Source organism: Halotalea alkalilenta DSM 17697, assembly GCF_000621205.1.
Lineage (GTDB): Bacteria > Pseudomonadota > Gammaproteobacteria > Pseudomonadales > Halomonadaceae > Halotalea > Halotalea alkalilenta.
In genome coordinates, this window is record NZ_JHYY01000040.1 from 1 (window position 1) to 53,240 (window position 53,240).

Genomic DNA, 53,240 nt, shown 5'->3' on the forward strand with positions numbered 1-53,240 from the left:
CCCCCTGAAAGGGGACGCGCCGCCACGAGATCGCGAAACCCTGGCCGATCAATCGCTTGCCCTCGGGTCGGCGCGCATGGACGTCTGACCGCCATGGATGGCGGGAATGCGGAAAATGCAGGAGCAGTTTTTCCGCCCTGTCCGGGCGCGCCTTTTGCGACATCCATGTCGCAAACCCCGGTGCAATCGATTGCCGGCCAGCGCGCTCTCGGAGGCGGCTGGAAGCCATCGTGGCATCTTCAAATACTTTGTCAGCCGTCTGAAAAAAAGGAGGCCCCGGGCCTCCTTTTTTCGCTTTCTCATTCCGGCCCAACCGCTCGGATCGAGACCTACTTGATCACTCGCAGCGAAGGTCGCTTACGCTCGGGGCGGTCGTCATCCCCTCCTGGCGCAGGGTTCTCCTCGTGCTCGGCGCGGCCTTCGTTGGGCACGCTCTCGAGCTTGGCACCGTTTTCTTCGTCTTCCGGCTGCGGCAGCACCGGTTCGTGACCAAAGACCATCCCCGCCCCGCTTTCCCGCGAGTAGATCGCCACCAGCGCGTCGATCGGCACCCAGACTTCCATCGGCTCGCCACCGAAGCGGGCATTGAAGCTGATCATCTCGTTCTCGATTCGCAGATCGCGCACTGCGGTCGGCGCGATGTTGAGGACGATCTGGCCGTTCTGGACGAACTGCTTCGGCACTACGACGTGTTCCTGCATCGCATCGACCACGATGTAGGGGGTATGGTCATTGTCGAGCAGCCAATCGTAGAGCGCGCGGGTCAGATAGGGTCGACTCGAGAGCATCGAATATCACTCCTGAAGCGTTTCGCGCTTCGTTCCAATGTATGGCAACGGCATCCGCCGTCGATCTCCCGACCGGGCGGGAAACGCCGCACCTCAGCGACGCAGTTCGCGTTCGGCTTCGAGCAGCGAGTCACGGAACGCATCGCGATTGAACAACCGCTCCATGTAGCCGAGCAGCGGCTTGACCTGTTTCTCCGGCAGCTCGACGCCCAGGCTCGGCAGACGCCACAGGATCGGTGCGATGCAGCAGTCCACCAGCGAGAACTCCTCGCTCATGAAAAACGGCATGTCATCGAAGATCGGCGCGATACCGATCAGGCTCTCGCGCAGCGATTTGCGCGCCTGTTCGACTTCCTTCTTCGACGAGCCCGCAGATACGATCGCATCGACCATCGGGCACCATTCGCGCTCGATCCGGTACATCCACAGCCGGCTCTGCGCGCGCGCGACCGGATAGACCGGCAGCAGCGGCGGGTGCGGGAAGCGCTCGTCGAGATACTCCATCATCACCTTCGACTCGTAGAGCACCAGCTCGCGGTCGATCAGCGTCGGTACGCTGTTGTAGGGATTCTGGTCGATCAGCTCCTCGGGATGATTGTCCTCGTCGACCTCGGTGATATCGACCGAGACGCCTTTCTCGGCGAGTACGATGCGTACACGGTGACTGTAATGATCGTCACGACCCGAGTAGAAAGTCATCGAGGACCGCTTGGCTACGACTCCCATGGAACACTCCTTGATCTAAGCGAGGGCAGATGATAGCACGCTCACCGCTGCTGCGGGTGAGAGGCGCGCCGACACAGGCCATTCAACGCGATCGCCCGGCCCCCTGAGGGGTCCGGGCGATCGTAGGACGCATCGAGCGGACGGCGAGCGCCCACCCGATACGGGGATCAGCGCTTGGAGAACTGCGGGCGACGACGCGCCTTGCGCAGGCCGACCTTCTTACGCTCGACCTTACGCGCATCGCGGGTGACGTAGCCAGCCGCACGCAGCTGCGAACGCAGCTCTTCGTTGTAGTCCAGCAGCGCACGAGTGATGCCGTGACGAATGGCGCCCGCCTGGGAAGACGCGCCGCCACCAGCGACGGTGACGTAGATGTCGAACTGCTCGGTGGTCTGGGTCAGCTCGAGCGGCTGACGAACCACCAGGCGAGCGGTCGGACGACCGAAGTATTCGCTCAGCTCGCGCTGATTGACGGTGATCTTGCCGGTGCCCGGCTTGATGAATACGCGCGCTGTGGAGGTCTTGCGACGTCCGGTGCCGTAGTACTGTGCCATGTGCTCTATCCCTCGATTCAGATGTTCAGTTCTTTGGGCTGCTGTGCGGCGTGCGGATGCTCGGCGCCCGGGTAGACCCGAAGCTTCTTGTGCATCGCGCGGCCCAGCGGACCTTTCGGCAGCATGCCCTTGACCGCGATCTCGATGACACGCTCGGGAGCGTGGCCGATCATCTGTTCGAAGGTCATGGAGCGCAGACCACCCGGGTAACCGGTATGGCGATAGTAGCGCTTGTCGGACGTCTTGTTGCCGGTCACACGCACCTTGTCGGCGTTGATCACGACGATGTAGTCGCCGGTGTCGACGTGCGGGGTGTACTCGGGTTTGTGCTTGCCGCGCAGGCGGCGAGCCAGCTCGGTCGCGAGACGGCCGAGGGTCTTGTTGGTCGCGTCGACGACGTACCAGTCGCGCTGAACGGTCTGCGGTGTAGCGCTGAACGTTTTCATCAGATTTACCTTAGTCGGGCATCGAGAGCCGCTCTGGGCGACGCAGGAATGCCAGTCCCTATTTTTCTTGGTTGTCACGCCGCGGACGACGGACAACATTCGAGCGAGCGCGCATTGTACAGGCACGCGCGAGCGGAGTTAACCCCCCGGACAGGGTTTTTCTCCGCGCCCCGGGCCTCAAGGCTTGTGCGGCAGCGAAAGAAATTCCCGCGAGCGCATCTCCTGCAAACGGGACAGAGTGCGCTGGAACTCGAAAGAGAGATCGCCCCCCTGGTAGAGAGACTCGATGCCGGTCTCGAGCGTCATCACCATCTTCACCGCGCGGTCATAGAACTCGTCGACCAGGTTGATGAACCGCCGCGCCTGGTCCTGCTTCTCGCCACCGAGACAGGGCACGTGGGACAGCAGCACGGTGTGATAGCGTCGCGACAGCTCGATGTAGTCGTTCTGGCTGCGCGGGCCGTCGCAGAGCATCGAGAAATCGAACCAGATCACCCCTTCATGCTCGCGCTTGGCGGTGAGCGTACGGTTGTTGATGCGGATGTCCACATCGCTCTCGCCTTCATCGCCGGCGACCTTGGCGAAGGTCTCGGCCAGGGTGCGCTCCGCCGCCTCGTCGTCGGGGGCGTGGAACAGGTCGAGCTGCTCGAGCGCGCGCAGCCGGTAATCGATGCCGGAATCGACATTGACCACCTCGCAGTGCTGGTTGAGCAGCGCGATCGCGGGCAGGAAGCGCGCACGCTGCAAACCGTTCTCGTACAGCCGGTCGGGCACGATGTTGGAGGTCGCGACCAGCACCACCCCCTCCTCGAACAGCGCCTCGAGCAGGTTGCCGAGGATCATCGCATCGGTGATGTCCTTGACGTAGAACTCGTCGAAGCAGATCACCTGGGCCTCCGAGGCGAACTTCGCCGCCACCCGCTTGAGCGGGTTCTTCTCGCCCTTGAAGTGATCGAGCTCCTGGTGCACCCGCTGCATGAAACGGTTGAAGTGGGTGCGCATCTTGTCGCTGAACGGCAGGCTGTCGTGGAACGTATCGACCAGATAGGTCTTGCCGCGCCCCACCCCGCCCCAGAAGTACAGCCCGCGGACGCTCGGCAGCAGCGGCGGGCGCGGCTCCGACGCCGGTTTCGAGCGGGAGAAGAAGCCGGCTACCTTGGACTTCACCGCGGCCGGCGGACGCCCCGGCTTGAGCCGCTCGCGCGGGGTCGCCACCAGCTCATCGAAGAGGCGCTGCAAGTGCCCCACCGCCCGCTCCTGGGCGGCGTCGTACTGGAAGTCCTCGCGTTCGAGGTCCTGGCGATAGCGCGCCATCGGCGAGCGCTGATCAAACGGCCGTGAGCTGGTGGTGACCATGTCGTCTCTTGTCGCCCCTGGGGTCGTCATGATGTAGGCGGGACAGTATAAGCCCCGCCGGCGCTCGACCAAAGCGCAGCCATCACCAGCGTGCCGCGGCGCGTTGACCCTGCCGCGACCTAACCGCCTATAATGGGCGCCACCGTCGGCAGGCCGTTGAAAACTCATCTGCCGGCCATGGTCGACCACGGACAGGGACGTTCCGCGGCCCCTCTGCTCGGGCGCCCGGGCGTTCGCTACGATTGAGGAGCAGGAGTGCGATGAGCGACAACATCTGGGTACTTGGAACCGTCTGCCTGCTGGTCGGCGTCATCATCGGTGCGATCGGCTATCGCTTCTTCGCCGGTGGAGCCTCGGGGCGCAGCGCCGAGCGACGGCTGGCCGAGCGCGATGCCGAGATCCGCCAGCTGCGCACCAGTCTCAATGCCCACTTCGCCCGCATGAGCGAGCTCGCCGACGGCCTCCAGCGCCAGACCCGCGAACTGACCAGCGAACTCGCCGGAGAGGCCGAACGACTGGCCGACGACGGCGGGGTCAAGCGTCGCCTCGGCCTGCTCTCCGGCCGGCGCAGCCTCGAAGAGGTCGAAGAGGAAGAAGCGGCAAGCCTCGCGGTGCCGCGCGACTACGCCGACGCCAAAGGCACGCTCGCCGAGGACTACGGCATCAAGCGCGCGGACGATGAAGCCGAAGGCATCACCCCACCACCGCGCTACTGATCCGGCCAATGTCGCCACCTGCGCTGCTGCGCCTGATGCGGGAAACGGATCTTCCCGCCGTACTCAGGCTGCAGGCGGCCTGCTATCACGAACTCGAGCCTGAGTCCCAGGCGACGCTCGAAAGCAAACGCGCCGCCTCCACGCGCAGCTGCTGGGTCGCCGAGCGTGACGGCCAGGCACTTGCCTACCTCTTCACCCTGCCATGGCGCTTCGACGCACCGCCCGCGCTGGACGCCCGCTGCGAGGGCCTGCCGCTCGCACCCGATACCCTCTACGTCCATGACCTGGCGATCGCGCCGGAAGCGAGGGGCCAAGGCATCGGCGAACGCCTGGTCGAAGCCGCGCTAGCGTTCGGCCGCGCCGAGGGCCTCGAGCGCTCCTCGCTGATCGCGGTCCAGGGCGCGCAGCGCTATTGGTGTCGCCACGGCTACCGGCCGCTCGATCCTCTCAGCGCCACGATCGCCGCACGCCTCGAGAGCTATCCAAGCGGCGCATGCTACATGTGGCGTACGCTCTAGGGCTTTGAGGCTCGTCCGCCCCACGCGCTCAGACCGGGTTATCGATATCGACGAAGCGATGCTCGATGTCGAAGCCCGAGGCGAGCCACTCACCCAGCGCCCTGATCCCATCGCGCTCGGTGGCGTGATGGCCGGCGGCGAAGTAGCTGATGCCCAGCTCGCGCGCCAGGTGAGTGGTACGCTCGGAAATCTCCCCCGAAACGAAAGCGTCGGCACCGCCTGCATGGGCGGCTTCGATCATGTCCTGGGCGCCCCCGGTGCACCAGCAGATCCGCTCGAGCGGCCGATCGTGCCCCTGGATCACCAGCGGCGCGCGGCCAAGGCGCTGCTCGAGCCGTGCGGCGAAGCCGCAGTGATCGAGGATTCGGTCGGCACGCCCGGAGTAGAGCAGTCCGGTACCGAGCTCGCCGTCCAGCGCCCGCTCCACCCGCCAGCCCATCCGCTCACCGAGCAGCGCGTTATTGCCAAGCCGTGGATGGGCGTCGAGCGGCAGATGCCAGGCGACCAGGTTGATCCGATGCTCGAGCAGGGTGGCAAGCCGTCGACGCTTGATCCCGACCACCCCGACTGGCTCGCTCTTCCAGAAGTAGCCATGGTGGACCAGGAGGAGATCGGCCTCCCACTCCACCGCCTGGTCGAGCAGCGCCTGGCAGGCAGTGACGCCGCTCATCACCCGCTTTATCCCGCTCTTGCCCTCGACCTGCAGGCCGTTGAGGGTGTAGTCCTTGAAACGATCGGCGGCGAGCTCGCGACTCATCGCCTCGATCATCGCATCGCGGTCGGCCATTGGGTCTTCTCCACTGGTGGATTTTGTCGCCGTCGACGCTACCATGTTGGCCGCGGCGATCAAGGCGTAACCTCGCCGATGTACCGCCTTACCCACCCGTCGCCCGGCAGCGCCGAGCGACCGATCTAGGAAACCGCCATGCGTCGATTCCTGGCCCCGCTGATCTGGCCAGCCATTTGTGGCGTGCTGCTCGCACTGCTGCTGGTCGACCACGTTCCACAATTGATCGGCAGCGGCGACCGCGCGACACCCCAGGCACCCGCCACCGTCCAGGCACCGGCCGCCCCGAATGGCCAGACGGGCCCGGCGGGCTACGCCGACGCGGTCGCCCGCGCCGCGCCCGCGGTGGTCACCGTCTCATCGATGAAGCAGCTCAGTGGTGAAGAGACGCCGCTGATGAACGATCCGTTCTACCGCCAGTTTCGCCACCCACCGACCAACGCCACCGAGCAGCCGATCAATCTCGGCTCCGGGGTGATCGTCAGCGCCGAGGGCTACATCCTCACCAACAACCATGTGATCCGCTCCGCCGACGAAATCGAGGTGACGCTCGCCGACGGCCGAACCACCACCGCAAGCGTGGTCGGCACCGACCCCGATACCGACCTGGCCGTGCTCAAGATATCTTTGGACAACCTGCCGACCATCGCGCTGGCCGATTCGACCCAGATCCGCACCGGTGATATCGCACTCGCGATCGGCAACCCCTTCAACGTCGGCCAGACCGTGACCAGCGGGATCATCAGCGCAGTGGGCCGCGCGCGCCTGGGCCTGAGCGCCTACGAGAACTTCATCCAGACCGATGCCTCGATCAACCCGGGCAACTCGGGCGGCGCACTGGTCAATGCCGAAGGCGCGCTGATCGGGATCAACACCGCGATATTCTCCCGTTCCGGCGGCTCGCAGGGCATCGGCTTCGCGATCCCCACCAACGTCGCCCGCAGCGTGCTGGAAGATATCGTCACCCAGGGACAGGTGGTGCGTGGCTGGCTCGGGATCGAGGCGCAGCAGGAAATGCCGCTGGCCCGTTCGCTCAACTTCAACACCCCGGGCAGCGTCGTGGTGACCAGCGTAGTGCCCAACGGACCCGCCGCGAGCGCGGGAGTGCGGGTGGGAGATCGCATCCTGGCGATCGACGGTGCGCCGCTGCTGGACCCCAATGCGGCGATCAACGAGATCGCCGATGCGCGCCCCGGCACCATCATCGCGCTGATTCTCGATCGCGGTGGCCACCGCCTCGAGGCACGCATCACCGTCGGCGTACGCCCGCCCAACCTGCCGACCATCTTCAACCCACTGCAGTCCAGCGACAGCGGCGAACAGAACGCCCCTCCCACCCCTCCCTAGCGGGGTCGCGGAGGCGGCAAAGGGCTTCGCACCGCCCGGCGTCGGGCAGCAGCGGCCACAACGAGAAGGGCGCGCATCTTTCGACACGCGCCCTTCTCGTTCGAGCCAGCGATCCCCTAGGCGGGTTGACACGCCCTAGCGCTTGATTCGATTCTCCGCCGCTCTCGCGTGCGCGGTCAGCGACTCGCCCCGCGCCAGGATCGAGGCGATCGGCCCGAGGGCGCTCGCGCCTTCAGCGGTGCAGTGGATGATCGAGGAGCGCTTCTGGAAGTCGTAGACCCCGAGCGGTGAGGAAAAGCGCGCGGTACCCGAAGTCGGCAGCACGTGATTCGGCCCGGCGCAGTAGTCTCCCAACACCTCCGCGGTATAGCGGCCCATGAAGATCGCACCGGCGTGGCGCACGCCATCGAGCAGCCGTTCGGGCTCGGCCACCGAGAGCTCCAGGTGCTCAGGGGCGATGCGGTTGACCAGGGCCAGCGCCTCGGCTTCGTCGGCGACTTCGATCAACGCACCGCGCTGACCGAGCGAGGTCTCGATGATCGCGCGGCGCTCCATACCCGGCAGCTGACGCGAGATGCTCGCCTCCACCTCATCGAGGTGGGCGCGATCCCAGCTGATCAGGATCGCCTGAGCCTGCTCGTCGTGCTCGGCCTGGGAGAACAGATCCATCGCCAGCCAGTCCGGGTCGGTGCCACCGTCGGATACCACCAGGATCTCCGAAGGCCCGGCGATCATGTCGATGCCGACCTGACCGAACACCGCACGCTTGGCGGTGGCGACATAGATGTTGCCGGGACCGACGATCTTATCGACCCGCGGCACGCTCTCGGTGCCGTAGGCGAGCGCCGCCACTGCCTGGGCGCCGCCGATGGTGAAGACCCGTTCGACGCCGGCGACGTGAGCGGCGGCGAGCACCAGTTCGTTGACCGCGCCATCGGGGGTCGGCACCACCATCACCACCTCGCCGACGCCAGCGACGCGGGCGGGGATCACGTTCATCAGCACCGAGGAGGGATAGGCGGCCTTACCGCCGGGCACGTAGACGCCCACCCGATCGAGCGGGGTGACCTTCTGGCCGAGCACGGTGCCATCGGCTTCCTGGTACTGCCAGGACTCGCCACGCTGGCGCAGGTGATAGGCCTCGATTCGCCCAGCCGCGGCTTCGAGCGCCTCGCGCTGCTCATCCGGCAGCCCGGCGAAGGCGGCGGCGAGTCGCGGGGCTTCGAGCGTCAGCTCGGCCATCGACACGGCGTCGAGGCGATCGAAACGACGGGTGCAATCGAGCAGCGCGAGATCACCTTCGCGCCTTACCGCGCGAATGATCTCGTCGACCCGCGTCTGGACCTCTGCGTCGGAGACACCCTCCCAAGCGAGCAGGGCATCGAGACGGGCATCGAAATCCTCGTCACGGCTGGAGAGCCGCGCAAGCGGTGCGGCGGAAATTGGCATTTCACTCATGATCTGGCCTCCTGATCGACGCGCCGCGCCTCGACCGCGGCGCGCAGCCGGGCGACCAAGGGCTTGAGGCGCTGGTGGTGCATGGTCATCGACGCCTTGTTGACCACCAGCCGGGTGCTGATCTCGCTGATCAGCTCACGTGGCTCCATGCCGTTGGCACGCAGGGTATTGCCGGTGTCGACGATATCGACGATCTCGTCGGCGAGATTCATCAGCGGCGCGAGCTCCATCGCCCCATACAGTTTGATCACCTCGGCCTGGATGCCCTGGGAGGCATAGTAGCGCTTGGCGATGTTGACGAACTTGGTCGCCACCCGGCGCCGAGCGTGTTCGGGCGGCGTTCCGGCGACGCCGGCGGTCATCAGCCGGCAGCGCGAGATCTCGAGATCGAGCGGTTCGTAGAGCCCCTTGGCACCGTGCTCGAGCAGTACATCCTTGCCGGCGACGCCAAGGTCGGCGGCGCCGAGCTGGACGTAGGTCGGCACATCGGTGGCGCGAATCACGATCAGTTTGACGCCGTCGACGCTGGTGTCGAACAGCAGCTTGCGGCTGCCGCCGAGGTCTTCCAGCGGCTCGATCCCCGCCTCCGCCAGCAGCGGCAGCGTCTCCTGGAGAATGCGCCCCTTGGAGAGCGCGATGATCAAAGGCTTGCTCATGACTTCAAATGGTTCCGACTTGGCGAACAGTGACGGCAGGGAGAGAACACGCGCTGACCGGCCGGCGGTACCACCACCCGTGGCGATACCCGCACACCCGCGCCCTAGCCCGGCACGCGGCGAATCTTGGCCCCGAGCAGCTGCAGCTTCTCCTCGATGCACTCATAGCCACGATCGATATGGTAGATCCGGTCGACCACGGTGTCGCCGACGGCGGCGAGCGCGGCGATCACCAGGCTCGCCGAAGCGCGCAGGTCGGTAGCCATCACCGGCGCACCGGAGAAGCGCTCGACGCCCTCGATGATCGCGGTATTGCCCTCGAGCGCGATCCGCGCCCCCATCCGGCAGAGCTCCTGCACGTGCATGAAGCGGTTCTCGAAGATCGTCTCGATCACTCGCGAACTGCCTTCGGCCAGCGCATTCATCGCCACGAACTGCGCCTGCATGTCGGTGGGGAACGCGGGATAGGGCGCGGTGCGCAGGCTGACCGCACGCGGGCGGCGCCCATGCATGTCGAGCGAGATCCAGTTGGTGCCGACATCGATCTCGGCGCCGGCCTCCTCGAGCTTGATCAGCACTGCTTCCAGCGTGTCGGCCCGGGCGTTGCGTACCCGTACCCGCCCACGGGTAGCGGCCGCAGCGACCAGGAAGGTGCCGGTCTCGATCCGATCGGGCATCACCGAGAAATGGCAGCCATGCAGCTCATCGACGCCATCAATGGTGATCGTACCGCTGCCCTGGCCGCTGATCCGCGCGCCCATCGCGATCAGGCAGTCGGCGAGATCGACCACCTCGGGCTCGCGGGCAGCGTTCTCGAGCACCGTGCGGCCCTTGGCCAGGCACGCGGCCATCATCAGGTTCTCGGTGCCGGTGACGGTCACTACGTCGAGGACGATGTGAGCGCCCTTCAGGCCCTCGGGGGCGCGGGCACGGATATAGCCATTCTCCACCGCGATTTCGGCGCCCATCGCCTCGAGCCCGCGCAGGTGCAGGTCGACCGGGCGACTGCCGATGGCGCATCCACCCGGCAGCGAGACGTCCGCACTGCCGTAGCGCGCGACCAGCGGGCCAAGCACCAGGATCGAGGCGCGCATCTTCTTGACCAGATCGTAGGGGGCATGGCAGTCGCGCACACGACCGCCGAGCTGGAGGCTCATCTTCTCCTCCATCACGCACTCGATACCCATCCGCCCGAGCAGCTCGAGGGTCGTGGTGATGTCCTGGAGATGGGGCAGATTGCTGATCGTGATCCGATCGGTGGTCAACAGGGTGGCGGCAAGGATCGGCAGCGCCGAGTTCTTCGCACCGGAGGCCCATACCTCGCCGCAGAGCGGCGCGCCGCCGGTGATGATCAGTTTGTCCATTCGCGGGTTCCGAAGGCGTCAGCGTGAAGTGACAGCGGTGTTTTGCGCCCACTGCTCGGGCGTGTAGGTGCGGATGCTCACCGCGTGAAGCTCGCCACTGGCGATCTCGTCACCGAGCGCGGCGTAGATCAGCTGCTGGCGCTTGACCGGGGAGAGCCCCTCGAAACGCTGGCTGACCGCGGTCACCTGGAAGTTGCAGCCTTCGCCCTGGATGTGGAACTCGCAGTCGTCGATCCGGGATTCGAGCCGTGCCTTCACCTCTTGAGGTTGCATGGTCGATATCACTCCTCTCATAACGCCTGGCACCAGCCGATGACGCCGGGCGGGTGCTGGAAAACGGGGGGCAGCCGGTTCACCCTGGAGCGAACCGGCTACCGAAGAATTCAAAGGGGCACCATATTAAACGGCGCAGGGCATCGACTGAAAGGGGCGGACCACGATTGGCAGGCCAAGCGTGGCTCAGGCGGAAGTGGAAAGACGCTCGGCGCTGGAGGCAAAGACCGGAGCGAGACCGGAAAACTCGACCAGATCGCGCATCCGCGCCGGCAGCTCGATCGCCTCGACCTCGAGACCGCTTTGCCGCGCGGTGCGCAGCCACTCCAATAGCACGCAAAGCACCGCGCTATTGGAGATCTCGACGCCATTGACGTCGAAGCGCACCTTGCCCTGCACTGTCTTTTTCTGCCCTGCCCTGTCCTGCCCGCGCTTGCCGAGCCAGGCGCGCCCGGCCTCGGCGAGCCGGGCGGCGCTGTCGAACCCGGGACGTCCCTGGACGACGAGCGTATCGCCCTCGGCGCGCAGCGTGACGTCCTCGCTTTCGATCAAAAGCTCAGCCATTCGCGCCGTCCGAGCCGTCCGAACTCTGGATCTCTTCCACCGCGGCACTCGGGTCCCAGGCCTGGATGACCGCGTCGAAATCCCGATTGTGCTCGCGCATCGCCTGGTCGAACTGGTTGCGGAAAGTCAGCCCGAGATTGATGCCGTTGACGATCACGTTGATCACTTTCCAATCGCCGTTGCGCTCACGCATGGTGAAGGAGACCGGGTAGCGCTTGCCATCGGTACCGCGCACCTCGAGGCTGACGTTGGCCTGGTCGTCGTAGCGCTGCGCCTGCTGTGCGCTGCTCACTTCGAGCTCTTCGTAGTCGAAGGTGAGCAGGCCGTGCGTGAGGGTGTCGAGCGTGGACTCCTGGAACGTCGACGCGAAGCGCTGGCGCTGCTCGGCCGAGGCCGCCTGATAGTAGCGCCCCATCACCATCGCGGCGATATAGGGAAAATCCGCGATCGGCAGCAGCTGGCGTTCGAGCAGGGTGCGCAGCTCATTCGGATTCTGCTGGAACTCGGCGCTGCGTCCGTGGGTCTCCTGCTGCAGCTGATTGATGCTGCGAGTGACGATATCCGCCGGCTGCTCGGCGCGCGCGACGCTAGCGAAGGCGATTGCCATCCCCATCGTCAGCAGCGCGCAATATTTGACTATAGCTTTCATCGATTGCTCCTGATGCGGACGCCGCGGGCGCGGCGCCTGGGTGACCGCCGGCGCCATCCGCTGGCGCCGACGCCGGACTCAGCTGCCGCTGCTGCCCATGTTGGAAATGAACTGCTGAATCAGATTCTCGAGCACCAGCGCCTGCTGGGTGTCGCGGATGGTGTCGCCATCCTTGAGCGTCTCGGGATCGGCCCCGGTGGTGAGCCCGACGTATTGTTCGCCGAGCAGCCCCGAGGTGAGGATCGCCGCGGTGCTGTCGGTGCTGAGCTTGTCACGCAGCTCATCGCTGATCTCCATCGTGACGTGGCCGTCGAACCACTGGTCGTCGAGGGAGATGGCGGTGACCCGCCCCACCGTGACCCCGGCCATGGTGACCCGCGAATTGGCGCGCAGGCCACCGATGTCACCGAAGTTGGCATGGAGCGTGAAGGTCTCGCCGCGCTGGCCCGGAGTGATGCCGCTCACCTGCAGACCGAGATAGATCAGCCCGAGGAAGCCTGCGAGAACGAACAGGCCTACGCCACACTCCATCAATCTGGTGCGCTGCTTCATCAACTGTCTCCAAACATCAGCGCGGTGAGCACGAAGTCGAGCCCGAGCACCGCGAGTGAACCATAGACGACCGTGCGCGTGGTGGCACGGGAGATACCTTCGGAGGTGGGCACCAGATCATAACCCTGGAATACCGCGATCCAGGTCACCACCAGGCCGAACACCACGCTCTTGACCACGCCGTTGAGTACGTCGTGGACGAAATCGACATTCGCCTGCATGTTGCCCCAATAGGAGCCCGGATAGACGCCCAGCCACTCGACGCCCACCAGGTAGCCGCCGTAGATCCCGACCACCGCGAAGATCACCGCCAGCAGCGGCATGGAGACCAGCCCGGCCCAGAGCCTGGGCGCTATCACCCGGCGCAGCGGATCGACCCCGATCATCTCCATGCTGGTGAGCTGTTCGGTCGCCTTCATCAGGCCGATCTCGGCAGTCAGTGCGGAGCCGGCGCGCCCGGCGAACAGCAGCGCAGCGACCACCGGGGCGAGCTCGCGCAGGAGCGAAAGCGCCACCATCTGGCCGAGCGCGGCGTCGGCGCCGAAATCGACCAGGATCATGTAGCCCTGCAGCGCGATGACCATGCCGATGAACAGCGCCGAGACCAGAATGATCGGCAGCGACAGCACACCGACGAAGTGCATCTGGCGCAGCCACAGGCGAAACCCCTCGATACTGGGCATGCCGAACAGCGAGCGTACCAGCAGGATCGCCGAGCGGCCGAGGCCGCCGACCACATCGAGCGTGCTACGGCCGAGCCCGGCCAACCAATCGATCATTCCGGCCTCCCCGCACCAAGCAGCTCGTCGGCGAAGGGTGCCGCCGGATAGTGGAACGGTACCGGTCCATCCGGTTCGCCGTGGATGAACTGGCTGACCTTCGGGTCGGCCTCGGTATCCAGCTGGTCAGGCGTGCCGTGGGCCATCACCCTGCCATCGGCGATCAGGTAGACGTAGTCCGCGATCGACAGGGTCTCCTGGATATCGTGGGAAACGATCACCGAGGTCATCGCGAAAGCGCGGTTCAGGTCTTTGATCAGCTTGACCAGCACGCCCTTGGAAATCGGGTCCTGGCCGACGAACGGCTCGTCGTACATGATCAGTTCCGGATCGAGCGCGATCGCGCGGGCGAGCGCTACGCGACGCGTCATGCCGCCGGAGAGCTCGGACGGCATCAATTCGCGGGCACCGCGCAGCCCTACCGCCTCGAGCTTGATCAATACCTGGTCGCGAATCATCGACTCGGGCAGATCGGTGTGCACCCGCAGCGGGAAAGCCACGTTCTCGAACACCGACAGGTCGGAGAACAGCGCGCCGCTCTGGAACAGCATCCCCATCCGCCGGCGCAGCGCGAACAGCGCCCGGCGGGAGAGCTGGTGGACGTCCTGCCCGGCGATGCTCACCCGGCCCGCGTCGGGCACCAGCTGGCCACCGATGAGCTTCAGCAAGGTGGTCTTGCCGGTGCCGCTCGGCCCCATGATCGCGGTCACCTTGCCCGCCGGCACCTGCAGGTCGACGCCGCGAAAGATCTCGCGATCGCCACGGGAGAAACTCAGACTGGCGACTTCAATTAGATTCGAGCGGATCATGCCACTCCCATCGTTGCAAATTGACCGAAGCGCCGACCGGCAGCTTCGAACGCAGCGGAGTATCATCGAAGACGGCGACGGGGGAAAGCACCCCATCGCCTCTACGATGCGGCCGCCAAATTATCGAACATTGTATCCTAACATCAAGTTCGGTGTACTCCTCGCACCGATCGCGATACTCAAAGCCGCCACTGGCGCCCACCGCGCGCGGCGCGCTTGATGCCAGCGTGCACTCAGGCCAGAATCCGCACCATGATCAAAGACTTGGATTTCGACTTCAGGGCCAGCGCCCGGCGTACCCTGACCCTCGAGCGCGATGCCATCGAGGCGCTGGTACCGCGCCTCGACGCTGGCTTCGACCACGCCTGCCGGCTGGTGCTCGCCTGCCAGGGCCGGGTGGTGGTGACCGGCATGGGCAAGTCAGGGCATATCGCCCGCAAGCTCGCGGCGACCCTGGCGAGCACCGGCACCCCGGCGTTCTTCCTCCACCCGGGCGAAGCCAGCCACGGCGATCTCGGCATGCTTACCGAGCGGGACGTGGTGATCGCCCTCTCCCACTCGGGCGAGACCCGCGAAGTCACCGAGCTGCTGCCGCTGTTCAAGCGCAAGGGCGTGGCGGTGATCGCGCTCTCGGGTCGACGCGCCTCGACTCTCGGCCGCCACGCCGACGCCTTTCTCGATGGCGGTGTGGAAAAGGAAGCCTGCCCGCTCAACCTCGCGCCGACCTCTTCGACCACCGCCGCCCTCGCCCTTGGCGATGCGCTGGCGATCGCGCTGCTCGAGGCCCGCGGCTTCGGCATCGAGGACTTCGCCCTCTCCCACCCGGGCGGCAGCCTCGGCCGCCAGCTGCTGCTCACCGTCGCCGACGTCATGCACGAAGGCGAGGAGATCCCTTGTGTCTCACCGGGTGATTCGGTACGCGACACGCTGTTCGAGATCACCGAGAAGGGGCTCGGCTTCGCCTGCGTGGTCGACGCCGAACGGCATCTGCTCGGCATCTACACCGACGGTGACCTGCGCCGGACCCTCGATCGCCGGATCGATCTCGACAGCGTGCCGATCGAGCAGGTGATGACCTCGACCCCGCTCAGCGTCACCCCATCGATGCTCGCCGCCGAGGCGCTCAGGATCATGGAAAAGCGCAGCATCACCGCACTCGCGGTGCTCGACCCCGAACGTCGCCTGGTCGGCGCACTGAAGGTCCAGGACCTGCTCAACCGGGGCGTGGTCTAGGGCGACACGCCCGAACGCCCCTCCTTCGCAAAGGAACTCCACCGCGATGACTCTACCTTCTCCCTCCCTCGGTGAACGCGCGTCCAGGGTGCGGCTGCTCGCGCTCGACGTCGACGGCGTGCTCACCGACGGTGCGGTGCACTACCACTCCGACGGCGGCGAAACCAAGGTCTTCGACACCCAGGATGGCCTCGGCCTGAGGCTGGCGCTGGAGCACGGCATCGACGTCGCCTTGATCACCGGACGCGACTCGCCGATGGTCGCAAGACGCGCCGGCGAGCTGGGTATCGCCCATCTGCTCCAGGGACGCAACGACAAGCACCGAGCGCTCACCGAACTGGCCTCGCGGCTCGGCATCGCCCTCGACCAATGCGCCTACTGCGGCGACGATCTTCCAGACCTCGGCGCGATCCAGGCCGCGGGGCTCGGCCTCAGCGTGGCCAACGCCCCGGAATACGTGCGCGTCCACGCCGACTACGTCACCGAGCGACGCGGCGGCCAGGGCGCGGTACGCGAGCTGTGCGAACTGCTGCTGGAAGCGCGCGGGGCATGGGCCGGGATAGTCGCCGGCTACCTACTGCCGCGCCAGGCCACGCCATGACGTATACTGCGGCCCTGTGGCGGAACTCCCGCTCGATCCTGGGTTCTCAAGCCGCAGCGGCGAACGCCGCGCGCACTGGGACCGCACCGATTTGATCACACGCCCTAGGACACGACTCGGCATGGCATGGTTGAAACGCAACGCGAACCGCTTGTGGCTGGTACTGATCCTGCTCGCGGTCGGCGGGGTGCTCGCGCTGATCGACCAGCGTGGCGAGCTGCTCTCGCCCGGCCCGCTGCCCGACAGCAGCGAGGGCGAGCCGGACTACTATCTCGAGCAGGTCGTCTATACGCGTTTCGACCAGCAGGGCCGCCCGTACCAGACCCTCGAATCGCCAAGGGTGACCCATATCAGCGACAGCGACGTCAGCTTCACCGACACGCCGGTGATCGGGCTGATCGACGAAAACGAGCGTCATTGGCGAATCACCGGCGACCGCGGCCGAGTCGGCCCCGGCGGCGATCGGATCACGCTGTCGGGCAACGCGCGCGCCGTGCAGCCCGATGACCTCTGGCGACTCGAGACCGATACGCTCGAATACGACCGCGACAGCGCACGGGTGTGGAGCGACAGCGAATCGCGCTTCTTCCAGGGCGAGCAGCGAACCCGTGGCGATCGTTTCCAGGCATGGATCAACGAGGATCGCATGCTGCTCGAAGGCAACGTCAGCGGTACGCTGCTGCCCGAGCGCTGAGCCGCGCCGTCGATCGAATACCCACGGCGGTCGACCGCCGACCAGCACATCACTAGCGAACAGCAAGGAACCCGGTCATGACCCCACGACGGCTCATCCCTACTCTCCCCGCCGCCACCGCGCTGCTCGCCATGCTGCTCGCCGGCCCCGTGCTGGCGCTGGAGAGCGACGCCCAGCAGCCGATCCACATCTCCGCGGACCAGCTGACGATCGACGATCAGGCCGGCACCGCGGTCTATACCGGCACCGTGCACGTCGAACAGGGCAGCCTCAAGCTCGATGCGCAGCGCGTCGAACTCCAGCGCGGCGCCAACGGCGGCCTGTCGACCATGCGCGCGACCGGCACCAGCGGCCAACGCGCCTATATCGAACAGCAGCCGAGTCCTCAGGAATCGTTGGTTCGCGGCTGGGGCGACACGCTGATCTACCACGCCGGCGAGCGGCGGGTGGAGATGCTGGGCAACGCCGAGCTGCACCGCGGCGGCGACACCTTCACCGGTGCCTACGTCGAGTACTTCCTCGATTCGCGGCAGGTCAATGCCCGTGGCGGCCAGCAGTCCCAGGGAAGCGAAGCCGGCGGCCGGGTCAACATGACGCTTACCCCCGAAGGCGGCAGCAACTGACCCGATCCACGCACCTCACCAGCCGAATCCCCAAGGATCAGCGGAGCGATCTATGAAAACGCTGCACGCCGCCCACCTGGCCAAGAGCTTCAAGAAGCGCCGGGTGGTCCAAGACATCAGCCTGTCGATCAGCCAGGGCGAGATCGTCGGCCTGCTCGGCCCGAATGGCGCTGGCAAGACCACATCGTTTTACATGATCGTAGGCCTGATCCAGGCCGACGCCGGCCGGGTCAGCATCGACGATCTCGATCTCAGCCAGAAGCCGATGCACGTACGCGCGCGCGCTGGCATCGGCTACCTGCCCCAGGAAGCCTCGATATTTCGCAAGCTGAGCGTGGCCGACAACATCCTCGCGATCCTCGAGACCCGCAAGGACCTCGACCACAAGGGCCGCAATGCCCGCCTCGACCAGCTGCTCGAAGAGTTCAGCATCAGCCACATCCGCGACAACCAGGGCATGAGCCTCTCCGGCGGCGAACGCAGGCGCGTCGAGATAGCCCGCGCCCTGGCCACCGAGCCTGCGTTCATCCTGCTGGACGAGCCATTCGCCGGGGTCGACCCGATCTCGGTCAACGAGATCAAGGGCATCGTGCGCCAGCTGCGCAGTCGCAACATCGGCGTGCTGATCACCGACCACAACGTGCGTGAGACGCTCGACATCTGCGACAACGCCTATATCGTCGGCGACGGCAAGATCATCGCCGAAGGCGATGCCAGCGCGATCCTCGCCAATCAGCATGTGCGCGACGTCTATCTCGGCCAGGACTTCCGCCTTTGATGCTTCGAGGCAGGCACCCGCCGCCCCAAAGGCACGAAAAGCCCTGTCTTAGCAAGCTGGCATGAAACTTGCTAACCACAACGATTTTAATTCTTGCACATCCTCGTCAGGCCGGTATAGCGTTAGGGCATCCCATTGAGAATGCCCTGACACCACGATGATGAAATCCTCCTTGCAGCTGCGTGTCGGCACCCAGCTGACGATGACGCCACAGCTACAGCAAGCGATCCAGCTGCTGCAGCTGTCGACGCTGGATCTGCGCCAGGAGATCCAGACAGCGCTCGAGAGCAATCCCATGCTCGAGCTCGACGAGGAATTCTTCGACCAGGAATCGAGCGACGAGGAGCGCCGTGATCCCGAGGCCGAGGACGAATGGGCCACGGACATCCCCACGGAGCTCGTCCTCGACAACGAGTGGAGCGACACTTTCCCGGATGCCGCGCTGGGGGCGATCGGTCCCAGCGGCGGCGAGCCGGTCGACATCGAACGCAACGCCCGGGGCGAAACCCTGTTCGACCTGCTCAGCTGGCAGACCAGCCTGCTCGATCTCGACGCCCGTCAGCGCCAGATCGCCGAGACCCTGCTCGATGGGCTCGACGACAGCGGTTATCTCCGCGACCCGTTCGACGAACTCGTTGAGGGGCTGCGCGCCCAGGGCCTCGAGAGCGTCGATACCGGCGAGGTCGAGGCGGTGCTGTTCCAGCTCCAGCAGCTCGAGCCCACCGGCGTGTTCGCCCGCGACCTGCAGGAATGCCTGTTGCTCCAGCTCGACGCGCTGCCCGCGGGTACGCCGCATCTCGCCCAGGCACGCCGGCTGGTACGCCAGTTCCTCGACGCGCTGGCCGGCTGCGACATGAAGCTGCTCAAGCGCCGCCTCGGTCTCAACGACGCCGAGCTGGACGCGGTGATCGCGACGATCCGCACGCTCGATCCCTATCCCGGCCAGCGTTTTTCCAACAGCACCCAGGAGTACGTGATTCCCGACCTCGCACTGCGCCACTACAGCCACATCGGCTGGCAGGTCGAGCTCAATCCCGAGGCGCTGCCGCGAGTGAGGATCCAGGCCGATTACGCCAACCTGATCCGACGGGCGGACAAAAGCGACGACAACACCTTCCTCAAACAGCACCTGCAAGAGGCCCGCTGGCTGATGAAGAGCCTGTCGAGCCGCAACGAGACCCTGCTCAAGGTCGGGCGCGAGATCATGCTGCGCCAGCGCGACTTCATCGAGCGCGGCGAGGAAGGCATGCGGCCGTTGATCCTCGCCGATATCGCCGAGGCGGTCGGCATGCACGAATCGACCATCTCGCGAGTGACCACCCACAAGTACATCCACACGCCGCGCGGCGTGTTCGAGCTCAAGTACTTCTTCTCGAGCCACGTCGGCGGAGAGGGCGACACCCATGCCAGCACGGCGATACGCGCCCGGATCAAGAAGCTGATCAGCGAAGAGCCCGCGCGCCGCCCGCTCTCGGATGCTCGCCTGGTCTCGCTGCTGGCCGAGAACGGCATCGTCGTCGCACGGCGCACCGTAGCCAAGTATCGCGAGTCGATGGGGATCCCCGCCTCGAGCGAGCGCAAGCGCCTAGCCTGAAATAGAAGCAATAATCATCATCGGGAGGCTTGGTCGAGCGCGCAAAACAGCTACAATCAAAGTGTCCATCGCAGCTAAGGAGCATGTCATGCAGGTGAACATCACGGGTCATCACGTTGAACTGACCGACGCACTGCGCGACTACGTAAACCAGAAGCTGACACGCTTGGTGCGCCACTACGACAACATCACCAATGTTCAGGTGACCCTGTCGGTGGAGAAAGAACGCAAGCAGGCAGCGTGCAAGATGAACGTCTCGGGAGGAGAGCTCCACGGCACCGACGAGCAGGACGACATGTACGCAGCGATCGATTCGATGATCGACAAGCTCGACCGCCAGCTGGTCAAACACAAGGAAAAGCACCTGGCGCGCGCCCAGGGCACCGGCACCGCTGGTCTCTGATTCCCAGCCGCCTCTCTGCCGACACGCCCTCACGCGGGGCGTGTCGTGTATCCGTCACCATTGCCGGCGAAGATGACCGCTGGCCGCATTCGAATTCCATCCTTCGCGGGTATCCGCTCCAACCAGCGCGAGGAATCGCAGCATGATGCAAGTGGTGATCATCAGCGGCCGCTCCGGCTCTGGAAAATCGATCGCACTCCAAGCGCTCGAGGATCTCGGCTTCTACGCCATCGACAATCTTCCCGCGATGCTCCTGGTCGCACTGCTCGACGAGCTCGAGACCCATTCACCCGAGCGGCGCAGGGTGGCGGTCAGCATCGACGCGCGCAATCTTCCCAACGCCCTCGAACGGCTACCCGAGCTGGTCGAATTCCTCGGTGCGCGCGAGATCGATCTCCAAGTGGTCTATCTCACCGCCGATTCACGCCAGCTGCTCGAGCGCTATTCTGCCACTCGGCGACGTCACCCACTGACCCGCGGGAGCGACATGACGCTCCTGGAAGCGATCGAGACCGAGGAGCACTTCCTCGCCCCGATCCGCGACCTCGCCGACCTGGTGATCGACACTTCCAACCTCTCGGTGCACGAGCTGCGCGCACGGATCGCCGAGCAGGTCGCCTGCCATACCACCGTCCAGCTGACCCTGAGTTTCGAGTCGTTCGGCTTCAAACACGGCGTCCCCCACGACGCCGACATGGTGTTCGATGCCCGCTGCCTGCCCAATCCTTACTGGGAGCCGATGCTGCGCGATCATACCGGGAGAGACCAGCCAGTGATCGAGTTCCTCGAGCGCGCCCCGGAAGTCGAGGCGATGTTCAGCGAGATCCGCGACTGGCTGGAGCGCTGGCTGCCCGCCTATCTCTCGAGCCACCGCAGCTACTTCACCGTAGCGATCGGCTGTACCGGCGGCCAGCACCGCTCGGTCTACCTGGTGGAGCGCCTCGCCCGCCACTTCGCCAGCCAGTATCCCTCGGTACGCCTGCGCCACCGCGAGATGAAAGTGCAGCGCACCATCGAACCGCTTGTCGGCTGACACCGCCCGCTCCACGTTCCAACCGAGGAGCGAACGCCCCTCGGCCCGCGGTACGTGCCTGCGTGGTGGGCCTCGGTCTCGACACGCCGGCCACACCTAGCCGGCCGCACCTAGCCGGCCACCATCATCTCCTCGAGCAGCCAGCTGCCGCTGTGCACGTTGCCGCGTCGATCGACGTCGTCCCCGATCCCCACCAGCGAGGCGAACATCCGGCGCAGGTCGCCTGCGATGGTGAAACCCTCGACCGGATACTGGATCGCGCCGTTCTCGACCCAGAACCCCGCGGCGCCGCGCGAGTAGTCTCCCGTCACCGTATTGACCCCCTGCCCCATCAACTCGGTCACTACCACCCCGCGCGACATCTTCGCCAGCAGCGCCTCGAACGACTCGAGCGGCGCGCTGATGCGCAGGTTGCGGGCGCCACCGGCGTTGCCGGTGGAGCTCATCCCCAGTCGCCGGGCGCTGTAGCTCGAGAGCAGGTAGCTCGCCAGCCGCCCGCTATCGATGAATCGATTGTCGCGCGTCGCCACCCCTTCGCTGTCGAAGTTGGCGCTGGCGCTGCCGCGCATCTCGCGGGGACGCTCGAAGAGCGAGAACCACTCGGGGAAGAGCGTCTCGCCGAGGGCGTCGCAGAGGAAAGACGACTGCCGATACAGCGCTCCTCCGGCGATCCCCTGCAGCAGGTGCCCCACCAGGCCACTGGCGAGCTCGGGCACGAACAGCACCGGGTAGCGTCCGGTGGCGAGCTTGCGGCCGCCGAGTCGGCGCAATGCGCGCTGCGCCGCGCTGCGACCCACCTCTTCAGGATCGCGCAGCTGACCGGCCTCACGCGCGCTGGAATAGTCGTAGTCGCGCTGCATGCCCACCTGGTCGCGGGCGATCAGCACGCAAGAGAATCCATGGCGGGTACCACGCTGCCCCTGGAGAAAGCCGAGGCTGTTACCGTAGACGCTGACCCCTTCATGGCTTGAGACCGAGGCGCCCTCGGAGTTGTCGATCCCCGCGACCTCGAGCCCCGCGCGCTCGCAGCGGCTCGCCAGCGCGATCGCTTCGTCCGGGCTGAGCGCCCAAGGATGATAGAGATCGAGATCGGGGAACTCGGTGGCCAGCCGGTCCGGATCCGCGAGTCCCGCAGCCGGATCCTCGCCAGTGAACTGGGCGATCGCGCAGGCGCGCTCCACCGCCTCGCGCACCGAGGGCTCGCTGTCGTCGCTGGTGGAGGCGCTGCCCTTGCGGGTGCCGAAGTAGACGGTCACGCCGATCCCCTGGTCGCGCGAAAGCTCCATGGTATCGATCTCGCCCAGGCGTACGCTTACCTCCAACCCCTGGCTCGCGCTCGCGCCCACTTCGCAGGCGCTGGCCCCCTTGGCCTTGGCGTGTTCGACCGCGAGAGCGACCCTCGCCTCGAGAGTCCGCTGCTGCTGCTTGGCATCGAAGGCCTCGCTCATGAAATTCTCCTGAAATGCCGATTCGTCCGGGACTCGCTCGCAAACCCGGTCCTGATCCATCGAAGCCTCACGCCGACGAGATCGAGCGAGGCTGCTATACTGTCGCGCCGCATCCGTTCGAGAACCAAACGATGGCCAGACCCCCGAAGCACGGCACCGAAGAAGACGTCTCCCTCGACGAGGCCGCGCCGAGCAAATCGAGCCGCAAGCGCGAAATGACCGCGCTGCAAAAGCTCGGCGCCGAGATCATCGAGCTGTCCCCTGCGCTGCGCGGGCGCCTGCCGTTGTCCGACGACATGCTCGCGGCGATCGAGGAGATGGGCCGGATCAAGGCCCACGAGGCGCGACGTCGCCATATGCAGTACGTCGGCAAGCTGATGCGCAGCGAGGATCTGGCAGGCATCGAGGCCGCGTTCGCCGCGATCGAAGACGAGAAGCAAGCGCGCGACCTTGCCTTCCACGAACTCGAAGGCCTGCGCGATCGCCTGATCGAAGAAGGCGACCAAGCGCTCGACGAAGTGCTCGCCCGTTTTCCCTCGATCGAACTCTCGAGCCTGCGCCAGCTGGTCCGCAATGCCCGGCGCGAACGCGCGGCCGACAAACCGCCGGCCAGCGCGCGCAAGCTGTTCAAACTGCTGCGCGACGCCAGCGGGCGCTGAGCGCCAGCCAGGCCACGCTCAGACCTGGGTACCACCGACCGTGATCGCATCGAGCTTCAGGGTCGGCTGGCCGACGCCCACTGGCACCGACTGCCCTTCCTTGCCGCACACCCCGATGCCCTCGTCGAGCATCATGTCGTCGCCGATCATCGAGATCCGCCCCATCGCCTCGGGGCCGCTGCCGATCAGCGTCGCTCCTTTCACCGGAGCGGTGATCCGGCCGTTCTCGATCAGATAGGCCTCACTGGCGGCGAACACGAACTTGCCCGAGGTGATATCGACCTGCCCACCGCTGAAGCTCACCGCATAGAGCCCACGCTCGACGCTCTCGATGATCTCCTCCGGCCGATGCTGGCCAGCGAGCATGTAGGTGTTGGTCATGCGCGGCATCGGTAGATGGGCGTAGGACTCACGCCGGCCATTGCCGGTCGGTGACATCCCCATCAGACGGGCATTGAGCTTGTCCTGCATGTAGCCGGTCAGCCGGCCATCCTCGATCAGCGGCGTACAGGCACTCGGCGTACCCTCGTCGTCTACCGAGAGCGAACCGCGCAAGCCCGCCAGAGTACCGTCATCGACCACCGTCACCCCGGGCGCGGCGACCCGCTCGCCGATCCGCCCGGAGAATGCCGAGCTGCCCTTGCGGTTGAAATCGCCCTCGAGCCCGTGGCCGACCGCCTCGTGCAGCAGTACCCCCGGCCAGCCGCCGGCGAGCACCACCGGCAGCTCGCCGGCCGGCGCATCGACCGCTTCGAGGTTGACCAGCGCCTGGCGCACGGCCTCACGGGCGTAGCGCTCGGCGACGTTGCGATCGCGCAGCTCGCTGATCGAGAAGCGCCCGCCGCCCCCGGCGCTGCCGCGCTCGCGACGCCCACCGCGTGCGGCGATCACCGAAACGTTGAAACGCACCAGCGGACGCACGTCGGCGGCCAGCGTACCGTCGCTCGCCCGCACCATGACGATGTCATAGACCGCGCCCAGCGAAACGCTGACCTGGCTCACCGCGGGGTCGCAGGCACGGGCGATACGGTCGGCTTCCTTCAACAACGCGACTTTCTCCGCCGCTTCTAGCCCGGCGAACGGATCGATCGCGGCGTAGCGAGGTTCGAACACCGATGCGCGCGCCTCGACCTGGACCGCCCGACCACCGTCGCGAGCGATACTCGAGGCGGTATGGCCGGTCTTGGCCAGCGCCTGCGCGGTGATCTGATTGGAGTAGGCGAAGCCGGTCTTCTCACCGCACAGCGAGCGCACACCGACGCCACCATCGATGTGGAATCCCGCATCCTTGACCTCGCCATCCTCGAGCGCCCAGGTCTCGCGCCAGCTGCGCTGGAAGAACAGCTCGGCGAAGTCGATACCCGGACCCAGCGCATGCCCCAGGGCTTGGTCGAGGCTCTCGAGGTCGAGGCCGCCCGGAGCGAGCAGCGCGTCGCTGGCCTGCGTGATCAGGCTGCGAACGTCGTCAGGCGCCAAAGGCGCATCTATGGCGGAAATGTTCATTAGCGTGCACTTTCCATCCTGAAGTCCGGCTCGGCCCAAGGGCCCTCGATCCGGTAATGGAGTTCGGTCACCTTGTCGATCCAGCCGCCGAAGGCCCAATGGAACAGCAGCAGCACGCCGCCGACCTGGGGCGCCCCGGCAAGCAGCGCCGCCAATGGCAGGCTCTGCGATACCGGCAAGGTGACGCCAAGGCGTTGATTCAGGGTACGCTGAACCAAATTGACCTGTCCATCGATGCTGAAGTTGGTCGCCGGGGCAGAGATCAGCACCGGCCCGTTGCTGGTCAACACGCCGTCGCTCAGATTGGCGCTGCCGCGGATACTGTTGAAGGAGGTGCCGCTGCGGGTCAGATCGGTGAAGTCGAGCCGCAGGCGGCGCAGCAGGTTGTCGAAATTGAGCAGCCCCACCAGCCGGGCCGAAGTCGACTCGATCGCGGTGAAACTGCCATCGCCGATATCCAGGCCCAGCTTGCCGGTGGCGGTGGCCCAGCTCGACTGCCAAGGCGCCCCGGGCCAGGCGAAGCTGGCGCTGATACGCCCGCCTCCCGGAGTGCTGATCACCCTCGGCTGGCCGAGCAGTTCGAGCAGATCGCCGAAGTCGCGGTGATCTAAAGTCAGCATGCCCCGGGTCACGCTGGCCTCCCCGGCACGGCTCCAGTGCAGCTCGCCTTCGAGCATCGAGCCTGCCAGAGCGACGCGCAGCCGGTCGATGTCCAGGCTGTGGTCACTCGTTCGCCAGCCGAGCTCGAGGGCCCCTTCGCGGCCTTGCGCCTGCAGCCGATCGATGCTGATGAATCCGCTGGGCAGCCCGGCCAGCCCCTCGGGCAGCGGCGCGAGCTGGGTCGGCGGCCCTGGTACCGCCAGTACCTGGTCGAGAAACTTGGCGCTCTCGTCAGGCTCGCTCTCCAGGGTCTGGGGGATCAGCACCAGCAGCGGGTCGAGATCGACCTCGCTGAAGTGCGCCTCGATCGGCCGCCCCGAGACAGGATCCCAGCTCACTTGGCCTCGGGCCAGGTCACTCTCGACCCGAGCGTGCCAGGCCTGGCCGACGTGATCCGCATCGATCGAGACCGGCCCCATGCAGCGCCCTTGCAGCTCCAGGCACTCAGTGACCAAGGCCGCACGGCGGATCTCGATGCCCTGCTGAGCCGAGGTATCGCCGTCTTCCACGGGTCGCTTCCCGATCCTGGCAGAATCGATCCGAGCGATTGCGTCTTTCCATTCGAGCGGTGCAAGCCTTGGCGCCACCCAACGCAGGCTCCAGCCATCGCCGGCATCCCACTGCGGCTGGCGCGGCCACTGCTGGACCCATACCTGGCCATCCTCGAGCTCATTGCGCCAGCGCACCTTGAGCCGGCGGTCGATCTCGACCTCGCCTTCACCATCGGAGACATTCATCGCCAGGCGCAGCGGCACGGCCTCATCCGCGCGCTTGCCGAGCGGCGAAGGCAGCGGCAGTTCCACGCCTTCGAGGGCCGATGTCAGTTCGAGACCCACAGGCCCGGCCGGAACCATCGACAGCTTGCCCTGGTAGTCCGTACGCCCCGAGAGATCGGTCACCAGGCCCGCAAGGCCTAGCCAGTCGAGCACCCCGGCCGCATCGGCATTGCCGGTGAAGTCGACCCCGCCGAGCCCATCGGCGATATCCACCTTGCCCTCCACCGGGCCATCGAAGGCGCGCCCATCGCCGGCACCCGAGAGCGACAGATGCTCACCCTGCAGCAGGAAGCGCACGCGGGCGTCGATGTCATCGAACGACAGCCGTTTCTGGGTCAGGGTCGCGCTGCCACCGCGCACCCTGCCACTGGCCTCGAGACGCACATCGCCTGCGCCCTGGCCTTCGAACGGCACCTCGAGCTTCACTTCGCCATCGAGCGGGCCGCTCGCCTGCCACTGCGAGAATTGCTGGTTGAGCGCTTGGTCGTCGAACGGTGCGGCCTTGAGGATCTCGAGCAGCGCGCTGGCGTCACCGCTCACTGGACCTTCGACCGAGAGCAGATCGTCGTGCAACGAAAAGCTCCCCCCCCGGCTCTCGAGCCCTGCGAGCTCGGCACGGTCGATCCGCCCTTCCATCTCGGTACCGTCGAGCTTGAAGCTACCGTCCAGCCGGGTGATCGGTGGCCAGCCCTCGAGATAGCCCAGGGTCGCCTCGCGCACGGCGAGCTCGAGCTGCAGCTCGCTCGGCTCATCGGGATCGTCGAAGTCGATACGGTGTTCGAGCTCCGGGCGTCCGCGGGGATGACCGAAGATCAGCGAAAGCCCGAAGCGCCCCTCGGGCACCTCGCCACCGCGCAGGTTCCGCTCGAGCCACTCGCCCAGCTCCGGCCCCAGCTTGCGCAGCGGCACCCAGTCGCTGGCGTCGCGCAGCACCGCATCGCGCAGCGCGAGCTCGAGGGAGAATTGGTTTCGATCGTCGTCCGGCAGCGACAGCGAGAATCGGCCATCGGCCGTGGCGCCATCGCGAGTGAAGCTCAGCTCGCTGCCGCTGAGCGCTTGCCCATCCTCGTTCAAGGTCCAATCGAGACGCCCGGACAGCGTGTCGAGGCGCCAGTCGCGAGTGAATACGGTGGGCAGCGAAAAGCGCAGCGGCTGGTCGCTTTTCAGCCGCGCCCAACCGCGACGCAGCGTGGTATCGACCCAGCCATCCACCGGCCCGATGGCGGGAATCTCATCGTGCGAGGAGATCTCGGCCTGGCGTGCCGCAGCGCGAATCCGCAGCCTGTCCCGCCAGGCCAACCCTTCGTCGAGATCGAGATCGAGCCGCGCACCGGCCACTTCCCCCTTGGGCGAGAGGTCGGCGAGGGTCTGACGCAGCCCTGCGGAGAGCGGCAGCAGCGGCCAGATCAGGTTCACCGATTCGGCGCGAAACTGCGGCAGCAAAAGCGATAGCGAACGGTCGTCCCCGGTGAGCGAACCAAAGCTTGGCAGGGTAAGCGCAGCGCCTCGTTCATCGAGACCGGCGAGCCGATCGAAAGCGCCGTGCCAGCCTCCATCGCGATAGCCGAGCGCCAGCGCCACCGAGACCTGGCTGAGCGCCAAATGGCGCACAGCGTCGTCGGTACGGCCGACCTCGAGGCTTGGCAGCTCGAGCGCCAGGCGCAGGTCGGTGGGTGCGCCGCCCTCCCAGGTCGCCCAGGCATCGATGCTGCCGTCGGCGTCGAAACGATAGTCGAATTGCTGGCTGAACAGGCTGGCGATGCTGGTCGCCTGGTCGGCGTCGAGGTGCAGGTAGGCTTGCATGGGTAGCTGACGGTCTTGCGGCAGCAGCGCTTGGAGGGTGAGGCCCGGCCGCCGGTTGCCGGCCAGCGCGGCATTCAGCTCGAGCGCGGTGCGCCCTTCGCCGTCGGGCGCCAGCTCGGCTCGGGGCAGCTCCAGACGACGGTGCCCATCGAGGGCGTAGAAGTCGACCCTCGCCCGGGTGACCCGCGCGCGGCTGCCCTGGAGATTGGCCAGCAGCCGGTCGAGCGTGGCGAAATCGAGCTTGAAGCCGTCGCCCTCTTGCGACTCGTCACCTTGCCACCAGCGGCCATCGGCGCGCTGGTAGAGGCGTACCGCCACACCGTCCGCATCGAGCCAGGAGATCGCCGGCTGGCGCAGGCGCAGCGAGCGCCAGAGGTCGAGCCGCAGCGTCAGCCGGTCGAGCTCGAGCAGCCGGCGGCGGCTGGCGCCGGCGGGCTGGATCAAGTCGAGATCATCGAGCTGGAGCTCGAGTTCATGGCCACGCAGGCCAAGCGAGAGGTGATCGAAGCTCAGCTGGAGGTCGTCGGGCAGGCCGAGCAGTGCCACCAGCCGGGAATCGTCGCTGAACCGCCAAGGCTCGATGCGCAGATTGAGGGTCAGCACCGCCAGCGCGACCAGTACAATGGCAACCAGGGTCAACGACCAGCGAAGCAGGATACGCAGCGGATGCATCGGCTAGATCAGTACGAGATCGTACTGCTCCTGCGAGTAATGGCTTTCGACCTGGAAGCGAATGGTCTTGTTGATGAAGCTTTCGAGATCGGCCACCGCCGCCGACTCCTCGTCGAGCAGCCGGTCGACCACCGCCTGCGAGGCCAGCACCATGTAGGTCTCGGCGCCGTAGGCGCGCTCCTCGCGCAGGATCTCGCGGAGGATTTCGTAGCATACGGTCTCAGCGGTCTTCAGCGAACCGCGTCCGCGACATACCTTGCACGGTTCGCAGAGCACCTGCTCGAGACTCTCACGGGTGCGCTTGCGCGTCAGCTGGACCAGACCGAGTTCGGTGACCCCGGAAAGACTGGTCTTGGCGTGGTCGCGCTCGAGCGCCTTCTCCAGCACCCTGAGCACCTGGCGCTGGTGTTCGACGTCCTCCATGTCGATGAGATCGATGATGATGATCCCGCCGAGGTTGCGCAGTCTCAGCTGGCGAGCGATCGCGGTGGCGGCCTCGAGGTTGGTCTTGAAGATCGTCTCCTCGAGGTTGCGATGCCCGACGTAGGCGCCGGTGTTGACGTCGATGGTGGTCATCGCCTCGGTCTGGTCGATCACCAGGTAGCCGCCCGACTTGAGCTGCACCTTGCGCTCCAGCGCCCGAGCGAGCTCATCCTCCACCGAGAACAGGTCGAAGATCGGCCGCTCGCCGGGGTAGTACTCCACGCGCGGCTCGAGCGACGGCATGAACTCCTGGGCGAAGGCCTTGAGCTTGACGAAATTCTCGCGCGAGTCGATGCGAACCCGCTCGACGTCGTCGCGCATCACGTCACGCAGCGTACGCAGGAACAGCGGCAGGTCATGGTAGATCTCGGCCGGTGCGATCGCCTCGAGCCTGCGCCGCTCGACCTGCCGCCAGAGCCTGCCGAGGAACTGCACGTCGGCGACCAGCGCATCCAGCTCGACCCCCTCGGCCGCGGTGCGCACGATCAGCCCGCCTTCGGGTGCCTCCTCCCCGGCCTCGGTGAGCGCACGCTCGGCGAGTTCGCGCAGCCGCTCGCGCTCACGCTCGTCCTCGATCCGCTGGGAAACGCCGATGTGATCGGCGTGCGGCATCAGCACCAGGTAGCGGGAGGGAATCGAGAGATGGGTGGTGAGCCGGGCACCTTTGCCGCCGATCGGCTCCTTGATCACCTGCACCACCAGCGACTGCCCCTCGTGGAGCAGCTCGCGGATCGACGGCTCCGGGCCGCCGTGGCCAAGCGGCGCCACTTCGTTGGCATGGATGAAGGCGGCGCGTTCGAGGCCTATGTTGACGAAGGCCGCCTGCATGCCTGGCAGCACGCGCACCGCCTTGCCCTTGTAGATGTTGCCGACGATACCGAGGCGACGATTGCGCTCGATCGATGCCTCTTGGAGCACACCGTTCTCGACCACCGCGACCCGGGTTTCCATCGGCGTCAGATTGATCAGTACTTCGCCGCTCATGGGATGTCCTTATCCTCCGTGTGACGGACGCAAGCCCGACTCGTCCATCAGATTATGACCGCGAGCCCGGTGCATCGCCACGGTGTATCAGACACGCCAAAGGGCCAGCCCCGCATTCGACAGCAGCTGCCCCGTCTCGTAGAGCGGCAGCCCCACCACCGCCGAGTAGCTGCCGTCGATGCGCTCGACGAACAGCGCCCCTCGTCCCTGGATGGCATAGCCACCGGCCTTGTCGCATGGCTCCCCGCTTGCCCAGTAGGCATCGAGCTCGGCGGGAGATATCCGCCGCAGCGACACGCGGGTTTCGACCCGGCAGCGGTGGTGGTCGCCATTACGAGCGTAGAGCGATACCGCCGAAATCACTCGATGCTCACGACCGGCGAGCAGCGTGAACATGCGCATGAATTCGTCCCGGTCGCACGGTTTGCCGAGGATCTCTCCTCCCACCACCACTGCGGTGTCGGCGCCGAGCACCAGGGCCTGCCCGGCTTCGCCCCTGACGGCCCGGGCCTTCTCTTCGGCCATCCGTTCGACGTAGGCCGCGGCCGGCTCGCCGGTACCGGGCGTCTCGTCGATGTCGGCGGCGCGAACCGCGTCCGGCACCACGCCGATCGACGCCAGCAGTTCGAGGCGCCGCGGCGAGGCAGAGGCGAGGCAGAGTGTCGGTGATTCAGTGCCCATCGCATGCTCCGAAGCAGGCTCAACCCTGGGCGAATCGTCGCCGCACGTTGAGCATCAAGGTAAAGAACCACGGCCACAGCAGCCCGCTGAGCAGCGCGGAGAAAATGAACTGTACGTGCAGCCGCGAGACGCCGAAGGCGACCCTCAGCCACTGCTCGCCGAGCAGCACGAGCCCGGTGATCACCATCACCATCGGCGCCTGCTGCCACAGCGAATAGACCCGCATGCGCTGGTAGAGCAGCAGGGCGAGAAAAGCGACCGCCGAGAGCAGCAGCGCGTTCTGGCCCATCGGCGTCCCCTCGAGCAGATCGAGCAGCAGCCCGGCGAAGAAGCCGTGGAACACGCCCACCTGGCGCGGCAGCGCCAGGCACCAGTAGATCAAGGTCATCGCCAGCCAGTGCGGTCGCAGCAGCAGCATGCTCTCGGGCATCGGCATCACCTGCAGCACCAGCGAGATCATCAGCGTGACCCATACCGTCGGATAGACTACGTGCTTGCTCTCGGCCGCCATTCTAGTCTCCCGCCTGCGCCACGGAGGCGACCCTGAACGCCGCGTCCAGCGCTTCCTGGTTGAGAGGGACGAGATCGTGCGCGGCGATCGCGTCGCGTGCGAACAGCAACAGGTACTGCCGGCTGCGGTCGAGCTGCGCCGAGGACTGCGCCTCCACCCGGGCGAAGGGCCCGTTGGGGTTCTGCTGCACGCTGACCACGGTCGCCACCGGGTAGCCCTGGGGGAAACCGCCGCCGAGCCCGGAGGTGACCAGCAGGTCGCCCTCGCGGATATCAGCGTTGTTGGGAACGTTCTGGACCACCAGCCCCTCGGGGCCGCCGCCACCCTGGACGATGAAGCGCAGCCCGTTGCGCACGATCTGCACCGGCACCCCATGGCTGGGATCGCTGATCATCAGCACCCGGCTAGTGTAGCGCGAGACCGAGATCACCTGGCCGACCACCCCGGAGGCGTCGATCACCGGCTGGCCGACGTAGACGCCCTCGCGGGCACCGCGATTGACGATCATCTGCTGGATGAAGGGGTCGTTGTCGAGCATCATCAGCTCGGCGGTGAGGTAGGGAATCTCGTCACGAGGGGTGGCCTTGAGCAGCGCGCGCAGGCGGGCGTTCTCGGCGCTGACGCTCTCCATCCGCTGGGCACGCTGCGACAGCAGCACCAGCTGCTCACGCAGGCTGCGGTTTTCCTCGACCAGCGAGCGCTGGGTCGAAAAGGTCATCGACGCCCAGCTGAAACCTTCGGCGGGCAGGCTGACCAGCCACTGGATCGGCGCGACCATGGTCGAGGCCTCGGCGCGTACCTGATCCATCCAGGTATAGCGGTGATCGAGAAACAGCAGCGCTCCCGCTAGCACCGCGCAGAGCAGCATGCGGTAACCGGGAAGCGGGCCATGAATGAACAGCGGCTTGATAGGCCATCCTCCACGCACGAACGAAACGGCGACGCCGCGGGATCACCGCGCAGGGCGCGGGCCGCGGCACCGGCCGAATGCGACCATCGCGTCGCCTCATGCGACCATCGCGTCGCCTCAGTCGATCGAGAACAGCTCGAAGGCGTGCTGGTCGATCATCTCCAGCGCCTTGCCACCGCCGCGCGCGACGCAGGTCAGCGGATCGTCGGCGATGATCACCGGCAGGCCGGTCTCCTCGGCGATCAGCTTGTCGATGTCGCGCAGCAGCGCGCCACCGCCGGTGATCACGAGGCCTCGCTCGGCGATGTCGGAGGCGAGCTCCGGAGGTGACTGCTCGAGCGCGCTCTTGACCGCCGAGACGATCGCCGACAGCGGCTCCTGCAGGGCGTCGAGGATCTCGTTGGAGTTGAGCGTGAAGCTGCGCGGCACGCCCTCGGCCAGGTTGCGGCCGCGCACGTCGATCTCGCGCAGCTCGCCACCGGGGTAGGCGCAGCCGATCTCTTCCTTGATCCGCTCGGCGGTGGCCTCGCCGATCAGGCTGCCGTAGTGGCGGCGCACGTAGCCGGTGATCGCCTCGTCGAAGCGATCACCGCCGATCCGCACCGACTCGGAGTAGACCACGCCGGAAAGCGAGATGATCGCGATCTCGGTGGTACCACCGCCGATGTCGACCACCATCGAACCCTGGGCCTCCTCGACCGGCAGGCCCGCACCGATCGCCGCCGCCATCGGCTCCTCGATCAGGAACACCTCGCGGGCGCCGGCGCCTTCGGCCGACTCCTTGATCGCACGGCGCTCGACCTGGGTCGACATGCACGGCACGCAGACCAGCACGCGCGGGCTGGGGGTCATGAAAGTGCTCTGATGGACCTTGCGGATGAAATACTGGAGCATCTGCTCGGTGACCGTGAAGTCGGCGATCACCCCATCCTTCATCGGGCGGATGGCGGTGATGTTGCCAGGGGTGCGGCCGAGCATGCGCTTGGCGTCGAGGCCGACGGCGGCGACGCTTCTCATGTTGCCAGACTGGCGAATGGCCACTACCGAAGGTTCATCGAGCACGATCCCGCGACCACGGACGTAAATCAGCGTGTTGGCCGTTCCCAGGTCGATCGACAGATCGCTGGAGAACAGTCCACGTAAACGTTTGAACATTGTGTAGGGGTACCTAGAGCAGACCGGAATCCTGTGCGGAGGCAAACGTTATCATCGCGCCCGGTGCACAGCAAGCGAGCCCAGCTGCCGCGCGTGTTAAGATATGCTACCGTGGCGTCGATGAACGCTCCTTTTTCGAGCACACGTTCTAACACATTCTCGAACGTCGAGGGGACGGGTTCTCGCCTCGCCCAGCGGCGACGCCGCCTACGCATCCCTGCCCTCCGAGCAGAAGATACGAACAGCCCAACAGGATAATCGCATGGCGATTGAACACGCAGACGTGCTGCGCGCCGCCCATCTCGCGCGCCTTGGCCTGGACAACGCGGACGCCGATCGCTACGTCGACGATCTGACGCGGATCCTCAACATGGTCGACCGCCTACGCGAAGTCGACACCGAGGGCGTGGCACCGCTCGCCCACCCGCTGGACGCCACCCAGCCGCTGCGCGCCGACGAGGTCACCGAGCCCGACCGTCGCGACGTCTACCAGCGCTGCGCGCCGGCGGTCAGCGAGGGACTCTACCTGGTGCCCCGCGTCGTCGAGTGAATTCAGCGCGATGCGTCGCTCGCGCGGCGCTCCATCACAGTCACTGCAGAGACAGCCGAAGAATGTTAGACCTGACCTTCGCCGAGATGGCTCGCGGCCTGGCCGCGGGTGAGTTCAAGAGCGTCGAGCTCGTCCGTGGACTGCTCGCGCGGATCGAGCGGCTCGACCCCGAGATCAACAGTTTCGTCACCGTCACCCGTGACCAGGCGCTCGAACGCGCCGAGGCCGCCGACGCCCAGCGCGCGCGCGGCGAGGCCGGGGTGCTGGCCGGCATGCCGCTGGCGCTGAAGGACATCTTCTGCACCGAGGGCGTGCGCACCACCGCCGGTTCGAAGATGCTCGGCAACTTCGTCGCGCCCTACAGCGCCACCGTGGTCGAGAAGCTCGCCGCCACCGGCACGGTGAGCCTCGGCAAGACCAACATGGACGAGTTCGCGATGGGCTCGTCGAACGAGAACAGCCACTTCGGCCCGGTCAAGAACCCCTGGGACCACTCGCTGGTCCCCGGCGGCTCCTCCGGCGGCTCGGCCGCCGCGGTCGCCGCCGGCCTGGTGCCGGCGGCGATGGGCACCGACACCGGCGGCTCGATCCGCCAGCCGGCGGCGTTCTGCGGCATCACCGGGCTCAAGCCGACCTACGGGCGGGTCTCGCGCTACGGCATCATCGCCTACGCATCGAGCCTCGACCAGGCAGGTCCGATGGCGCGTTCGGCCGAGGACTGCGCGTTGCTGCTCAACGCCATCGCCGGCCACGACCCACGCGACTCGACCAGCGTCTCGCGGGTGGTCCCCGACTATACCCGCGACCTCGACGCGCCGCTGGACGGGCTCAAGATAGGCCTGCCCACCGAGTACTTCGGCGACGGCCTCGATCCCGGGGTCGAGGCGGCGGTGCGCGATGCGGTCAAGGTCTACGAATCGCTCGGCGCCCGCGTGGTCGAAGTCAGCCTGCCGCATACCGATCTCGCGATCCCGACCTACTACGTGATCGCCCCGGCCGAGGCGTCGTCGAACCTCTCGCGCTACGACGGCGTGCGCTTCGGCCATCGCTGCGCCAATCCGCTGGATCTCGAGGACCTCTACAAGCGCTCGCGCGCCGAGGGCTTCGGCGAGGAGGTCAAGCGGCGCATCCTGATCGGCACCCACACGCTTTCGGAAGGCTTCTTCGACGCCTACTACCGCAAGGCCCAGCAGGTGCGCAGGCTGATCCGCCAGGACTTCCTCGACGCTTTCGACAAGGTCGACGTACTGATGGGCCCGGCCGCGCCGACCCCGGCCTTCGCCCTCGGCGCCCAGAGCGACCCGGTGTCGATGTATCTCCAGGACATCTACACCATTGCGATCAACCTCGCCGGCATCCCTGGGATCAGCGTACCGGCGGGCTTCGTCGGCAACCGCCCGGTCGGCCTGCAGATCCTCGCGCCGCACTTCGCCGAAGCGCACCTGCTCAACGTCGCCCATGCCTTCCAGAAGGTCACCGACTGGCACCAGCGCCGTCCGGTGCAGGACTGAAGACGAGATTGCCAAGGATGAACGACATGCAATGGGAAACCGTGATCGGGCTCGAGGTCCACGTCCAGCTGGCGACCCGCTCGAAGATCTTCTCCGGCGCCTCCACCGCCTTCGGCGCTGAGCCCAACACCCAGGCCTGCGCGGTCGACCTCGGCCTGCCCGGGGTGCTGCCGGTGCTCAACGAGAACGCAGTGGCGATGGCCCTGCGCTTCGGCCTCGCGATCGATGCCGAGATTCCCGAAGTCTCGGTGTTCGAGCGCAAGAACTACTTCTACCCGGACCTGCCCAAGGGCTACCAGACCAGCCAGATGGCACAGCCGATCGTCGGTCGCGGCACGGTCGAGATCCTGCTCGAGGACGGCAGCCGCAAGGCGATCCGCATCCACCACGCCCATCTCGAGGAGGACGCCGGCAAGTCGCTGCACGAAGACTTCATCGGCATGAGCGGGATCGACCTCAACCGCGCCGGCACGCCGCTGCTCGAGATCGTCTCCGAGCCCGACATGCGCTCGGCCAAGGAGGCCTCGGCCTACCTGCGGGCGATCCACACCCTGGTGACCTATCTCGGCATCTCCGACGGCAACATGGCCGAAGGCTCGATGCGCTGCGACGTCAACGTCTCGGTGCGGCCCAAGGGCCAAGCGGCGTTCGGCACCCGCGCCGAGATCAAGAACGTCAACTCGTTCCGCTTCGTCGAACGTGCGATCGCCTTCGAGGTCGAGCGCCAGATCGACCTGCTCGAAGAGGGAGGCAAGGTGGTGCAGGAGACCCGCCTGTTCGACCCCGAGGCGGACGAGACCCGCAGCATGCGGACCAAGGAGGAGGCCAACGACTATCGCTACTTCCCCTGCCCCGACCTGCTGCCGCTGATGCTCGATTCGGCCTACGTCGACCACCAGCGCAGCCTGCTGCCGGAGCTGCCGAGTGCCAAGCGCGAGCGCTTCATCGAGCAGCTCGGGCTTTCCACCTACGATGCCGACATCCTGGCCTCCGATCGCGACACCGCGGAGTACTTCGAGCAGGTGATGGCGGTTTGCGATGATCCCAAGCTCGCGGCCAACTGGGTCCAGGGCGATCTTTCCGCCCGGCTCAACCGCGCGGGGCTCTCCATCGGCGAAAGCCCGGTCGGCGCCGAGCAGCTCGGCGGCCTGCTCAAGCGGATCAAGGACGAGACGATCAACGGCAAGGCGGCCAAGCAGGTGTTCTCCGATCTGTGGGAACGCCGCTTCGAGAACGCCGACCAGGTGATCGAGATCAAGGGACTCAAACAGGTCACCGATTCCGGTGCCCTGGCGCAGGTGATCGACCAGGTGATCGAAGCCAACCCGGTGCAGGTCACCCAGTACCGCGAAGCCACCGAGGAGAAGCGCGGCAAGATGCTCGGCTTCTTCGTCGGGCAGGTGATGAAGGCCTCGCGCGGCACCGCCAACCCCCAGCAGGTCAACGCCCTGCTCAAGCAGAAGCTCGACGCGCTCTGCTGAGCCCGCGCGCCAGGGCCCTCGCCCTGGCGCCGGCCCGCCCGTTGCGACCGCCGACCGGCCCTCGCCGCCAGCGCAACGAGGCCGGTGCATGATGCACCGGCCTCGAGATCCGAACGACGAAAATCAGCTCGCCAGCACGCCGTCGACCAGCGCTTTCGCCTCGTCCTGGATGCGCTTCAGGTGCGCCTCCCCTTCGAAGCTCTCGGCGTAGATCTTGTACACATCCTCGGTACCGGAGGGACGCGCGGCGAACCAGCCATTCTCGGTGACCACCTTGAGCCCGCCGATCGCGGCCCCGTTGCCGGGCGCCTCGGTGAGTATCTGGGTGATCGGCTGGCCAGCGAGCTCCTTGGCGCTGACCTGCTCCGCGGAGAGCTTGCCGAGCTTGGCCTTCTGCTCACGATCGGCAGCGGCGTCGATGCGCTGGTAGACCGGCGCACCATAGCGTTCGGTCAGCGCCTGGTAGCGCTCGCCGGGATCGCGTCCGGTGACGGCGGTGATCTCCGCGGCGAGCAGCCCGAGGATCAAGCCATCCTTGTCGGTCGACCAGGCGCCGCCGCGTTTGCGCAGGAACGATGCGCCGGCCGACTCCTCGCCGCCGAAGCCGAGACTGCCTTCGATCAGGCCATCGACGAACCACTTGAAGCCCACCGGCACCTCGACCACGCGACGGCCGAGGCCGGCTGCGACGCGGTCGATCATCGACGAAGAGACCAGGGTCTTGCCGATCGCCGCGTCCGCGCCCCACTCGGGGCGATGGGTGAAGAGGTACTCGATCGCCACCGCCAGATAGTGATTGGGGTTCAAAAGACCCACCGAGCGGGCGACGATGCCGTGACGGTCATGGTCGGTGTCGCAGGCGAACGAGACGTCGAAACGGTCCTTGTTCTCGATCATCCCGGCCATCGCGTAGGGAGAGCTGCAATCCATGCGGATCTTGCCGTCCCAGTCGAGGCGCATGAAGCGGAAGGTCGGATCGACCCGGGTGGACAGCACCTCCAGCGGCAGCCTGTAGCGCTCGGCGATGCGCGGCCAGTAGTGGACACCCGCGCCGCCGAGCGGATCGACGGCGAAGCTGAACCCCGCGCCGCGGATCGCCTCGAAGTCGATCACCTGATCGAGCCCGCCGACGTAGCCCTCGATGAAGTCGAAGCGCTGGGTGGTCGGTGCCGCCAGCGCGCGGTCGAAGTCGAGCCGTTCGACGCCTTCGAGGCGAGCGGCGAGCAGTGCGTTAGCACGCTGCTCGATCCACTTGGTCACCCCGGTATCGGCCGGTCCGCCGTTGGGAGGGTTGTACTTGAAGCCGCCATCCACCGGCGGGTTGTGCGAAGGCGTGATCACGATGCCGTCGGCGAGCCCACTGCTACGCCCGCGGTTCCATTCGATGATCGCATTGGAGAGCGCAGGCGTCGGCGTGTAGCCGGGGGCACCGCCGGTCTCCTCGCAGCCGGCATCGATGCGGGTCTCGATCCCATTGGCGGCGAGCACCTCGAGCGCGGAGACGAACGCCGGCTCCGAGAGCGCATGGGTATCCATGCCGATGAACAGCGGCCCATCGATGCCTTGCGCCGCGCGATAGTCGCAGATCGCCTGGGTCACTGCGAGGATGTGCCACTCGTTGAAGCTGTCGGCGAGCGACGAGCCCCGGTGCCCGGAGGTACCGAAGGAGACCCGCTGGGCGGGATCCTCCGGATCGGGACGTTGGGTGTAGTAGCGGGACACCAGGCGCGGCAAGTTGGCCAACCGGCGCTCGTCGGGCAGGTGCCCTGCTTGGGGATCGATGCTCATCGTGCGTTCCTGTGATTGTGCGACGGGAAGGGCATAGGACTGATTCTAGCAGCCCAGGCGGGCCGCGCTTGGTTCAGTCGTGCCGGGAGCAGCGCCGCTTTCCGCGCCGCGGCGCGGGAAGGCAATCGGTGAGCCTGCGCAGGAAAGCTTCTCGAAAGGCGCGCTCGTCATTGATCAGGCGCCAGCCGAATGAAGCCGAGGAATGCTGCGGGGAGCGCGGGGAAATGGAAGACTCAGGGAGCATAGCGTTCGTCTCGCGGCTGGGGACTGAGACGATAGTGTCACCCATGGAGGCCATCGGGCTGTAGCCTTGCGCGGTGAGCAAATGTTTCAGACAACCACCGAGACGTTTCGTTTCGTCCCCGGCAGCGACGAAACGGGTCGCTGCCGGGTCTCGATCCGCTACCCCGGCACGGACGCTCAGTGCGCTTTGAGCGGGTCCACCTCGCCTGAACGACTCGAAGCCGACACCGGGGCGACCTCATCTTCGGGCGCGGGCTCGGCCGCCGGCGGCTCACCGCGCAGCGCCGCTTGCAGGCGTTCGCGATCGAGCTGCCCTTCCCAGGCCGAGACCACCAGCGTCGCCACGCCGTTACCGACGAAGTTGGTCAGCGAGCGGCACTCGCTCATGAAGCGATCGACCCCGAGGATCAGCACCATCGCCGCGACCGGCAGGTCGGGAACCACAGAGAGGGTCGCCGCGAGGGTGATGAACCCGGCCCCGGTCACGCCACTCGCCCCTTTCGAGGTCAGCATCGCCACCAGCAAAATGGTGACCAATTGCATAGCGCCCAGCTCGGTGTTGGTCGCCTGGGCGATGAACAGCACCGCCAGAGTCATGTAGATATTGGTGCCATCGAGGTTGAACGAGTAGCCGGTGGGCACCACCAGGCCAACCACCGAGCGCGGACAGCCGGCGCGCTCCATCTTCTGGATCAGCTGCGGCAGCGCAGACTCCGAAGAGCTGGTGCCGAGCACGATCAAGAGTTCTTCTTTGATGTAGGCGATGAACCGCAGAATGCTGAAGCCGACCAGGCGCGCCACCGTACCGAGCACCACCAGTACGAACAGCACCGCGGTGATGTAGAAGCTCGCCACCAGCTCGAACAGCTGGCCGAGAGAGCCTATCCCGTACTTGCCGACGGTGAAGGCCATCGCGCCGAAGGCACCGATAGGCGCCACCCGGGTAATGAAGCCGACCACCTTGAACAGCACCTGAGTGACCTTCTCGAGCGCCCCGGTCACCGCCACGCCCTTCTCCCCCAGCGCCGAGAGCGCGGCGCCGCAGAGGATCGCGACCAGCAGGATCTGAAGAATGTTGCCATCGGCGAAGGCGCCGGTGATGGTGTGCGGGATGATCCCGATCAAAAAGTCGACCAGCCCGTGGGACTCGCTGGCAGCGGAAGTGTACTGAGCGACCGCGGAGGCATCGAGGGTCGAGGGATCGGCATTGAAGCCGTCGCCGGGACGGAAGACGAAACCGGCGATCAGCCCGATCACCAGCGCCAGGGTCGATACCACTTCGAAGTAGATCAGCGCCTTGCCGCCGACCCTGCCGACCTTCTTCATGTCGCCCATGCCGGCGATGCCGGTGACCACGGTGCAGAAGATGATCGGTCCGATCACCATCTTGATCAGTTGGATGAAGGCATCGCCGAAGGGCTTCATCGCCACGCCCAGGTCAGGCTGGAAATGGCCGAGCAGGATCCCGACGGCGATCGCCGCGAGCACCTGAACGTAGAGAATTTTATACAAAGGCGTGCGCATGGGACCGGTCTCCTCATAAAGGCTGAGGCGAACTTTAATCCCGCAGAAAACGCACCTGTATTGTCCTTTGGTTTTAAGCGGGAATTAAAAAACTATTTGAACCAAGCGCAGCACTACCAAAGCAATCCAACAGCGCCACCGACGAATCAAACGAACATCGAATGCAATTGACACCTAATATCATTCGACATTAAGGTTGCGCGCCTCGAGCAGGCTCCACACCCGAGAAATACAAATCAACGTTTCAGTAACTTACGGAAAAGTTCCCAAGCCCCCGCACGCTTGTGGATAGCGCACCTTATGACCATCCCTGTTGAAAGATGCATCCTGGCGACGACAGCGCTCTTCGTTTCACTGCCTTGCCTGCTGCTCCCTGCGCTGGCCAGCGCCGAGGACCAGGAGGAAGCGCTCAAGACCATCGTCGTTCAGGCCCGTCGCATAAGCGACACGTCCCTGAGCTACCAGCCGCCCAGCGAAGCCTCGGTGAGCAAGCGCGATACCCCGACGCTCGAGATTCCCCAGGTGGTCACCACGGTGACCAACCGGGCGCTCACCGATCGCCAGCCCGCCTCGTTGGACGAGGCGGTCTCGACGATCAGCGGCATGACCCAAGCCAACACCCTGGGCGGTACCCAGGATGCGGTGATCAAGCGGGGCTTCGGCGGCAACCGCGACGGCTCATCGCTCAGGGACGGGCTGCGTACCATCCAGCCCTTCAACTACACGGCGAGCGTCGAGCGCATCGAGGTGATGAAGGGCCCCTCCTCGCTGCTCTATGGCATCATCGAACCCGGCGGGGTGATCAACGTGATCAGCAAGCGACCCGAACTGACCCAGCAGGCACGCCTTTCGACCCGCGCCAATTTCTATGGCCACGGCGCCTCGGGCAGCGGCCAGCAGATCGACGTGACCGGGCCCCTCGGCAACGACGGACTCGCCTATCGCTTCATCGCCGACTACGACGACGGTGACTACTGGAGAAACTTCGGCACCCAGCGCAGGACCACCATCGCACCGTCGCTGGCGTGGTATGGAGAGCGAACCGAGATCCGCCTGGCCTATGAGTACATCGACTACCACGTCCCCTTCGACCGGGGAACGCTGATCGACCCTTCGACCAACGAGCCGCTGAAAGTGTCTCGCCGCACCCGCCTCGATGAACCGTTCAACAGCACCGACGGGCGCAGCGACCTGGTGACCCTGCATCTCGGCCAAGCGCTGGGCGACGACTGGCGGTTGAACGTCGACTATGCCTACAACCGCGCGCTCTATGACGATTACCAGGCGCGGGTGATGAGCTATGACCCCGATACCGGCATCGTCAATCGACGCCTGGACGGCACCCGCGGCGCACGCAGCAGCATCAGCTTCGCGACGTTCAATCTCGCCGGCAGCGTCCAATGGGCCGGGCTGCGCCACGATCTGCTGTTCGGCAGCGACTACGAACTGCGCAAGACTTTCCGTTCCGACATGATCCGCGACAGGGAGCGCCGCTTCCTCGACGCCTTCGACCCGGAGTACGGTCAGACACCGCTGCCCTCGGAGGTCCAATCCGCTGAAAGCGACCAGACGGACTATCTGCGCAGCCGCTCGTTCTTCGCCCAGGATTCGATCCACTTCAACGAGCGCTGGATAGGCGTCGTCGGGGCGCGCTATCAGTCATATTCGCAACTGGCGGGACGAGGCCGCCCCTTCGTCACCAACACCAATTCCAACCGCGACGCGATGGTCTACAACCTGGGACTGATCTATCGCCTGACGCCCAGCACCTCGCTCTACGGCAGCTACACCGAATCGTTCAAGCCCAACTCGGTGCTGGCCTCAGAGATCGGCGACACGCCACCTGAACGCGGCCGCTCGTGGGAGCTGGGGGCCAAGTACGACGCCACGGGCGGCCTGACGATGTCGATCGCCGCTTTCGACATCAAGAAGGAAAACGTGCTGGTGGGTGAAATCATCAATGGAGAGTACCGCACGACCACCGCCGGAGGGGCGATCTCGCGCGGCATCGAGATAGATGCGACCGGCAATCTCAGCGACAATCTGAGCCTGCTGGCGAGCTACGCCTATGATTTCACCAAGGTGATCAACGACCCCGACTACGAGGGCAATCGGCTCGAGCAGGCACCGCGCCACACCGCCGCGCTCTATGGCGTCTACTCGTTCGGCAGCGCGCTGGGAGCACGCGAACTGAGAGCGGGGCTGGGCGCGCGCTACGTCGGCGAGCGCGCCGGCAACCCCGCCAACGATTTCACCCTGCCCAGCTATACCGTATCGGACGGCTTCATCAGCTACGATACGGCGTTCGGCCGGCACCCGGTGAATCTGCGCCTGAACGTCAAGAACATCGCCGACGAACGCTACTACACCTCCAGCGCCAGCAATCGCAATGCGGTGAGCATCGGTGAACCGCGACAGGTACTGCTGAGCGTGGGGCTGGAGCTTTGAGCCTGCGCGCGCCGGCTCGAACCGCTATCGCCGGGCTGGTGCTCGCCCTGGGGCTGGCGTGGATGCTGCCGGCGGCCGGGGGGCAGCGCCATACCGACCTGGCCGGACACCAGTTCGAGCTCAGCGCGGCGCCGGAGCGGATATTCCTCGCCCAGCCGCGCCTGCTCTATGCGCTGGCCGCGCTCGACGAACATATCGACCAGCGCCTGGTGGGCTGGCGTTCGAGCCTGGCGCTGTTCGATCCGTTCGCCTTCGACGCCCTGCGCGAAGTGATGCCGGGACTCGAGACATTGCCGACGCTGGGCGAGGTGCCGACGCCACCACTCGATGCCGAAGCGCTGGTCGGCCTGGCCCCGGACCTGGTGATCTTCAACCTCTCCGAGTACGGCGAACTCGCGGGCGGACGCCTGCTCGAGCTGCTCGACCGGCTGGAGATCCCTTATCTATTCGTCGATTTCCACCTCTCTCCGCTGGCCAACCAGCAGGCCAGCCTGGCGCTGCTCGGCGATGTGCTCGACAGGCGCGAGCGCGCCGAGGAGATCAACGCCTTCATCGATTCCCGTCTGGCCGAGATCGACCGGCGCCTGGCGGCGGTAGAGCAGCGTCCCAGCGTGCTGCTCAACATCGCGCCGGGGCTGCGGGCATCCTGCTGCCGCACCAACGCGCGAGGCGGCCTCGCCGACCTGCTCGAACGCGCCAAGGGGGGCAACATCGCCGATGCCGAGCGCCTCGGCAGCGACACTCCGCTGCTGAGCGCCGAGTACGTCCTCGACCGCGATCCAGAGGTGATCATCAGCACCGCGGCGACCTGGGGCTATGGCAACGAGGCCATTCGCGCCGGGTTCGGCGTCGCAGCGCAAGAGACACGCGCCGACCTCGAGCGCCAGACCCGGCAGCTGCCTGGCTGGCAGCACCTGCGAGCGATCCAGCAGGGTCGCGACTACGTGCTGTGGCACTATCTGCACCACGGCCCGTTCGCTTTCATCGCCTTGGAAGCGATCGCCGGCTGGCTGCACCCCGACGCCACCGCCGGACTCGATCCCCAGCGCGACCTCGATGAATTCTTCACCCGCTTCATGCCGATCGCACCACAGGGCACCTTCTTCACCGGTGCGACGACCGACATGGTGGAGCGCAGATGAACGATTCGCTGAGCACCGGCCCGAACCGCTCGGCCGCCCCCGGGGAGAAACGCTGGCAGCGCAGTGTCGATCTCCATCTCGCCAAGAACAGGCGAAGCCATCGGCTGATCCTGCTGACGGCGCTGCTGATGGTCATCGCCCTGAGCCTCGATGTCGCGACAGGACCGGGTGACTATCCGATCTCCGCCGTGATCAAGACGCTGCTGTCGCCCTCGTCGATGCCCCCGCTGCTGCAGGTGGTGGTGTGGGAAATCCGCCTGCCCATCGCACTGATGGCCGTGCTGGTAGGCGCCGCCTTGGCGATGGCGGGCGCCCAGATGCAGACGATCCTCGCCAATCCGCTCGCCGATCCTTTCACCCTGGGCATCTCCTCGGCGGCCAGCTTCGGCGCCGCCTTGGCGATCATCATCGGCCTGCCCTCGCTGCTCGGCGCCCAGCCCGGGATCGCCGCCAGCGCCTTCGCCGCCGCGATGATCGCCGCCATGGCGGTCTGGGCACTGAGCCGCCTGCAGGGGGTGAGCACCCAGATCATGGTGCTGATCGGGGTGGCGATCATGTTCTTCTTTCATTCGGCACTGGGGCTTTTGCAGTTCGTCGCTTCGAGCGAGGCGCTGCAGCAGCTGGTGTTCTGGACCCTCGGCAGCCTCTCGCGCGCCGACTGGAGCAGCGTCATCCTGCTTGCGCTGGCGATCACGATCACGGTACCGGTGTTCTGGCATTTCGGCTGGAGACTCACCGCGCTGCGGCTCGGTGAGCTGCAGGCCCGGGCGATGGGTGTGGAGGTCGTGCGGCTACGCCTGGTGATGATGATTTGCTGCGCCCTGTTGACCGCCACCTCGGTCGCCTTCGTCGGCACCATCGGCTTCATCGGCCTGGTCGCTCCCCACATCGCGCGCCTGCTGGTCGGCGAGGACCAGCGGCGCCTGCTGCCGATGTCGGCCTTGACCGGCGCGGTGCTGATGTCCTGCTCATCCTCGCTGGCGAAACTCCTGGTGCCGGGGACGCTGCTGCCGATCGGACTGATCACCGCGATGGTCGGCCTGCCGTTCTTCGTCTCCCTCGTACTGCGCAGCAGGAGGGAACTCTGAATGGCACTCATCATCGAGCGGCTCGAATGCACCAAGGCCGGGGTCGAGATTCTCACCGGGATCGGCGGCCTGCACGCCGAGGCGGGCCGTATCACCGCACTGCTGGGCGCCAACGGGGCAGGCAAATCCACCCTGCTGAGGGCACTGGCCGGAGTCGACAGGGCCGAAGGAAAGGCGAACCTGGGCGGGCTCGAGCTGTTCGACATGTCGCCCAAGGCGCGCGCCCAGGCGGTCTACTACATGCCGCAGGAAAGCGCACCGCGCTCGCTGATCACCGTGTTCGAGGCGGTGTTGCTGGCGCGCAGGACCGCATTCGATGAAGCGCTGCCAAGCGCCCACCAGGCGGTGGGAGAACGCTTGGAGGAGCTGTCGTTGACCTCGCTCAGCGAACGCCCGCTGGCGGCGCTCTCAGGCGGCCAGCGCCAGCGCGTCTCGCTCGCCCTGGCCGCAGTGCGTGAACCGAGGATACTGCTGCTCGACGAGCCCTCCAGCGCGCTCGACCTGCACCACCAGCTGCAGCTGTTCGAGTGGCTCGGCTCCAGCGCCGCTCGCAACGCCACGGTGGTGGTGGTGGCGATCCATGATCTCTCGCTCGCCGCGCGCTATGCCGATCACGTCTGGATGTTCGAGCCCGGAAACGGCGTGGTCGAAGGGACCCCGGCGCAGGTGCTCACCACGCAGCGGCTGCGCCGCGTCTACCATATCGAGGCGGAGATCGAGTGGCGCGAAGGGCGTCCAGCGACGGTGGTGCCGATCAGGGCGCTGCCGCCGGACGAAATCTGACCGTTTATCGCCGAGCTCACTGCGCGCGCGTCGGCCTGCCACCAGCGGGGTCGATCATGATGCAGGCGTACTGGTTGGTCGGCCCCGCCTCTCCCCGGCGGCGTCGATAGCTGTGGTAGCGAAACTCCCCGCGCTCGTCGCGGCTGCAGATCGTGCAGGCATCGAGGGCTTCCACATCGTCGATCCCGGCGGCGTTCAGCCGCGCTCGCGCGATCGCGCCGAGATCGAGGTGGCGATGGCGCGCAGCGATCAGGCCGGGGGCGAGCCACGGCAGCCGGGCTTCGAAACGCCGGACCAGCGCTTCATCGACCTCGTAGCAGCAGGGGCCGGCGGCGGGGCCGATCAGGCAGCGCCAGCGCGCCGGATCGTCACGTTGGGCGATCATCGCCACCGTAGACTCGAGCACGCCATCGAGCAGCCCGCGCCAGCCGGCGTGCACCGCCGCCACCGCGCCGCCGTCCTCGCGGGCGAACAGAAGCGGCAGGCAGTCGGCGGTGATCACGTTGACCATCACCCCAGCTCGCCAGGTACAGAATCCATCCGCCTCGCCACAGGCTTGGCCGGGTACTGCCACCTCGACCACCCGCACGCCGTGCACCTGGCGCCGGTCGAGCGATGGCTCGGCGGCGAAGGACAGCGGCAGCGGCCGCCGCGCGTCGCCGAAGGCGAAGCGAATGGAGGGAATCGAGGCGAAGCGGTGTCCAGGACCCACGGGATTTTCCCTCATCTCATCCTAACCGGGTGACGATCACCCCGGCGACGATCACCGCCCCGGCGAGCAAGCGTCCGGGAGGGAGCGGCTCCTTGAGCCACAGCGTCGCGATCAGCAAAGCGAACAGTACGCTGGTCTCACGCAGCGCCGAGACCAGCGCCACCGGCGCCTGGGTCATCGCCCAGATCGCGATGCCGTAGGCCGCCAGCGACATCACGCCGCCGCCGAGCCCTGCGGCCCAGTAGGGCTTGAACGCGCGGAACGTTCCGGGTCCGCGCAGCGCCAGGGTGACCAGCAGCATACCCAGACCATCGAGCAGGAACAGCCAGCAGACGTAGACCAGCACGTCGCCGGCGGCGCGCGCGCCGTAGCCGTCGGCGAGCGTATAGGCGGCGATGAACACCGACGTGGTCAGCGCCCAGGCCAGCGTCTCGCCACGTAGCCTGAGCCCCCCGCCGCCGCGCAGTGCCATCAGCCAGATCCCTGCGACCAAAAGCGCGATGCCGGCGAGGGTCGGTGCGTCGAGCTCGGCGTCGAACAGCGCCATCGACACCAGCGCCACCAGCAGCGGCGAGGTGCCGCGGGCGATCGGATAGACCTGGCCAAGATCGCCATAGCGATAGGCACGCACCAGGGCGAGATTGTAGCCAACGTGCAGTACGGCGGAGAACGCAAGCCACGGCCAGGCCACCTTGGGCGGCAGACCGGCGAAAGGCAGCAGCGCCAGCGCGGCCAGCATCGAGGCGAGCTGGATCAAGATGATCGCAAGCAGCCGATCGAGGCCGACCTTGACCAATGCATTCCAACCGGCGTGCAGCGCCGCCGCCAGCAGCACGGCGAGCAGCACTGGCGTCGTCATGCGACGCGCTCGGGCATCTCAGCCGACCTCGGCCGGGGAGTGGATGTTGGTCGCCGGCGCCTGGCCGCGCGAGCGCCCCGAGCTCAGGTAGCCGGCGATCGACTCCTGGGTCACCTCGCCGAGAAAGCCACCCTCCTCGTCGAGCACCGGCAGCCAGGAGGTGTTGTACTCGTACATCCGCGAGAGCAGCACGCGCAGGTTCTCGTCCCGGCCGGCGGTGACCACGAAATCGGCGCGGAACTCCTCGATCGGCGTCTCGGGATCGATCCGGCGAAGGTCGCGACGGCGAACGAAGCCGAGTGCGTGATTCGACTCGTCGCTGATCACCAGATAGCGCCGATCGTCCTCCTCCATCTGCTCGAGCGCTGCGGCCACCGTGGTCGAAGGTCGCACCGCCGGAGAATCGTCGGCGGCGTCGCCCGCGTGGACCAGCAGCAAGCGCTTGAGCGTATGGTCGGCGCCAACGAAGGCGCGGATGAAGTCGTCCTTCGGATGGGCGAGGATGGTGTCGGGGTGGTCGAACTGGATCAGCTTGCCATCGCGGAACATCGCCACCTTGTCGCCGAGCTTGATCGCCTCGTCGATGTCGTGGCTGACCATGATCACCGTCTTGTTGAGGGTGCGCTGCATGGTGAAGAACTCGTCCTGGATGGTGCCGCGGTTGACCGGGTCCACCGCGCCGAACGGCTCGTCCATCAAGAGCAGGGGCGGATCGGCGGCGAGCGCGCGGATCACGCCGATGCGCTGCTGCTGGCCACCGGAGAGCTCGCGCGGGTAGCGCGACAGGTACTGCTTGGGCTCCAGCGCCACCATCGCCATCAGCTCACGGGCGCGCTCGCGCATCCGTGCGGCGTCCCAGCCGAGCAGCCGGGGTACCACGACGATGTTCTCCTCGATGGTCATGTTGGGAAACAGGCCTATCTGCTGGATCACGTAGCCGAGCGAGCGGCGCAGCTCGACCTTGTCCATCTGCGAGGTGTCGTCGCCGTTGATCAGCACCCGGCCAGAACTCGGCTCGATCAGCCGGTTGATCATCTTCAAGGTCGTGGTCTTGCCACAGCCGGAGGGGCCGAGGAACACGCAGATCTCGCCCTCCTCGACGGTGAGGCTGACGCTATCGACCGCGGTGGTCTGCTTGGTGCCGTGCTTCTGCCCGAACACCTTGCTCAGTTTGTCGAGTTCGATCATTGCTCGATCCCTTTGGAGGTCAACAGACGCTGCAGGAGGTTCAGGAGGGTGTCGACCACGATCGCCAGGAGGCTGACGATGATCGCGCCGATCACCAGGAGCGGCACGTTGCTCTGGCCGATACCGTTGAGGATCAAGAGGCCGAGGCCGCCGGCGCCGATCACCGCGGCGATGGTCATCACCCCGATGTTCATCACCACGGCGGTACGCACACCGCCGAGGATCACCGGCACCGCCAGCGGCAGGTCGACCATCCACAGCCGCTGCCAGAAAGTCATCCCGATGCCACGCCCGGCTTCGCGGATCCCCGGGTCGACGCCGTCGAGGGCGATGTAGGTGTTGCGCAGGATCGGCAGCATGATCCCGAACAGCGCGATCGACGGAATCGTGATCACGACCGTGGCCACGGTCAGCAGCGGCGCGGCGAGCCAACGCAGGCGTACGATCAGCACCCCAAGCGGCACGCCGATCAGGATCGCGAGCCCGACGGCGATCCCGACCAGGTAGACGTGCTGCCAGGTCAGCAGCATAACCTGCTGCCAGTCCATGTTGGCGAGAGTGGTGGTGAAATCCATGGCGGCCTCAAATCAATCCGTGGCTGGAGAGGAAATCCCGCGCCACGCTGGTGGTCGATTGCTGCTCGATGTCGACCCGGGCGTTGAGCCCACGCATGGTCTCCTCGTCCAGCAGCGCGGAGAGCCGGTCCATCTGTTCACGCAGCTCGGGATGCGCCTGTAGATAGTCGGTGCGCACTACCGGCGCTGCGTTGTAGGCCGGGAAGTAGTTCTTGTCATCCTCGAGCACCCGCAGGTCGAAGGCGTCGATGCGTCCGTCGGTGGTGTAGACGATACCGCCATAGGCCTGCTGGTTGCGCAGCGCCAGATAGACGAGTCCAGGGTCCATCGAGCGCAGCTCGCTGCGCGAGAAACGATAGCCGTAGCGCTCAGCCATGCCCGGCAGGCCATCGGCGCGGCCGGCGAAATCGTAGTCCATCGCGAACAGGTGGAACTGATCGGGATGCGCTGCCATCCACTCGGCCATCTGGCTCATGGTGCGGATGTCGCCGTCGCGCTGGGCGATCTCCTCCGGCATCGCGATCGCATAGGTATTGTTGAACGAGGTCGGCGCCAGCCAGGTCAGTCCCTTCTCGCCATCGAGCTCGGTGACGCGCTGGTAGGAGGCTTCGGCATCGAGCACCTCCTCGACGTGGTTGTAGACGATCAGCGAGGTACCGGTGTACTCCCAGACCAGGTCGATCTCGTCGTTGAGCTGAGCAGGCCGCGTCAGCGCAGTGGAAAGCCCCCAGGTGACATCGACGCTGTAGCCGAGATGCTGGAGGTAGACCTGGGTCAAGGTCGCCAGCAGGCGCTGCTCGGTGAACGCCTTGGCGGCGACGCGGATGTTCGGCTGCTGCGCCTGGGCCAAGGGTGCGACGCAAAGCGCGAGCGCAGCCAGCGGCACCACCGCCAGCCGTGTCCAGCGAAGCGTAGGTAGACTCATACGACGGCCCTCTCGCTAGGCGCCTGGTGGCGGGAAAGGCGCAAGGTCAGCCAGGCGGCGAGGCCATCGAGCACCAGCGCCAGCAGGGCCGTCGCCACCGCGCCGAGCAGCATCTGCGACGGATCGTTCAAGTAGATGCCAGGGAAGATCAGGTTGCCGAGGCTGTTGGCACCGATCAGAAACGAAAGCGGCGCGCTGCCGACGTTGATCACCAAAGCGATGCGCACGCCGCCCATGATCACAGGCCAGGCGTTGGGCAGTTCGACCTGCCAGAGCGACTGCAACGGGCGCATGCCGAGCCCGCGCGCCGCTTCCTTGAGCGCCCCGTCGACGCCCGCGAGCCCTTGATAGGTATTGCGCACGATCGGCAGCAGCGCCGCGAGCCAGAGGGCGAACACCGCCGAGGTGCCGCCGATGCCGAAGAACGCCAGCGCGATCGCCAGTACCGCCATCGGCGGCACCGTGTTGGCGACGTTGAAAATCTGCATGAAGCGTTCGGCGCTCTTGCTCACCGATGGCCGGCTGAGCGCGATACCGGCGCCGAGACCAGTGATCAGCGCAGCGACCATCGAGCAAGCCACCAGCAGCAGGTGCTGGCCTGTGTAGTAGAGCAAGTCGGCGCGGAAACGGGCAATGGTCGACGGGCCGATCCAAAGGATCAGCAGCGCCACCACCGCTATGCCCAAGAGGCCGCCGAGGACGCGCCGCAGGGTGGGTGGGGTCATCTAATGCGCTCCTTCGCGATGATGTTATTGCTGTCGAACTCGCGCTCGATGAGCGTACGAGATCGCGGACGCACATTGGATTCTACACACAGCCTGCCGGTATAAATCAAATTTATTCAAACAAATCAAAAGCCGCCGAATTGATTATTGACCGTTAAGGAAAACATCACTCGACAGTGCTCGCCGCCAACAGCGCGACCGGTGCGCCGTTTTCAAAACCAAGCGCGGGCCCCTCGGCTCAGACCCGCAGCAGCAGATGCTCGCGCTCCCATGAGCTGATCACGCGGAAATAGGCGGCGTGCTCGGCGCGCTTGACCGCCAGGTAGCTGCGCACGAAGCGCTCGCCGAGCACGTCGATCAGCGGCTTGCACTCACCGAGCATGGCGAGCGAAGGCACCACATCGTTGGGCAGGGTGAGATCGCCACCGCTCACCGAACCGACCAGCGGCGGACGCGGCTCGAGGCGCTCGAGCAGACCCAGGTAGCCACAGGCCAGGGTCGCCGCCATCGCCAGATAGGGGTTGGCGTCGGCGCCGGGCAGGCGGTTCTCGATGCGCATGTTAGCGGTATCGCCGATCGGCACCCGCAGGCCGACGGTGCGATTGTCGTAGCTCCACTCGGCGTTGGTCGGCGCGCTGCCGCCGCTGTCGCTCGGCATCAGCCGGCGGTAGGAGTTGATGTTGGGGGCGAAGAACGGCATCGCCGCGGGAATGTAGCGCTGCAGCCCGCCAATGAAGTTGAGGAACATCCGGCTCGGCTGGCCGTCCTCGTCGGCGAACAGATTGTCGCCCTGCCCCGCCGCGCGAAGGCTCTGGTGGATGTGCATCGCACTGCCCGGCTCATTGGCCATCGGCTTGGCCATGAAGGTCGCATACATTCCATGACGCAGCGCGGTCTCGCGCAGGGTGCGCTTGAAGATCAGCACCTGGTCGGCGAGATGCAGCGGGTCGCCGTGCTGGAAGTTGACCTCCATCTGCCCCGCCCCTTCCTCGTGGATCAGGGTGTCGAGATCGAGCCCTTGCTTCTCGCAGAAGTCGTACATCTCCTCGAACAGCGGATCGAATTCGTTCACCGCATCGATGCTGTAGGACTGGCGCCCGGTCTCCTGTCGTCCCGAGCGACCGATCGGCGGTTCGAGCGGGTAGTCGGCGTCGGTGTTGGTCTTGACCAGGTAGAACTCCATCTCCGGCGCCACCACCGGCTCCCAGCCGCGGGCGGCATAGAGATCGAGCACCCGGCGCAGCACGTAGCGCGGTGATATCTCAACCGGCTCGCCGCTCATGTAGAGGCAGTCGTGGATGATCTGGGCGGTCGGCTCCTCGGCCCACGGCACCAGGAACAGCGCGCCGGGATCGGCGATCAGCTGCATGTCGAGCTCGGCGAAGTTCCAAAAGCGCAGGTCCTCGTCGTCCGGGTAGCCGCCGGTGACGGTCTGGATGAACACTGAGTCGGGCAGCCTCGGCCGGCCACCGCGCAGGTACTTGCCGGCCGGCATGATCTTGCCCTTCAGTACGCCGGTCATGTCGCTGACCAGGCACTCCACCTCGGTGATCCCGTGTTCCTTGAACCAGGCCTCGATGTCCATATTTCCGCTCGCTGTTTCCATGGTCGAATCCACGTCGCTCAGTCTAGGGCCGAATCGGCGTGGCCGGCCCCTCAAGAAGGTACTCGTCGCAGCCGGGCAGGCCCAAGCGCCCCACTCACCGCACCTCTTCTCACCGCACCCCTCTCACAACACCCCTTCGCGACGGCGCGAGCGCAGGGTGAAGGCAAGGCTCAAAAGCGCCGCGATCATCACCGCGAAGATCATCAGCGCGCCGATCGCGTTGATCTCCGGGGAGATACCCCGTCGGATCGCTCCCCAGATGTAGATCGGCAGCGTCGCGCTCTCGGGCCCCGAAGTGAAGAAGCTGATCACGAAGTCGTCGAACGACAAGGTGAAGGCCAGGAAGAAACCCGCCACCAGCGCCGGCTTGATCGCCGGGATGATGAAGTGCACCGCCCGCTTCCACGGACTCGCGTAGAGGTCCTTCGCCGCGTCGAACAGCGAAGCGTCGAGCCCGACGAAGCGCGAGTACACCACCAGCGCCACGAACGGCAGCTGGAAGGTCACATGGGCGATGATCATCGTCGTCATCCCCGGTCGCAGCCA

53 protein-coding genes are annotated in these 53,240 nt (G+C 66.2%); 19 read left to right on the forward strand and 34 right to left on the reverse strand.

The annotated features are described in order from the left end of the window. From Q376_RS25190 to zapE, 6 genes are all read right to left on the reverse strand, one after another. Positions 1-229: hypothetical protein (locus Q376_RS25190; RefSeq protein ID WP_211266624.1), on the reverse strand; the 229-nt coding region annotated here is incomplete at its 3' end. A 100-nt stretch (positions 230-329) separates the two neighbouring features. Beyond that, positions 330-788: a ClpXP protease specificity-enhancing factor gene (locus Q376_RS0107945; protein ID WP_027349870.1), complete on the reverse strand. Its 459-nt coding sequence runs from the start codon at positions 786-788 to the stop codon at positions 330-332. A 93-nt stretch (positions 789-881) separates the two neighbouring features. Continuing rightward, on the reverse strand, positions 882-1,514 hold the full coding sequence (gene sspA, locus Q376_RS0107950; RefSeq protein ID WP_027349871.1) for a stringent starvation protein SspA: 633 nt from the start codon (positions 1,512-1,514) through the stop codon (positions 882-884). Between the two features lie 167 nt (positions 1,515-1,681). After that, positions 1,682-2,068, reverse strand: coding sequence for a 30S ribosomal protein S9 (gene rpsI / locus Q376_RS0107955; protein WP_027349872.1), 387 nt, complete (start codon positions 2,066-2,068; stop codon positions 1,682-1,684). A 17-nt stretch (positions 2,069-2,085) separates the two neighbouring features. Continuing rightward, entirely contained in the window at positions 2,086-2,514 is a 429-nt protein-coding gene (rplM, locus tag Q376_RS0107960; protein ID WP_027349873.1) for a 50S ribosomal protein L13, read from the reverse strand. A gap of 177 nt (positions 2,515-2,691) precedes the next feature. Then, a complete protein-coding gene (zapE, locus tag Q376_RS0107965; protein ID WP_027349874.1) occupies positions 2,692-3,870 on the reverse strand; it encodes a cell division protein ZapE in 1,179 nt (392 codons plus the stop codon). A 260-nt stretch (positions 3,871-4,130) separates the two neighbouring features. Here zapE and Q376_RS21860 point away from each other — a divergent pair, with 260 nt between their 5' ends. Together Q376_RS21860 and Q376_RS0107975 are read left to right on the forward strand one after the other, a co-directional pair. Next, positions 4,131-4,586, forward strand: coding sequence for a Z-ring associated ZapG family protein (locus Q376_RS21860; RefSeq protein WP_052365063.1), 456 nt, complete (start codon positions 4,131-4,133; stop codon positions 4,584-4,586). An 8-nt stretch (positions 4,587-4,594) separates the two neighbouring features. Continuing rightward, complete coding sequence (locus Q376_RS0107975; RefSeq protein WP_052365064.1) at positions 4,595-5,104, forward strand: GNAT family N-acetyltransferase; 510 nt, start codon at positions 4,595-4,597, stop codon at positions 5,102-5,104. 28 nt (positions 5,105-5,132) lie between these two features. Here Q376_RS0107975 and Q376_RS0107980 read toward each other — a convergent pair whose 3' ends face one another. Next, complete coding sequence (locus tag Q376_RS0107980; protein ID WP_027349876.1) at positions 5,133-5,891, reverse strand: Nif3-like dinuclear metal center hexameric protein; 759 nt, start codon at positions 5,889-5,891, stop codon at positions 5,133-5,135. Between the two features lie 138 nt (positions 5,892-6,029). On the opposite strand from Q376_RS0107980, the gene Q376_RS0107985 reads away from it, so the two are divergent. Further along, positions 6,030-7,238 carry a S1C family serine protease gene (locus Q376_RS0107985; protein WP_027349877.1) on the forward strand — a complete coding sequence of 403 codons (1,209 nt, stop codon included), beginning with the start codon at positions 6,030-6,032 and terminating at the stop codon, positions 7,236-7,238. A 135-nt stretch (positions 7,239-7,373) separates the two neighbouring features. Here the strand turns inward: Q376_RS0107985 and hisD are convergent, their stop codons facing one another. The 9 genes from hisD to Q376_RS0108030 all read right to left on the reverse strand — a co-directional run bounded on the left by hisD (position 7,374) and on the right by Q376_RS0108030 (position 14,342). After that, positions 7,374-8,696 (reverse strand): histidinol dehydrogenase, encoded by a 1,323-nt coding sequence (hisD, locus tag Q376_RS0107990; RefSeq protein WP_027349878.1) that lies wholly within the window; start codon positions 8,694-8,696, stop codon positions 7,374-7,376. Beyond that, complete coding sequence (gene hisG, locus Q376_RS0107995) at positions 8,693-9,352, reverse strand: ATP phosphoribosyltransferase (protein WP_027349879.1); 660 nt, start codon at positions 9,350-9,352, stop codon at positions 8,693-8,695. The genes hisD and hisG overlap by 4 nt, the downstream gene beginning before the upstream one ends. Before the next feature lie 104 nt (positions 9,353-9,456). Continuing rightward, complete coding sequence (murA, locus tag Q376_RS0108000) at positions 9,457-10,716, reverse strand: UDP-N-acetylglucosamine 1-carboxyvinyltransferase (protein WP_027349880.1); 1,260 nt, start codon at positions 10,714-10,716, stop codon at positions 9,457-9,459. An 18-nt stretch (positions 10,717-10,734) separates the two neighbouring features. After that, positions 10,735-10,989, reverse strand: a complete 255-nt coding sequence (locus tag Q376_RS0108005; RefSeq protein ID WP_027349881.1) for a BolA family protein — start codon at positions 10,987-10,989, stop codon at positions 10,735-10,737. Between the two features lie 186 nt (positions 10,990-11,175). After that, positions 11,176-11,553 carry an STAS domain-containing protein gene (locus Q376_RS0108010; RefSeq protein ID WP_043446848.1) on the reverse strand — a complete coding sequence of 126 codons (378 nt, stop codon included), beginning with the start codon at positions 11,551-11,553 and terminating at the stop codon, positions 11,176-11,178. Then, positions 11,546-12,202 (reverse strand): MlaC/ttg2D family ABC transporter substrate-binding protein, encoded by a 657-nt coding sequence (locus Q376_RS0108015; protein ID WP_027349883.1) that lies wholly within the window; start codon positions 12,200-12,202, stop codon positions 11,546-11,548. Before Q376_RS0108015 ends, Q376_RS0108010 begins: the two co-directional genes overlap by 8 nt. 78 nt (positions 12,203-12,280) lie before the next feature. Further along, a complete protein-coding gene (gene mlaD / locus Q376_RS0108020) occupies positions 12,281-12,754 on the reverse strand; it encodes an outer membrane lipid asymmetry maintenance protein MlaD (protein WP_043446851.1) in 474 nt (157 codons plus the stop codon). After that, a complete protein-coding gene (gene mlaE, locus Q376_RS0108025) occupies positions 12,754-13,533 on the reverse strand; it encodes a lipid asymmetry maintenance ABC transporter permease subunit MlaE (RefSeq protein WP_027349885.1) in 780 nt (259 codons plus the stop codon). Before mlaE ends, mlaD begins: the two co-directional genes overlap by 1 nt. Next, positions 13,530-14,342 (reverse strand): ATP-binding cassette domain-containing protein, encoded by an 813-nt coding sequence (locus Q376_RS0108030; RefSeq protein WP_027349886.1) that lies wholly within the window; start codon positions 14,340-14,342, stop codon positions 13,530-13,532. The genes mlaE and Q376_RS0108030 overlap by 4 nt, the downstream gene beginning before the upstream one ends. Before the next feature lie 252 nt (positions 14,343-14,594). On the opposite strand from Q376_RS0108030, the gene Q376_RS0108035 reads away from it, so the two are divergent. The 8 genes from Q376_RS0108035 (at position 14,595) to rapZ (ending at position 21,301) form a co-directional block, all read left to right on the forward strand. After that, complete coding sequence (locus Q376_RS0108035) at positions 14,595-15,575, forward strand: KpsF/GutQ family sugar-phosphate isomerase (RefSeq protein ID WP_027349887.1); 981 nt, start codon at positions 14,595-14,597, stop codon at positions 15,573-15,575. 46 nt (positions 15,576-15,621) lie between these two features. Further along, a complete protein-coding gene (locus tag Q376_RS0108040) occupies positions 15,622-16,176 on the forward strand; it encodes a KdsC family phosphatase (protein WP_027349888.1) in 555 nt (184 codons plus the stop codon). Positions 16,177-16,297: 121 nt separating this feature from the next. Continuing rightward, positions 16,298-16,870, forward strand: coding sequence for an LPS export ABC transporter periplasmic protein LptC (gene lptC / locus Q376_RS0108045; RefSeq protein ID WP_027349889.1), 573 nt, complete (start codon positions 16,298-16,300; stop codon positions 16,868-16,870). A gap of 77 nt (positions 16,871-16,947) precedes the next feature. Continuing rightward, a complete protein-coding gene (gene lptA / locus Q376_RS0108050; RefSeq protein ID WP_027349890.1) occupies positions 16,948-17,493 on the forward strand; it encodes a lipopolysaccharide transport periplasmic protein LptA in 546 nt (181 codons plus the stop codon). 52 nt (positions 17,494-17,545) lie between these two features. Continuing rightward, positions 17,546-18,271 (forward strand): LPS export ABC transporter ATP-binding protein, encoded by a 726-nt coding sequence (lptB, locus tag Q376_RS0108055; protein WP_027349891.1) that lies wholly within the window; start codon positions 17,546-17,548, stop codon positions 18,269-18,271. Positions 18,272-18,428: 157 nt separating this feature from the next. Continuing rightward, on the forward strand, positions 18,429-19,865 hold the full coding sequence (locus Q376_RS0108060; RefSeq protein WP_043446856.1) for an RNA polymerase factor sigma-54: 1,437 nt from the start codon (positions 18,429-18,431) through the stop codon (positions 19,863-19,865). Between the two features lie 88 nt (positions 19,866-19,953). Further along, positions 19,954-20,268, forward strand: a complete 315-nt coding sequence (gene hpf, locus Q376_RS0108065) for a ribosome hibernation-promoting factor, HPF/YfiA family (RefSeq protein WP_027349893.1) — start codon at positions 19,954-19,956, stop codon at positions 20,266-20,268. Positions 20,269-20,413: 145 nt separating this feature from the next. Further along, complete coding sequence (gene rapZ, locus Q376_RS0108070; protein ID WP_027349894.1) at positions 20,414-21,301, forward strand: RNase adapter RapZ; 888 nt, start codon at positions 20,414-20,416, stop codon at positions 21,299-21,301. A gap of 110 nt (positions 21,302-21,411) precedes the next feature. Here the strand turns inward: rapZ and pmbA are convergent, their stop codons facing one another. Continuing rightward, positions 21,412-22,749, reverse strand: coding sequence for a metalloprotease PmbA (pmbA, locus tag Q376_RS0108075; RefSeq protein ID WP_027349895.1), 1,338 nt, complete (start codon positions 22,747-22,749; stop codon positions 21,412-21,414). Positions 22,750-22,880: 131 nt separating this feature from the next. Here pmbA and yjgA point away from each other — a divergent pair, with 131 nt between their 5' ends. Then, complete coding sequence (gene yjgA / locus Q376_RS0108080; protein WP_027349896.1) at positions 22,881-23,408, forward strand: ribosome biogenesis factor YjgA; 528 nt, start codon at positions 22,881-22,883, stop codon at positions 23,406-23,408. An 18-nt stretch (positions 23,409-23,426) separates the two neighbouring features. Here yjgA and tldD read toward each other — a convergent pair whose 3' ends face one another. The 7 genes from tldD to Q376_RS0108115 all read right to left on the reverse strand — a co-directional run bounded on the left by tldD (position 23,427) and on the right by Q376_RS0108115 (position 33,546). Next, entirely contained in the window at positions 23,427-24,911 is a 1,485-nt protein-coding gene (tldD, locus tag Q376_RS0108085) for a metalloprotease TldD (protein WP_052365065.1), read from the reverse strand. Next, complete coding sequence (locus Q376_RS0108090; protein WP_027349898.1) at positions 24,911-28,822, reverse strand: YhdP family phospholipid transporter; 3,912 nt, start codon at positions 28,820-28,822, stop codon at positions 24,911-24,913. Before Q376_RS0108090 ends, tldD begins: the two co-directional genes overlap by 1 nt. Before the next feature lie 3 nt (positions 28,823-28,825). Next, entirely contained in the window at positions 28,826-30,289 is a 1,464-nt protein-coding gene (gene rng, locus Q376_RS0108095; RefSeq protein ID WP_027349899.1) for a ribonuclease G, read from the reverse strand. 87 nt (positions 30,290-30,376) lie between these two features. Next, a complete protein-coding gene (locus tag Q376_RS0108100; protein WP_027349900.1) occupies positions 30,377-30,970 on the reverse strand; it encodes a Maf family protein in 594 nt (197 codons plus the stop codon). 19 nt (positions 30,971-30,989) lie between these two features. Beyond that, complete coding sequence (mreD, locus tag Q376_RS0108105) at positions 30,990-31,481, reverse strand: rod shape-determining protein MreD (RefSeq protein WP_027349901.1); 492 nt, start codon at positions 31,479-31,481, stop codon at positions 30,990-30,992. A 1-nt stretch (position 31,482) separates the two neighbouring features. Next, entirely contained in the window at positions 31,483-32,409 is a 927-nt protein-coding gene (gene mreC / locus Q376_RS0108110; RefSeq protein WP_043446861.1) for a rod shape-determining protein MreC, read from the reverse strand. Positions 32,410-32,508: 99 nt separating this feature from the next. Next, the gene (locus tag Q376_RS0108115) at positions 32,509-33,546 is read right to left on the reverse strand and encodes a rod shape-determining protein (protein WP_027349903.1); all 1,038 of its coding nucleotides are present in this window, start codon (positions 33,544-33,546) and stop codon (positions 32,509-32,511) included. Between the two features lie 262 nt (positions 33,547-33,808). Here Q376_RS0108115 and gatC point away from each other — a divergent pair, with 262 nt between their 5' ends. From gatC to gatB, 3 genes are all read left to right on the forward strand, one after another. Continuing rightward, positions 33,809-34,096, forward strand: coding sequence for an Asp-tRNA(Asn)/Glu-tRNA(Gln) amidotransferase subunit GatC (gene gatC / locus Q376_RS0108120; protein WP_027349904.1), 288 nt, complete (start codon positions 33,809-33,811; stop codon positions 34,094-34,096). 62 nt (positions 34,097-34,158) lie between these two features. Next, the gene (gatA, locus tag Q376_RS0108125; RefSeq protein ID WP_027349905.1) at positions 34,159-35,607 is read left to right on the forward strand and encodes an Asp-tRNA(Asn)/Glu-tRNA(Gln) amidotransferase subunit GatA; all 1,449 of its coding nucleotides are present in this window, start codon (positions 34,159-34,161) and stop codon (positions 35,605-35,607) included. A gap of 26 nt (positions 35,608-35,633) precedes the next feature. Then, positions 35,634-37,088, forward strand: coding sequence for an Asp-tRNA(Asn)/Glu-tRNA(Gln) amidotransferase subunit GatB (gene gatB, locus Q376_RS0108130; RefSeq protein ID WP_027349906.1), 1,455 nt, complete (start codon positions 35,634-35,636; stop codon positions 37,086-37,088). Positions 37,089-37,211: 123 nt separating this feature from the next. Here the strand turns inward: gatB and pgm are convergent, their stop codons facing one another. Together pgm and Q376_RS21865 are read right to left on the reverse strand one after the other, a co-directional pair. After that, positions 37,212-38,876 carry a phosphoglucomutase (alpha-D-glucose-1,6-bisphosphate-dependent) gene (pgm, locus tag Q376_RS0108135; RefSeq protein WP_027349907.1) on the reverse strand — a complete coding sequence of 555 codons (1,665 nt, stop codon included), beginning with the start codon at positions 38,874-38,876 and terminating at the stop codon, positions 37,212-37,214. Positions 38,877-39,296: 420 nt separating this feature from the next. Beyond that, entirely contained in the window at positions 39,297-40,643 is a 1,347-nt protein-coding gene (locus Q376_RS21865; protein WP_052365066.1) for a dicarboxylate/amino acid:cation symporter, read from the reverse strand. Between the two features lie 300 nt (positions 40,644-40,943). Here Q376_RS21865 and Q376_RS21870 point away from each other — a divergent pair, with 300 nt between their 5' ends. The 4 genes from Q376_RS21870 to Q376_RS0108165 are packed head-to-tail and all read left to right on the forward strand — an operon-like array spanning position 40,944 to position 46,104. Then, the gene (locus tag Q376_RS21870) at positions 40,944-43,091 is read left to right on the forward strand and encodes a TonB-dependent siderophore receptor (RefSeq protein ID WP_052365067.1); all 2,148 of its coding nucleotides are present in this window, start codon (positions 40,944-40,946) and stop codon (positions 43,089-43,091) included. Then, a complete protein-coding gene (locus tag Q376_RS21875) occupies positions 43,088-44,233 on the forward strand; it encodes an ABC transporter substrate-binding protein (protein ID WP_052365068.1) in 1,146 nt (381 codons plus the stop codon). The genes Q376_RS21870 and Q376_RS21875 overlap by 4 nt, the downstream gene beginning before the upstream one ends. Continuing rightward, entirely contained in the window at positions 44,230-45,321 is a 1,092-nt protein-coding gene (locus Q376_RS21880) for a FecCD family ABC transporter permease (RefSeq protein ID WP_052365069.1), read from the forward strand. Before Q376_RS21875 ends, Q376_RS21880 begins: the two co-directional genes overlap by 4 nt. Further along, positions 45,322-46,104 carry an ABC transporter ATP-binding protein gene (locus tag Q376_RS0108165; protein WP_027349908.1) on the forward strand — a complete coding sequence of 261 codons (783 nt, stop codon included), beginning with the start codon at positions 45,322-45,324 and terminating at the stop codon, positions 46,102-46,104. Between the two features lie 16 nt (positions 46,105-46,120). Here the strand turns inward: Q376_RS0108165 and Q376_RS0108170 are convergent, their stop codons facing one another. From Q376_RS0108170 to Q376_RS21885, 8 genes are all read right to left on the reverse strand, one after another. Further along, positions 46,121-46,816, reverse strand: coding sequence for a purine nucleoside phosphorylase YfiH/LACC1 family protein (locus tag Q376_RS0108170; RefSeq protein ID WP_027349909.1), 696 nt, complete (start codon positions 46,814-46,816; stop codon positions 46,121-46,123). A 16-nt stretch (positions 46,817-46,832) separates the two neighbouring features. Beyond that, on the reverse strand, positions 46,833-47,675 hold the full coding sequence (locus Q376_RS0108175; protein WP_027349910.1) for an EamA family transporter: 843 nt from the start codon (positions 47,673-47,675) through the stop codon (positions 46,833-46,835). Positions 47,676-47,693: 18 nt separating this feature from the next. After that, positions 47,694-48,863 carry an ABC transporter ATP-binding protein gene (locus Q376_RS0108180; RefSeq protein ID WP_027349911.1) on the reverse strand — a complete coding sequence of 390 codons (1,170 nt, stop codon included), beginning with the start codon at positions 48,861-48,863 and terminating at the stop codon, positions 47,694-47,696. Next, positions 48,860-49,438 carry an ABC transporter permease gene (locus tag Q376_RS0108185; protein WP_027349912.1) on the reverse strand — a complete coding sequence of 193 codons (579 nt, stop codon included), beginning with the start codon at positions 49,436-49,438 and terminating at the stop codon, positions 48,860-48,862. The genes Q376_RS0108180 and Q376_RS0108185 overlap by 4 nt, the downstream gene beginning before the upstream one ends. A gap of 7 nt (positions 49,439-49,445) precedes the next feature. Next, on the reverse strand, positions 49,446-50,363 hold the full coding sequence (locus Q376_RS0108190) for a glycine betaine ABC transporter substrate-binding protein (protein WP_043446868.1): 918 nt from the start codon (positions 50,361-50,363) through the stop codon (positions 49,446-49,448). Further along, a complete protein-coding gene (locus tag Q376_RS0108195; RefSeq protein WP_027349914.1) occupies positions 50,360-51,088 on the reverse strand; it encodes an ABC transporter permease in 729 nt (242 codons plus the stop codon). The genes Q376_RS0108190 and Q376_RS0108195 overlap by 4 nt, the downstream gene beginning before the upstream one ends. Positions 51,089-51,326: 238 nt before the next feature. Beyond that, positions 51,327-52,694, reverse strand: coding sequence for a glutamine synthetase family protein (locus tag Q376_RS0108200; protein WP_027349915.1), 1,368 nt, complete (start codon positions 52,692-52,694; stop codon positions 51,327-51,329). A 123-nt stretch (positions 52,695-52,817) separates the two neighbouring features. Then, on the reverse strand, positions 52,818-53,240 hold a 423-nt coding region (locus Q376_RS21885), incomplete at its 5' end, for an ABC transporter permease (protein ID WP_043446898.1).

Coding starts and splice junctions, on each gene's coding strand:
- Q376_RS0107945 (WP_027349870.1), bottom strand. CDS start 788: ATGCTCTCGAGTCGACCCTATCTGACCCGCGCGCTCTACGATTGGCTG.
- sspA (WP_027349871.1), bottom strand. CDS start 1,514: ATGGGAGTCGTAGCCAAGCGGTCCTCGATGACTTTCTACTCGGGTCGT.
- rpsI (WP_027349872.1), bottom strand. CDS start 2,068: ATGGCACAGTACTACGGCACCGGACGTCGCAAGACCTCCACAGCGCGC.
- rplM (WP_027349873.1), bottom strand. CDS start 2,514: ATGAAAACGTTCAGCGCTACACCGCAGACCGTTCAGCGCGACTGGTAC.
- zapE (WP_027349874.1), bottom strand. CDS start 3,870: ATGGTCACCACCAGCTCACGGCCGTTTGATCAGCGCTCGCCGATGGCG.
- Q376_RS21860 (WP_052365063.1), top strand. CDS start 4,131: ATGAGCGACAACATCTGGGTACTTGGAACCGTCTGCCTGCTGGTCGGC.
- Q376_RS0107975 (WP_052365064.1), top strand. CDS start 4,595: ATGTCGCCACCTGCGCTGCTGCGCCTGATGCGGGAAACGGATCTTCCC.
- Q376_RS0107980 (WP_027349876.1), bottom strand. CDS start 5,891: ATGGCCGACCGCGATGCGATGATCGAGGCGATGAGTCGCGAGCTCGCC.
- Q376_RS0107985 (WP_027349877.1), top strand. CDS start 6,030: ATGCGTCGATTCCTGGCCCCGCTGATCTGGCCAGCCATTTGTGGCGTG.
- hisD (WP_027349878.1), bottom strand. CDS start 8,696: ATGAGTGAAATGCCAATTTCCGCCGCACCGCTTGCGCGGCTCTCCAGC.
- hisG (WP_027349879.1), bottom strand. CDS start 9,352: ATGAGCAAGCCTTTGATCATCGCGCTCTCCAAGGGGCGCATTCTCCAG.
- murA (WP_027349880.1), bottom strand. CDS start 10,716: ATGGACAAACTGATCATCACCGGCGGCGCGCCGCTCTGCGGCGAGGTA.
- Q376_RS0108005 (WP_027349881.1), bottom strand. CDS start 10,989: ATGCAACCTCAAGAGGTGAAGGCACGGCTCGAATCCCGGATCGACGAC.
- Q376_RS0108010 (WP_043446848.1), bottom strand. CDS start 11,553: ATGGCTGAGCTTTTGATCGAAAGCGAGGACGTCACGCTGCGCGCCGAG.
- Q376_RS0108015 (WP_027349883.1), bottom strand. CDS start 12,202: ATGAAAGCTATAGTCAAATATTGCGCGCTGCTGACGATGGGGATGGCA.
- mlaD (WP_043446851.1), bottom strand. CDS start 12,754: ATGAAGCAGCGCACCAGATTGATGGAGTGTGGCGTAGGCCTGTTCGTT.
- mlaE (WP_027349885.1), bottom strand. CDS start 13,533: ATGATCGATTGGTTGGCCGGGCTCGGCCGTAGCACGCTCGATGTGGTC.
- Q376_RS0108030 (WP_027349886.1), bottom strand. CDS start 14,342: ATGATCCGCTCGAATCTAATTGAAGTCGCCAGTCTGAGTTTCTCCCGT.
- Q376_RS0108035 (WP_027349887.1), top strand. CDS start 14,595: ATGATCAAAGACTTGGATTTCGACTTCAGGGCCAGCGCCCGGCGTACC.
- Q376_RS0108040 (WP_027349888.1), top strand. CDS start 15,622: ATGACTCTACCTTCTCCCTCCCTCGGTGAACGCGCGTCCAGGGTGCGG.
- lptC (WP_027349889.1), top strand. CDS start 16,298: ATGGCATGGTTGAAACGCAACGCGAACCGCTTGTGGCTGGTACTGATC.
- lptA (WP_027349890.1), top strand. CDS start 16,948: ATGACCCCACGACGGCTCATCCCTACTCTCCCCGCCGCCACCGCGCTG.
- lptB (WP_027349891.1), top strand. CDS start 17,546: ATGAAAACGCTGCACGCCGCCCACCTGGCCAAGAGCTTCAAGAAGCGC.
- Q376_RS0108060 (WP_043446856.1), top strand. CDS start 18,429: ATGATGAAATCCTCCTTGCAGCTGCGTGTCGGCACCCAGCTGACGATG.
- hpf (WP_027349893.1), top strand. CDS start 19,954: ATGCAGGTGAACATCACGGGTCATCACGTTGAACTGACCGACGCACTG.
- rapZ (WP_027349894.1), top strand. CDS start 20,414: ATGCAAGTGGTGATCATCAGCGGCCGCTCCGGCTCTGGAAAATCGATC.
- pmbA (WP_027349895.1), bottom strand. CDS start 22,749: ATGAGCGAGGCCTTCGATGCCAAGCAGCAGCAGCGGACTCTCGAGGCG.
- yjgA (WP_027349896.1), top strand. CDS start 22,881: ATGGCCAGACCCCCGAAGCACGGCACCGAAGAAGACGTCTCCCTCGAC.
- tldD (WP_052365065.1), bottom strand. CDS start 24,911: ATGAACATTTCCGCCATAGATGCGCCTTTGGCGCCTGACGACGTTCGC.
- Q376_RS0108090 (WP_027349898.1), bottom strand. CDS start 28,822: ATGCATCCGCTGCGTATCCTGCTTCGCTGGTCGTTGACCCTGGTTGCC.
- rng (WP_027349899.1), bottom strand. CDS start 30,289: ATGAGCGGCGAAGTACTGATCAATCTGACGCCGATGGAAACCCGGGTC.
- Q376_RS0108100 (WP_027349900.1), bottom strand. CDS start 30,970: ATGGGCACTGAATCACCGACACTCTGCCTCGCCTCTGCCTCGCCGCGG.
- mreD (WP_027349901.1), bottom strand. CDS start 31,481: ATGGCGGCCGAGAGCAAGCACGTAGTCTATCCGACGGTATGGGTCACG.
- Q376_RS0108115 (WP_027349903.1), bottom strand. CDS start 33,546: ATGTTCAAACGTTTACGTGGACTGTTCTCCAGCGATCTGTCGATCGAC.
- gatC (WP_027349904.1), top strand. CDS start 33,809: ATGGCGATTGAACACGCAGACGTGCTGCGCGCCGCCCATCTCGCGCGC.
- gatA (WP_027349905.1), top strand. CDS start 34,159: ATGTTAGACCTGACCTTCGCCGAGATGGCTCGCGGCCTGGCCGCGGGT.
- gatB (WP_027349906.1), top strand. CDS start 35,634: ATGCAATGGGAAACCGTGATCGGGCTCGAGGTCCACGTCCAGCTGGCG.
- pgm (WP_027349907.1), bottom strand. CDS start 38,876: ATGAGCATCGATCCCCAAGCAGGGCACCTGCCCGACGAGCGCCGGTTG.
- Q376_RS21865 (WP_052365066.1), bottom strand. CDS start 40,643: ATGCGCACGCCTTTGTATAAAATTCTCTACGTTCAGGTGCTCGCGGCG.
- Q376_RS21870 (WP_052365067.1), top strand. CDS start 40,944: ATGACCATCCCTGTTGAAAGATGCATCCTGGCGACGACAGCGCTCTTC.
- Q376_RS21880 (WP_052365069.1), top strand. CDS start 44,230: ATGAACGATTCGCTGAGCACCGGCCCGAACCGCTCGGCCGCCCCCGGG.
- Q376_RS0108165 (WP_027349908.1), top strand. CDS start 45,322: ATGGCACTCATCATCGAGCGGCTCGAATGCACCAAGGCCGGGGTCGAG.
- Q376_RS0108175 (WP_027349910.1), bottom strand. CDS start 47,675: ATGACGACGCCAGTGCTGCTCGCCGTGCTGCTGGCGGCGGCGCTGCAC.
- Q376_RS0108180 (WP_027349911.1), bottom strand. CDS start 48,863: ATGATCGAACTCGACAAACTGAGCAAGGTGTTCGGGCAGAAGCACGGC.
- Q376_RS0108185 (WP_027349912.1), bottom strand. CDS start 49,438: ATGGATTTCACCACCACTCTCGCCAACATGGACTGGCAGCAGGTTATG.
- Q376_RS0108190 (WP_043446868.1), bottom strand. CDS start 50,363: ATGAGTCTACCTACGCTTCGCTGGACACGGCTGGCGGTGGTGCCGCTG.
- Q376_RS0108195 (WP_027349914.1), bottom strand. CDS start 51,088: ATGACCCCACCCACCCTGCGGCGCGTCCTCGGCGGCCTCTTGGGCATA.
- Q376_RS0108200 (WP_027349915.1), bottom strand. CDS start 52,694: ATGGAAACAGCGAGCGGAAATATGGACATCGAGGCCTGGTTCAAGGAA.